Raw genomic sequence first — 55428 nt, forward strand, 5'->3', positions numbered from 1 at the left:
AGTCAGAACTCTACGAGTTCTGACGACATCACGAAAGAGTGCGTTGCACTCTTTCGAACGACAGCGAGTCCCGGGAGCCGAGACGCCGGGGGCTTTCGAGGTGTTCCCAAATTCGGTCGCTTATCCGACCACTACTATCGCACTACGTCGGCGCCGACCGACCCGAACCGGTCGAGTTCGGCGCGCACCCGGTCGCCGGGCGTGATGCGATGGGCGCCGGGCGTCCCCGTCGAGATGACGTCGCCCGGTTCGAGCGTCATCACCTCGGAGTGGATGGCGACGAGTTCGCGCGGCGAGAAGTGCGTGTTGGCGACGGTGTTTCGCGCCCGAACCTCGTCGTTCACGACGGTCCGAACCTCGACGTCGTCGAGCGGTTCGTCCTCCTCGGGGACGGCGACGTGCGGGCCGAGGACGAGGAAGGTGTCGTAACTTTTCGACCGGGTGAGAAAACGCGGGTTTCGCTGGAGGACGTCCTCCGCGGTCATGTCGATAATCGGCGTGTAGCCGGCGATGACCGAGTCGGCGTCGGCGGCGCTCACGTTCCGACAGGTGCGCCCGATGACGACGCCGAGTTCCGCCTCGGCGGTGACGCGGTCGGACTGCTCAACCGGCGGGAGGCGAATCGGACCGCCCGGCCCCGTCGCCGCCGTCGCGGGCTTGAAGAAACTCGCCGGTTCGTCCGGCGGGTCTTCCGACAGGTCGGCGGCGTGTTCGGCGTAGTTGAGGCCGATACCGAATAGTTTCCCCGGCGACGACAGGAAAGGACCGAACGCGAGGCCGTCGCGCGAGACGGGGTCGGCCGTCGCCGCCGCGGGGCCGTCGAGGCCGCTCGCGGCCCGTGGGAGCGCGTCCCGAACGCTCGACGCGTCGGGGTAGACGGATTGGAGCGGGACGAAGCCCGAATCGTCGCCGAGAAGCGGTCGGCCGTCGGCGGTGCGAGCGAGATAGCGCATCAGCGCCCTCCCGGACGCCAGTGGTGTGTGGTGTCCATGCTTCGGGACGCGGTAGCGACGAGTATGAATGTCCGGGGATGGAGTCAGGTTTGGCTCTGATAGAACAGGACGACGATGGCCACCCCGACGAACACGTGAGGGATGACGATGAAGGGGCTGCCGCCGAGTGGCGGGAAGCCGAAGGCCAGATGGACGACGGGGTTCGCCGTCAGCGCGTACAGCACCAGCGCGATGCTGAGCAGTATCAGGCTCCGCGTGTATCGGTTCGGGAGGTTCCGATAGAGCGCGACGTAGGTCCACAGAAGCGCCACCAGCAGGACGAAGTTGAACGTCGTGACGAACACCTGCACGCGAGTGAGGAAGACGAAGACTTCGGGGACGTGCCCGGGCACGCCGGGGAAGTGGCTGACGGCGAGCATGGCGAGAAAGCCCAAGAGCAGTCCGATACCGGTCACGAGCGCCGTTCTGAGACGCGGGTTGGTGTCAGTCTCCATTGGTATCTAGCTCCGCCTGCTCGGCGATTTCCTCGAGAATGTCCAAGTTGTTCGTCATCTGGTCGGTCAGGAAGTACATCTTCCCGTAGTTGTCCCCCTGTGTCGTCACGATGTTGTTCTCTTCGAGCACTTCCAGATGGTGCTGAACCGTCTTGTAGTTGAGTTCGAGCGCCTCGGACAGTTGGTTCGTGTTCATGGGCCGGTCGTGGAGGGTCCGGACGATTCGAAGGCGGTTTTCGCCGCCTCTCGAACCGCCGATGAGCCACCACAACAACTGCCGCATTACCGTAGTCGGTGGCGAACGCGCGGAAATAGCTTCTGGTGTCTCGGAGGGTTGCCCCGCCCGCGCCATCCGCGGAGTGCCCGTCATCGTGGCTACCCCCGAAGCGCTTCGACGGGGCGGTCGTTCGCGGCCTTCCACGCCGGATAGAGTCCACTCAGGACGCTCGTCACGACGGCGAACAGGAACCCGTAGAGCAGGTACTGCGAACTCTGCCAGCCGAAGACGCCCGTCGGGTCGCCGGTGATGAGGCTGAACATGACGAGTCCGACGGCGAGCGAACACGCCGCTCCGACGGCCCCGCCGACGACGCCGAGAAACGCCGCCTCGGTGAGTATCATCCGGAGCACCTCGCCACGGCGGATACCGACGGCGCGGAGGACGCCTATCTCGCCGCGGCGCTCGATGGTGCTCATCAGCATGACGTTGAGTATCGCCACGCTCGCGACGACGAGCGAGATGGACCCGATACCGAGCAGAGCGAGTTGGAGCGTGTTCATGAAGGAGTTGATGTTCTCCTGTGCACCGGCGAAGGTGGTTACCTGTAGCTCCTGCTCTCCCTCTCGGCCCTGCTCGTTGAATCGGAGTGCGAGTTGGCCCGCAATCTCCTGTGCCGCGTCGCCGTCTTCGGCGATAATCGTCACCGTGTCGTAGTGTTGCTGGTCCCGAAGCCCGGAGACGGGGATGACGAGTTCGTTCCCGCCGCCGCCGAAGCCGCCGCTCGAATCGATGAGGCCGCGGATGCGGTAGAGTTGGCCGTCGTACTCGACTGGGTCGCCGACTTCGAGGCCGAGTTCCTGTGCCGTGCTGTTGCTGATGAGCGCGCCCGTCTCGAGGCGGTCGGGTGCCTCGCCGCTGGAGACGTCGTAGAGCGCGCTCGCCTGCGTCACCCCCGTCACGCTCACGTACGCCTCCCCGCTACGCGTTTCGAGTTCCGTGGTGTTCGTCTTCTGTGGGACGACCTGAGCGTCGGTAGCGATGCTCCGCATTTCCTCGACTTGGTCCTCGGTCACGCCGTCCTCGGTGCTGTCCTGCCCGGCGGAGACGGACACCTCGTCGGTGAGTCCGCCGAGATTCGACGTTGCCTGTTGCTGGATGGCGACGCCGGCCATGCCGAGGGAGGCGATGGCGACGACGCCGATGACGATGCCGAGCGCGGCCAGCCCGGTCCGCACGCGATTCCGGCCGAGGTTTCGCCACGCCATCAGCGCGCTCGGGAACCGGCGAAGGAGCTTCACGACTGAATCACCCCGTCGACGAGGCGGACGACGCGGTCCGCGTACGACTCCATCTGCTCGTCGTGCGTGACGGCGACGATGGCGATGTTCTCCTCCTCTTTCAGACGCGTCATCTCGTCGAGGATGGTCGCACCGGTCGCTTGGTCGAGATTCCCGGTCGGTTCGTCGGCGAGGAGGATGTCGGGCTCGTTGATGAGCGCGCGGGCGATGGCGACGCGCTGTTGCTGGCCGCCGGAGAGTTGTGATGGCGTGTGGGTGAGTCGGTCGCCGAGCCCGACCATCTGAAGCAGGGAGACGGCTCGCTCGTTGCGGTCGACGCTCCGGTCCCACATCGAGGGCAGTTCGACGTTCTCGACGGCGGTGAGCATCGGGAGCAGGTGGAAATCCTGAAAGACGAAGCCGAGCGACGACCGGCGCTCCTCGGTGAGTTCGTCCTCGTCGAAATCCGTCACGTCGCGGCCGTCGAGGCAGACGGTCCCCTCGGTCGGCGTATCGAGCAGGCCAATCATGTTGAGCATGGTACTCTTTCCGGACCCGGAGGGGCCGGTCACGAGCACCATCTCGCCTCGCTCGGCGTGGAAGTCGACGCCTTTCAGCGCCACGACCACCTCCTCGCCGCTCTGATACCGCTTGACGACGTCGGTGAGTTCGATGACGCTCATTGGCTGCGCCAGCGGTAGAGTCCGACGCCGACGAGGAGGAGCAACGCGACGACGGCGCCGATGGCCGTCATCGGAAGCCCCCCGCCGCCAGACTCGCCCTGCCCGCTCGGCGGGCCGTCGTCACTCGCTTCGGCGACCGGCCGTTGGACGCCGCCGGCGTTCGACGCCAACTCGATTTCTTGGACCGTCGTCACTCGCTCGCCGTCGACGATGTACGTGACCGTCACGGGAATCGAGTCGACGTTCGACTGGGTCGACGCCGAGAGTTCGAAGGTGCCGAACTCGCTGCCCTCGATTTCGCCGACGTAATACTGGCCGGTCGGCGCCGCCGGGTCCACGCGCTCCGTGCTGGCGACGCTGAGCAGGACGGATTCGGCGGCGGTGCTACCGAGGTTCGCGGCGTCGCCTTGGATGGTGACGCCGCCCGCGGTCGGTGACGACTCGACGCTGACGAGTCGAATCTCGCCCGAGACGGGCGACTGGCCGCGCAAGTGCGTCGAGTGAGTGTCGCCCGCCGCGGTGTACGTCGCGGTGTAGGTGACGTCGCCGTCGACGGCGCTCGGAATATCGAACGTCACCGACTCGTTCGAGTCGGGGTCGACGTCGCTCAGCAGGTTCCGAGCGACGACCGAGTCGTTCGCCGTCGCCGTGATTTCGACGTCGGTCAGGGGCGCGTTGCCGAAGTTCGTCAGGTCGAGTTTCGTGTCGCCGTCCGCCGTCGTCCGCGCCGACAGGTCGGCGCGAATCTCCGGCTCCTCGACTTCCATCTCCGTCGACGCCGTGGTGGTCCGCGTGACGCCCTCGCTGGTCGTGTACGTGACTTCGCCGGTGAGCGTCTGTGTGCCGACGTCGTCGAACGTCGCGTCGTACTGGAACGTGTGCTCCGAACCGCCATCGATTGATCCTCTGATTCGGTTCGGGTTGTCGACGCCGCTCCCGTTGAGGTCGAGTTGGACGCCGGTGACGGCCTCGCTGTCGCCGTTGGCGACCGTGACGTTGATGGGCGTCTCCGCGCCGGCGGCGGGGTCGGTGTCGTAGACCGTCGAGAACGCGAGCGAGACGCCGCTGGAGCGCTCGACGTCGACGTACACCGGTCGCTCGACGACGAAGACGCTCCCGCTGGGCGTGGTTCCGCGAAGGACGACGGTGAGTCGCTTCTCGCCCTCGCTATCGAACGACGCCGAGAAGGGAATTTCGAGTGAGTCACCGGGGCCGAGCGACCCGAGGTCGCCGGTCGTGCTCAGTTGAGTGAGGTCACTTCGCTGCAGGCTGGCTTCGGTAATCTCTGCGGCGCCGCTACTGCTCTCCGAGTTCTGCAACTCCGCCGTAATCGTGACCTGCTCGCCCGGTTCGGGCGTCTCCGGCGACACCGAGACGTTCCCGACGGTGACGTAGGCGTCGTCCGACTGGGCCGCCCCGATGGTCGCCATCGGGACTGCGAGACAACTCGCTACCAGCGTCACCGCGAGGACGACGGCCGAGAGTCGGGCCCGCGTCATGACTTCACTCCGCGCGTCGCCTCGTCATTTAGTACCATACGTCGAGATGCCGGAGTTTCACCCGCGCCGTGTCGGACTCGTCGCTCGCTCATGGACGTCCCCTGACCGTGGAGCGGTAAAGCAGATTGCCGAGGTTACACATCCGTGTGACACGAAAGAGGCCCAAATTCGACCCAACCGCGGGCTACGACCGCTCGATGCCGAAGACTCGCTCGTTGTTCGCCGCGTAGAGACCCCGCTCGCCCGCGACGACGGTTCCGACCGTGCTGTTCGTCTCTATCTGCCACCGGGGGGTGCCGTCGCGCGAGAACGCGTAGATGTGGTCGTCGTTCGACCCGGCGTACACCGCGTCGTCGGTCACTGCCGGCTCGTAGACGGTGCTGTTCTCGTCGGTGAACGACCAGCGCTCGGCGCCGTCCGTCCGGTCGAGGGCGACGAGCGTGCCGTGGTCGCGCCCGCTACAGCCGAGATAGACGGTGTCGCCGTGGACGACCGGGCTGGTCCCGCGTTTCGGCGACGGCGTGTCGACGTCCCACCGGACGCTCCCGTCCGAGCGGTTCAGGGCGAGAAGCCGTCCCCGCCGACCCGGGTCCGGCGACGTGGCCACGAACACGGTGTCGTCGGCGACGGTCGGGCTCCGCGTCTCCGTCTCCGTCTCGTACCGCCACCGGCGCTCGCCGTCGGCGTCGAACGCGGAGACGACGCCGTCGACGCGGTTGGTGAAGACGACGCCGTCGGGCGTCGCCGCGGGCGTCGTGAGACGCTCGCCCCCGGTGTCGGCGCGCCAGTCGATATCGCCGGTTGTCGCGTCGATAGCGAGGAGGTCGTCGGCGTTCGCGTACACCCGCCCGTCGCCGACGCCGACGCCCTGTCGCATCGGCGTGTCGACGGCCCACGCCCGCCCGCCGTCCGACCGCCGGAGCGCGCGGAGTGCGTCACAGCCGGGGACGTAGACTCGCTCGTCGTCGACGGCGATGTCGCTACCCAGACAGAGCCGTTGGTCGAAGTCGTCTTCCTCGTACGCCGTCGTCCACTGCGTACTTCCGTCGTCGGGCGACAGCGCGTACAGGGTGAGCCGACCCATCACGTACAGCACGCCGCCGTCGAGGACGGGCGCGCCGCGGACGTTCCGTTGCCAGCGAATCCGGTCTGCGGAGGGGCCGGACGAGCCGATACAACCGGCACCAGCGCCGACGAGGAGGACGCCGACGGACTGGAGGGTACTTCTGCGGGAGACCATACCCGACGAGACGTGGCATCCGAAAAGAACGTTTCTGGTTTCGGCCTTCGTTCGCCACACGGAGAACGCGAGTGCGGCGCCGAACAGCACCGCGTTGGGGAGGACGGAGTAGGTAGGGGCTTGGTCGTCAGATATCAGTCGAGCGGCCCTCGGTTACTTATCACGCTACTCTCAATCAAAGCCCGTCATGGTCGGGCTGCCGTTCGACGCGACTCGCATCCGTCTCGCTGCCCTCGCGGTGAGTGATGCGCTGTTGACCGCCGTTTCGTCTTCCCAGTGGACCAACCTATTCGACTGGCTCGCCAGTAGCACTGCCGTCGCCATCGTCACCGGAATACTCGCCGGAACGACGTCGGAAATCCGCATCCTCAGTCAAGTCACGGGGGTCGTATTTACCGCCTATCTCGCGTACGAACTCGTCCCACGACTGTTCTCCAACACCTTCGGACAGTGGCTGGAACAGCGCCCGGGAAGATTGCTCGCGACGGCTCTCGTCGTCGGCCTCGTCAAGACGCCATCTGGGAACTCTACCACCGGCATAATCGTTCTGATAGTGCTCGGGACGGCTGGGTTCGTCGCGTATTTCGTTGGTATGCAGGACGACCCGCTCGCGGGACCCGACGGCTACGCTCATCAAGTTGGTAAGGGAATCAAAGACATTCATCCCGGCGCGTCCTCGGATGAGGGGGACGAACTCGATATCGAATCGGACACGATTCGTAGTCGAGCGAACCGGTGGCTTCTGGTAACGCTCTTTGCCGCTGTGATGGTGGTTATGTGTGCGCTACTTGCCCTAATCCTGCTCGTCCTTGGATTGTTTTTCCCGCTTCTCGAACTCTCGGTGTTGGGGTGGACTGTACTAGCAGGGTTGATAGACATGAACGGCTCCAATCGGCTGCTATCTGTTGAAGAGAGCTTCTACAATCTCCTGTCAATAGCATTTCATCAGCCGCTAAAGGGCTTTCCGACGCTTTTACTGGTCGTCCTCGGCCTGTTCGCCTCGGCAATGCCGTATCTACTCGGATTCGGCGTCATTGCCATCCTCTCAGTCAACAACGTCGTTTATCTGCTGTCAACGGCTAGGGGGCTCGTTACATCGTTCATTTTGGTGGCGCTCGTTGTCGCCGGCGCGTACGGCATCTGGTTCTGGTTTCGTATCACGAAGCGGCTCACTGGGTTCCTGTCCGAGCGGACGGAAGAGTCGACATCCGAACTCCCAGTTTCGAGGCCAATCTTCGGGATTCTCCCCGGGCTTCTCCCGCTCGCGGTGCTCGCAGTTGCATTTCCGCTCATCGGGTTCGTATCCCACCAAACGCAGTCACAAGACCTCATTCCATTCAGAATCACCGTTGCTCTGGGGGCTGTGGTCGCAGTATCGATTGTCGTCCCCGCTCTCGTTGCGTACCGGACTCGAAGCCGGGGAGAGGTGTTACGGTCCACGCAGTCGGTGCGTAGAGACAACCGTGTCATTCCGGTCAGTTTCGTAACCCAGTACGGTGTGACCGCTGGACTGCTCTATGGAATTGCTATGTATGCGCCGATTAAGCAACAGGGACTTTCTGGACTCACCGCAGTAGACCGCAGCCTCCCCTTCGTCAACCGAGAGTTAGGTCTCATCGTGATTTTGATAGCTGGCCTGTTCTACTTCGACGAATTCCAGTCTTGGGTGGCCGGACTCGAACCGCGAACGGGCGCGCTCATGAGACTGCTGACCGGCACTGCCCTCTCCGGTTTCGTGCTACTTCTCCTGAGAGTTCAGGGCGGACTCACGCCGCTCGATATCGGCGTCTCGCTACTGTTTCTGCTCCTCAGCGCGTGGTTGGCGTGGCTGTCGCTGCGGTGAGATGCGACGCGACGACGAGAATTGTCCTAGTCCGCGCGGCTTGTAACAATACACAGCTCGCAAAATCCCGGCGGTCGACGGGTCGCTCGGACAGTCTATTCCTGCAGTCCGCCGAGGCTCGTCATCGGCGTCGCGCCGGCGACGATGGCACCCGTCGCGAGGAGCGCGGCCGACAGCACGACGAAGTCACCGCTCGGAGAGTAGCCGGCGAGTCCGGCACCCATCTGCACGATAAACACCGTCACGAAGAAGCTGAGAATCGCAAACGCCAGCATGACGATTGCCGCGACGATACCACTGGCTAACGCACCGAACGAATCGAGAAGTCCCATTAAATTACTGCCTCCTCTGATTGAGGGCGGACGACGCATAAGGGACTTGGGGCCGGCCTCCCTCAGAGCGGGAATCACGCCGCGAGCAGTCCGCCGAGTGTGACGAGCGCTCCCAGCCCGAGACAGACCGTCCAGAAGGGGAGTTCGTCGACGGTGCGTAACAGCAGGCCGATGGTCAGGTAGCCGACGACGGCGGCGACGCCGAGTGAGACGCCGGCGGCGAGCGTCCCGAGCGCCATCGTCGAGTCGGAGTAGGCGAGGAGGCCGCCGCCGACGGCGGCCGGAATCGACAGCAGAAAGGAGAGTCGGAACGACCGAGTCGCCTCGTGACCCCGAAGGAGTAGCGTCCCGGTCGTCATCCCGGACCGCGAGACGCCGGGCAGGATGGCGACGCCCTGAGCGACGCCGACGGCCACCGCGTCCAGCCAGTCCGGCTCCGTTCGAACGCCGGCGTCGCTCGCGGAGAGGTACTGGAACGCGCCGGTGAGGACGAGCAACACGCCGACGAGCGTGACGAGCGTCCCGCCGGCAATCGACGAGATGGACCTGACGAGGAACACGTACAGCGTCACGCCGACGAGGCCGGATACGAGCGACCCGAGGGCCAGAAACGTGACCGTCGCGTGGTCGCCGTCGAAGGCCGTCCCGGGGCGCCACGAGGGTAGGAGTGCGACGAGTGCCCGGAGTTCGCCGCGGTAGTACGCCGTTGCGGAGAGGGCCGTCCCGAGGTGGACGAAGAGGGCGAAGGCGACGACCTGTTCCGGCGATTCACCGAGCGCCGTGAGGACGAGCGCGACGTTGCCCTCGCTGGAGACGGGGAGCCATTCGAGGACGCCCTGCGTGACGCCGACGAGGATTGCGACGAGGAGCGAGCGGTCCAGCATCAGCGCGCTCGCGACATGAGAATCGACGCCGTGTCCGTCGCAACCTGCCAGAGCTGTCGGACGATAATCTTGGTGTCGAAGCGCAGCGACTGCTTCCGGATGTACGTCAGGTCACACTCCAGTTTGGCCGCCGGCGTCTCGCTCGATACGTCGTTGATTTGGGCCAGCCCCGTCAGCCCCGGTTTCACGAACCACCGCTTTTGCCACGTCCGAGTCTCCTCCAGCAAGAGCGTCTCCTCTTCGGTCCAAGCCGCGCGGGGACCGACGACGCTCATCTGGCCGCGGAGAATCGCCCACAACTGCGGTATCTCGTCGACGTGTGTACGCCGGAGGAGTCGCCCGAGAGGGGTGATGCGGTCCTCGTCCGCGCCGGGCGAGGCCGACTCGCTCTCGGGGAGCATCGTCCGGAACTTGTAGACGTGGAAGGTGTCGCCGAACAGCGCCGTCCGCTCCTGCTTGTAGAAGACCGGCCCCTCACCCGCCAGTTTGATAGCGAGCGCGACGGCGGCAAGTAGCGGCGCCGCACAGAGCAACGCGGCGCCGGCGAAACAGATGTCGAAGGCGCGCTTACAGAGGCGGTCCTGCAAGTCCCACGGGTGGAGGTCGATAGTCGAGTGGCCCGCTCCCTCCGGGATGTCTTCGGCGAGCAACACGCTGTCCCCGTGTTCGGCGGGCACGTCGACGTCGACGCCGTGTCGATAACACGTATCCAGCACGCCGAAGAACTCGCCGCGGTCGGTCCGGGGAAGCGCCGGCACGACCGTCCCGACGTCCGAGCGGGCCAGAATCTCGTCCAGCCGCGAGAGGCCGCCGAGATGCTCGTACTCGGAGAGGTCGGCTCCGATGCCCCCGTGACCGCCGTCGGTCCCGACGCGCTTTCCCGAGCGACTGCCGACGTCCGTCGAGGAGGCGTAGCCGGCGACGGGGCCCGACGCGTCCTGAATCGCCGTCTCGATGCGCACCGGGTCGTGGCCGACGACGAGCGTCCGGTCGTCGCCCGAGAGATACCGCTGCTGAAGCCAGACGAACCACGTCGGAAGCACGACCCCGAGACAGGCGACGGTAATCAGGAGCGCGGCCTGCGACAATCGGAACGGAACCCCGTAGTACCCCAGCGTCGCGAGCGCGAGAAAGACGAAGAGAAGCGAACGCACCGCCTGCGTCATCGTGTCGAGAATACGCTGGGAGCGTGGCCGGTACAGCGGTTGCATCGCGACGGCGGTCACGACGACGGCCAGCGCGAGCGCTGCCGGTGAGAAGCCGCCGGTCTGAATCGTCGCGAGCGAACCGGCGAGACAGGTCGCAAGCACCGTCCCGGCAAAGCCCAGCGTGCGATACACGCGTTTCCGACGCATCATCAGTTGTGACTTGCTGGATTTAGGCTAACCTAAAATAAAAAGGTGTAGGTTCCGTCCTCGGCGGCCTACTCGACGGTCACACTCTTGGCAAGGTTTCGGGGCTTATCTATCGACCGGTCGAGACCGAGCGCGGTGTAGTACGCGACTAACTGGAGTTGGACGTTCGCGAGGACGGCCGCGATTCGGGGCTCCGCGGCTGGCACGTCCAACACGGCGTCGGCGTAGCGCGCCACGTCGGTGCGGCCGTCGGTCACGGCGACGATGGGTGCGCCCCGCGATTTGACCTCCTTTATCGTGTTCACCGTCTTCTGGGCCGACGGGCCCGACCCAGTCACCACCGCGACGACCGGCGTTCGCTCCGAGACGAGCGCGAGGGGGCCGTGTTTCAACTCGCCCGCGGCGAAGCCCTCGGCGTGTTTGTAGGTTATCTCCTTGAACTTCAGCGCCCCCTCCAGCGCGACCGGTCGGTTGTAGCCGCGGCCGACGAAGAAGAAGGCGTCTCTGTCGTGGTACGCGTCGACGACGTCGCGCGCCGCGGAGTCGTCTAACACCTGCTGGACCTGTTGCGGGAGCGCCCGTAGCTTCGACGCGCCGCCCCACCGACGCTCCTGCGAGCGGAGATGTTCCGCGAGGAGGTTCAGCGCGACCAGTTGCGAGGAGAAGGTCTTCGAGGCGGCGACGGCGATTTCCGGGCCGGCGCGGATGGGAAGGAGGGTGTCACACTCGCGGGCCGCCGTCGACCCGACGACGTTCGTCACGGCGAGCGTGGCGGCGCCCTTGGATTCGGCGGCCCGGAGCGCGTTCAGGGTGTCTGCCGTCTCGCCGCTCTGCGTGACGCCGACGACGAGCGTCTCCGCGTCCATCGGTGGCGGGGCGAGGGCGTACTCGCTGGCGAGGTCGGCGCGGGCGGGGATGCCCATGTCGCGGAGGAGTTGTGCGCCGTAGAGCGACGCGTGATACGACGTGCCACACGCGACGAAATGGACGCGCTCCGGCCGGTCGAGGCCGGCGAGGGCGTCGACCTCGACCGTGTCGGCGAGGTCGTCGGTGCGACCCCGGAGACACTGCCGAAGCGCCCGCGGTTGCTCGTTGATTTCTTTCAGCATGAAGTGGTCGTAGCCGCTGCGCCCGGTCTGTTCCGGCTCCCAATCTGCGGTTCGAACGGTCTTCGAGACGGGGTCGCCGCCGTCCGTGACCTCCCAATCGTCCGGACGGAGGACGGCGAGTTCGCCGTCGTCGAGGAAGACGACGTCGCGGGTCCGGTCGAGGAAGGCGGGGATGTCGCTGGCGACGTAGTGGGCGTCGTCGCCGATGCCGAGGACGACCGGCATGTCGTTGCGGACGGCAAACAGCGCCTCGACTCCCCCGACGACTATCGTGAGGGCGTAACTCCCCTCCAGCCGGTCGACGGCGGTACGGACCGCGTCCCGCGGCGCGTGGCCGTCAGCGAGCGCCGCCGCGACGAGGTGGGGGACGACTTCCGAGTCCGTGTCGCTGGTGAAGGTGACGCCGTCGGCCCGGAGTTCGTCGCGGAGCGCGTCCGCGTTCTCGATGATGCCATTGTGGACGACTGCCACGCGGCCGCGTTCGTCGGTGTGTGGGTGGGCGTTCGCGTCCGACGGCGCGCCGTGGGTGCTCCAGCGGGTGTGCCCGATGCCCAGCGCCGAACCGGGGAGGTCGGTGTCAGCGAGGTGGTCGCGCAGGTTCGTGAGTTCGCCCTCGCGTTTCTCGACGGCGAGCGAGGGGCCGCCCAGCGCGATACCCGTCGAGTCGTAGCCCCGGTATTCGAGGTTCGAGAGGCCGCTCAGCAGGGTCTCAGTCGTGCGGTCGGTGCCGATACAGCCGATGATTCCACACATCAGTTGCGAACCTGCGTCCCCGTGTCGACGTTCGTCGTGACGGTGCTTCCGGGTGCAATCTCCGCGTTGGGGCCGACGAGCGTCCCCGGCGAGATGGTGACGCCCCCGCCGACGTGGGCGCGGTCGGAGACCACCACGCCCAGCGGGCAGTCCTCGTAGACGTCGGTGCCGATGCGGACGGTCGATGGCCCGCCGAGAAGCGTCGCGCCGGGGCCGACCGTCGCGCCCTCGGCGACGACCGTATCGGCGAGCGTGGCGTTCGCGCCGACGGTGGCGTCGGCTTCGACGAGCGACCCGCGCACGACGGCGCTCGACCCGACGCTCGCGTTCCGCCCGACGGCGGTGTTGGGGCCGACGACGGCTCCGGGTTCGACCACCGCGTCGTCGCTGAGGGCGACGGGCGGGCGAAGCGTCGCGTCGGGATGGACGGTGGCCGACGAGGCGACGTAGACGCCGGGGTCGCGCTCCGTCAACCGGACCGACCCGCGGCGAAGGACCTGCGTCGTGACCGCCAAGAGATGCCACGGATAAGTGAGTCCCTCCCACACGCCGGCGGTCTGGACGCCGCGGACGCTGTTGCCCGACGCCACGTGACGCGCTATCGCGTCGGTGAGTCTGAGTTCGCCGTCGACCCGCTCCGTCGATTCGAGCGTCTCGAAGATGGAGGGGCCGAGCGCGTAGACGCCGCGGTTGAGCAGGCCGTAGTCGGTGTGGGTGGGGTCTTCGGTGAGTTCGACGACCCGGTCGCCGTCAAGGCGAACCACGCCGCACTCGCCCGCGTGGTCGTTCTCGAAGACGGCGAGGGTGGCGACCGTTCCCATCGCGTGTGTCCCGACGACGGACTGCACCGTGTCGGCACTCACCAGTTCGTCGCCGTTGACGACGACGAAATCCCCGTCGATGGCCGCGCGGGCCTGAAGGACTGCGTGGCCCGTCCCAAGCTGTTTCGACTGTTCGTGATATACCAGTTCGGTGTCGCGGTAGGTAGAGCCGAAGTGATTCTGAACGCGTTCGCGCTCGTAGCCGACGACGACGTGGAGTTCCGTCATCCCGGCGTCGACGAGGGCGTCGAAGACGTAGGACAGGATGGGGCGGGTCCCCGCCGAGAGCATCGGCTTCGGGCGGTTCTCGGTGAGCGGTCGCAGGCGCTCGCCCTCCCCCGCGGCCAAAACGACCGCCGTGTCGATGGCCATCGCGCCCTGCGCAGCCGAATCGTGAGCGTTATCGCTCATCAAAACCTCCAAAGGACCGAGACACGTATCGGAACGCGTGGACCGGGGCGCCCCCGGAGCGCCGTCGGGGGGGCGTCCGGAGACGGCGGTCGGTCCCGAAATTCATTGTGTATTCCAAATCCTGCAGGATATAAAAGTTTTTAGGCTCGCCTAAAGAAACGATGGTATGGACAGACGAGATTCGGAGCGGCGCGGGTTGTCTCTCGGTCGACGTCGTGATTTTCTAAAGGGCGCTGGCTCTGTTGCCGGACTGGCTGCGGTCGCTGGCTGTAGCGGCATCCTCGGCGGCGGTGGCGACTCCGGGTCCGGCTACTCGCCGGGCGAGATTCCGGAGCCGAAGACGTACGCTGTCGAGGACCTGTACAACATGGAGGAGTGGCGGGGCGACAACTCCCTCATGCAGGAGCGACCGGACGAGTACACGGGCCTGTCAGTGCTCGACCTTCCGGACCTCCGCGGGGAACTGACGGTGTATCTCGGCGGCGGGGAGGGTGGTCTCTACGTCGACGCGATGAAGCGGATTCAGAACCTCTATCAGAACTTCACGGTCAACGTCCGCACCGCCTCCTCCTCGCAGTTGGCGAACACGATTATCGAGGAGGCGACGGCCGGTCAGAGCCCGGCCGACATCTTCTGGGCCATCGACGCCGGCTCGGTCGGTATCGTCGCCCAGAACGACGCGGCCCACCCGCTTCCGGAGCACGTCACGCAGTCGATTCCCGACACCTACCACCCGACCGACGACTGGATAGGCATCATGGGTCGCGCGCGAAGCGTCCCGTACAACACGGACACGTTCGACGAGAGCGACATCCCGACCGAAGTCGCCTCGTTCCCCGAGACGCCCGCCTTCGAGGACGCGATGGGCTGGGCGCCGACCTACGGCGCCTTCCAGTCGTTCATCACGGCGATGCGCGTGCTCAGGGGTCGCGAGACGACGCGCCAGTGGCTCGAAGGCATGCAGGACCACGGCGTCGAAACCTACGGCAACGAGTTCCAAGTCGCCAACGCCGTCGCCAGCGGCGAACTCCGCGCCGGCTTCTCGAATCACTACTACTCGCGGCTGGTGTACCGGGAGCGCCCCGACGCACCCCTCGAACTCGCGTTCACGCAGAACGACGCGGGCGCGCTCGTCAACTGCTCGGCCGCCGAGATTATTCGCAACACTCAAAACCCTGAACTGGCTGGTGACTTCATACATCACTTGCTCTCCATCGAAGTTCAGGAGTTCCTCGGCACGCGAGGCTACGGCTACCCCCTCCTCCCGAGCGTCCCCCCGATTGGAGACCTGCCGACCATCGACGAACTCAACCCGCCGGAGCTCAACCTCGCGGAACTGGCCGACGTCGAACCGACGCTCGAGCTACTCCGTGAGGTCGGCGCCCTCTAGCTATGGACCGTCTCACGAGATTTCTCGAATCGCTTCGCCGCCGTGACGCCACTCCGGATTCGGAGTCGTCGACGGGGCTGATACTGCTGAGCGGGGCCGTCGCCGCCGCGGTGCTCTCACCCATCATCTGGCTCGTCTTGCGCGTCCTGCAGGTCGACACCAACTACGCCGTGTCGCTGCTGACGCGGCCGACGACCGTCGAGATTCTTCTCACGAGCATCGCGCTCGTCGTCGCGGTGACCGGCGCCTCGATACTCCTCGGGGTGCCGACCGCGTTTCTGACCGTCCGGACCGACCTCCCGTTCCCGCGATTCTGGACCATCACCATCGCCCTCCCGCTCGTCATCCCGAGCTATCTGGGGGCCTTCACCTACATCTCCGCCTTCGGCCCGCGCGGCTACGTCGCAGACGCGCTCGCGTCGGTCGGCATCCAGTCGCTCCCCTCCATATACGGGTTCTGGGGGACGACGCTCGTGCTCACCCTCTACACCTTTCCGTACGTCTTCATCACGACACGGGCGTCACTACTCTCGTTCGACGAGACGCTCATCGAGGCGGCCCGAACTCTCGAACGGCCGCGCTGGGACGTGTTCCGCCGGGTCCTGCTCCCCCAACTCGTCCCCGGCATCGCGTCGGGCGCGCTCTTGGTCGCGCTGTATGCGCTCTCCGATTTCGGCACGCCATCGCTACTTCGGCTCGACGTGTTCACCCGCGCGATATACGTCGAATACAACGCCTTCGGGCGCGAGGTGGCGGCGATGCTTTCCATGCAGTTGCTCGCCATCACCGCCGTCATCCTCGCGATTCAGTCGCGCGCCGGCGACACGACACAGGGCGCGTACGTCGGGACGGGCGCGAACGTCGGCGACGACGCCAAACTCTCGCTGGGGCTGTGGACGGCGCCCGCGCTCGCGTTCTGTGGCCTCATCGTCACGCTCTGTCTCGCGGTGCCGCTCGGCGTACTGGCCGTGTGGTTCCTCCGCGGGTCCGCGAGCGCCGGCCGCTCCCAGTTCGTCTTCCAGTGGGAGTACGCCATCAACTCCGTCACGGTATCCGTCGCCGCGGCCGTCGTCTGTGCCATCGCCGCCCTCCCGGTGGCCTATCTCGCCGCGAGACACCGCTCGCGGGTTTCGGAACTGTTCGACCGGGCGACGTACATCGGCTACGCGATGCCGGGTATCGTCCTCGGCCTCGCACTCGTCTTCTTCGGCGTCTCCTACGAGTCGGTGGTTCGGTCGCTGACCGATATCGTCTCGGTGGCCCAGTATCTCCCCAATCTCTACCAGACGCTACCGCTCTTGATTTTCGCGTACGTCGTCCGATTCCTCCCGCAGGCCGTCGGGTCGACCCGGTCGTCGGTGCTCCGGGTGGACCGCCACCTCACCGAGGCGGCGCGCCTCCTCGGCCGGTCGCCCGCCCAGTCGTTCCGCGAAGTGACGCTCCCGCTCATCGCACCGGGCGTCTTCGCGGGCGCCGCACTGGTCTTTCTCACGACCATGAAGGAGTTGCCGGCGACGCTCCTGCTCCAGCCAACGGGCTTCGACACGCTCGTCACCTACATCTGGAACATCCGCGAATCCGGGAGTTACGGCTCCGCCGCCGTCCCGGCGTTCGTGCTCATCGTCGTCTCCGGCCTCTCGATGGTCGTCATACTCTCACAGGAGGATTAACCCATGTCACACCACAGCCAACTCGACCAGTCGCTCGAATCGTCCGCGGAATCGATGACGGACCCCGCACCGAGCCCCGACCCCGAGTCGTCAGTGCTACAACTTCGAGGACTGGAGAAGTCCTACGCCACCGAAACCGCCGTCCGAGACCTGTCGCTCTCGGTCGGCGACGGCGAGATTCTGGCGCTTTTGGGCCCCTCGGGCTGCGGGAAGACCACGACCCTGCGCCTCATCGGCGGCCTCGAACGCCCCGATTCGGGAACCGTCGCGCTCGACGGACAGACGCTCGCCGACGGTACGGTCGACACCTTCGTCCCCCCACAGGACCGCGGCATCGGGCTGGTGTTCCAGAACTTCGCGCTCTTCCCGCACATGACCGCGGCGGAGAACGTCGCCTTCGGGCTGGCCGACCGGAGCGAGGCAGAGCGGGAACGGCGGGTCGACGAACTGCTCGAACTCGTGGGGTTGAGCGACCACGCCGACCACTACCCCGACGAACTCTCTGGCGGCCAGAAACAGCGCATCGCCCTCGCGCGCTCGCTCGCGCCCGAACCGGAGGTGCTTCTCCTCGACGAACCGCTCTCGAATCTCGATATTCGCCTTCGTGTCTCGATGCGAGAGGAGATTCGCGACATCATTCAGGAGACGGGCGTGACGGCGGTGTGGGTCACTCACGACCAAGAGGAGGCGATGTCCGTCGCGGACCGAATCGGCGTGATGCACGACGGCCACCTCCAGCAGATTGGAACCCCCGAATCCATCTTCGCCCGCCCGGCGTCACGCTTCGTCGCCTCCTTCCTCGGACAGGCCGGCTTCCTCTCGGCGCGGGTCGAGGGCGACACGCTCGTGACCGACATCGGCCCGATAGACGTCGACCGACTCACGGACTTCGACGCCGCGGAGGGCGCGACGGTCGACGTCCTCGTCCGGCCGGACGACCTTCGGGCGACGCCCACCAACGACGAAGAGGCCGACGGGCGAATCGTCCGCCGTCAGTATCAGGGACCGGCCTTCGTCTACCGCGTCGAAACCGCGGGCGGCGACACCGTCCACTGCCTCCACAATCACACCGAGCGCTTCGAAGTGGGCGAGGCCGTCGACGTCGAGTTCATCGCCGATCACCCGCTCTCTTGGTATCCGGGCGCGTAGACGGCGTCGCGTCGGCGCGCACGGAGATACCCCGCGGTTCTGGCCCACTTCTGAACGCAGGCGAGGCCGTACCAGAGCGGGCGCTCCACCGCGCTCCCCGACGCATCAAGCGAGTCGAGAAAGCCGACGGGGTTCACCGGCAGGTAGTTCCGCGGGTTCGTCGGCGCCCGAACCTCGAACCGGTCGCCGTGAAAGCGCCGAATCTGCTCGCGCCCGTGTCCGATGCGGACGTTCTGTGCGAGGACGGCTCGGAGCGTCGAGCGTGCCGGGTGATACATCGGTATCTCCGGCTCGTAGGTCAACTCGAACCCCGCTTCGCTGGCCCGGCGCCCGAACTCCAAGTCGCCGTTCGAGACGAGACGGGCGTCGAAGTCGCCGATTTCGTCCAGCAGTCGTCTGTGAACGACGAGACAGCACGTGGGCGCGAAGCCAGCCTCGGTGACGTATTTCTCGACGGGGAAGCCAGTCGCGCGCCGGTATCGCGCCACGGTGCTGTCGTCGCCGACGAGTTCGACGCGACACCCCATGTACGACCGGTCGCCCATCCGCTCCGTAATCGCGGCCACGTAGTCGTCTTCGACCCACATGTCGGCGTCGACGAACCCGATGACGTCGCCGTCGGCGGCGTCGATGCCCGCGTTCCGCGCGGCGTAGGAACTTTGAATCTCGTCCTCGACGACGCGACGCACCCGGTCTGTCGTCGCGAACTCGCGGGCCACGCGCGCCGTGTCGTCCGTCGAGCCGTTGTCCGCGATGACGATTTCGTAGTCCGTCGCCGTCTGGTCCAACAGGGATTCGACGGTGGTCGTCAGCCCCTCGGGGTCGTTGTAGACGGGGACGACGACGCTCGTCGTCATACGAGACGCTCGGCCAGCGGGGTTTCGAGGACGGTTATCAGGCGATACAGCTCCTCTCCGACGTGTATCTCGCCCGCGCAGTGCCGGCGGTGCATCGAGAACGCCGCGTCGGCGTCCAGACACGGAATCGCGCGCATCGTCTCGGCGTTGGATTCCAGCGACCGCTCGACGAAGTCCGTGCGGCGAACCACCTCGTTCTTGTCCTGCCACGGCCCGTCGGTCCGATAGGAGGCCGGGCCGAGTTTGTCCAACTGATTCGACACCCGTTTGCCGACGGCGTGGGCGGCCTTCGGATAGGAGACGGGGAGTCGACTCGACGCGTGTGGCAGCCGAGCGAGGGCGGGGCTGAGCGCCTCGATTCCGTCGTGGACGATATCGCGACGGAGCCGATACTTCAGCGGCATCGAGAGATGCAGGTCGACCAGCCGCCGGTCGAGGAAGGGATTTCGGGTCGGCGCAATCTGCAGGGCGCTGTAGAGGTCGAATCCGATGCCGTTGGTAACGGGAAACAGCGAGCGATGGAGCGCCAGTTGCGACAGCGACTCGTAGGTGACGCCGTGGAAGTCGACCCGGCCGTTGGCTTCCTCGGCGATGTTCGACCGAAGCACGTCGGCATACGACGACCCGGTGAGATACGACGGCTGTCGGGTCTCTCCGGACCCGACCTGTGACTCGACGAACGAATCGAGACTCGTCGGGAAGTCGGTGAGCGGTGGGAACAGCGTCGCGTCGAAGGGCAGCGAAATCTCGTGCTGGGGCACGCTCCACGCCCCGAAGAGGTCGTCGCTGTACAGGCCGGTCAACAGGGCGTCGACGTCGCCAGCGATGGTGTCGGCGAAGCCGAGTGCATGGCCGGTGTGGAACGCGCCGATGAACTCCATAATCGGCGCGGCACGCTTCAAGAGCGTGGCGTGGTAGTCGGGGCCACGGTCGAGGCGTTCGAAGGGGGCGTCGGCGGCGGCCGCCACCCGGCGCGCCGTCTCGGATTCGCGGGTCTGCCCGTCGGCCAAGTGGTACGTCCGGAGCGGCGACTCGGCCGCGGCCAGCACTGCGCGGGAGTCGCTCCCGCCGCTCAACAGCAGGCCGCAGTCGCCGCCGGTTCGGTCCGCGACAGCACGCTCGAAGCGCTCGGCGAACTCCCGGACGAAGTAGGAAAACGGCTTGTCGACCGGCTGGTACTGGGGTCGCCAGTACCGGTGGTAGTCGGTCGCACCGGTGTCGACGTCGTAGGTCATGGTCGTCGCCGGCGGCACCTGCGCGATGCCGTCGACGGGCGTCTTCGTGCCGAAAGTCCGGCGCGCGTAGAGATACTCCGAGAGGTAGTCGTCGTCGAACGCGAACTCCGTCACCTCGGGCACCGTCTGGACGTTCGTCGAGAACGCGAGGCCGTCGGCACCGCTCGCGACGTAGAGCGGGCGGGCGCCGAGGCGGTCGATGAAAAACGTCGCCTGCCCGTCGCCGGGGTGGTAGATGCAGCCGACGAACTCGCCGTCGAGTAGAGAGACGAAGTCCATGCCGTAGTCGTCGTACGCCGACGCACACGTCTCGGCGGTCCGCGCGGGGTCGACCGAGCTCCGACTCGCGCCGTCGGTGATGCTGTACACCTCGCCCCAGACCCAGACGAGCGAGCCGTCGGCCGTCTCGACCGGTTGCTCGCTCGCTTCCTCGGCGTGGAACGCGCCGTGAACGGCGGCAGTCGCGTCCCGGTACGCCGTCTCCGACTCGCCGGCTACCGTCGCCGGCACCGTCTCGGGGTCGTAGTTGGGTGCGCCGCTGCCGACGACGCCCGACAGCCCGACCATCAGTCGGAGTTTCTCGCTTCCGGCGGCGACTCGGCCGGCCACCGACCGCCGCGCTCAGCGACGAACTCGCTGGTCTTGAAGCTCTGGAACGTGTCGGCGTGGCTCGTATCGTAGACGTCCCGCCCGGCGACCTGATTGAAGATGACGGCGTTGCGGTGTGCGCCCAGTCCGAGGTCGGGCGCGTTGATGCCGTGGGTGTGTAGCTCCGCGTTCTGGACGAATATCCGCCCGTCGAGGTCCGTCCGGAGCCGGAAGTCCTCGGTTATCGAGAGCCGGTCGCGGCCGTCGCGGTGGATGTCCTCTTCCAACGGCGAGAGGAAGGGCGGGTCCTCCCGACTGTATCCCGTTGCCAGCACGACGGTGTCGGTGTCGTGGACGAACCGCCGCTCCTCCTCCTGTTGCTCACAGAGGAGGGCGTACCCGCCCGCGTCGTTCCCGCCCATCTCCACGACTTCCGTGGCGGCAATCATGCCCACGTCGGGGTCGTTCGCGCCGATAGAGCGCTCGTAGAGCGTGTCGTAAATCTTCGCACTGGTTGTCTCGTCGATGCCCTTGTAGAGGAGGTCCTGGTCGCCGAGGAGTTCGTCCTTCCGCGACTGGTCGAGGTCGTAGAAGTAGTCGGTGTACTCGGGCGTGTACACCATGTGCCCGAGTTTGCCGTCGACCATCTGGAAAAAGCCCGGCGACCGGGTTATCCAGTCGAGGCTGTAGTCGTTCCCGCCCTGCCGTTCGAGGAGGTCCTGAAAGACTTCGGCGGCGCTCTGGCCGGAGCCGACGACGGTGACGGAGTCCGAGGCCAGACACTGCTCGCGGTGGTTCAGGTAGGAGGCCGAGTGAAACACCTCGCGGCTGAGGTGGTTCTCGAACTGCTCGGGGATGTTCGGCTTGGTGCCGATGCCGACGACGACGTTCTCGGCGGTGGCGGTCTGGCGCTGGCCCGTGCTGGGGTCGACGGATTCGACTTCGAACACGCCGTCGTTCTCGTCGATGTCCGTGACGCGGCGGTCGAACTGAAGCGAGTCGAGCGAGTCGGCGACCCACCGGCAGTAGTCGTTGTACTCTCGGCGCGGGATGAAAAACTCCTCGTAGAAGTAGAAGTCGTAGAGCCGGCTCCGCTCGTGGAGGTAGTTGAGGAAGGTGTAGCGGCTCGTCGGGTCGACCATCGTGACGAGGTCCGCGAAGAAGGGGACTTCGAGCGTCGTCCCCTCGATGAGCGTCCCCTCGTGCCAGTTGAACTCGGGTTTCTGTTCGAGGAACGTGGCGTCGATATCGCCGGGCGCCTCGTCGGCGAGCGCCGCCAGCCCGAGGTTGAAGGGGCCGAGGCCGATGCCGAGCAGGTCGTAGTCGGTGTCGGTCATGCGCGCTCACCCGACGTGCGCTCGCGGAACAGCAACTGCCCCGTCTTGTCCGGGAACGCTATCTCGCCCTGTCGCTCGAAGCCACACTTCTCGAAGACGTGAATCGCCCGCTCGTTCCGCGCGTCGGGCTCCGTGACGATACGGTCAGTTTCGGGGTGTTGGAACTGGAACTCGACCATCGCCCGCAGCAGCGGCGCCGCATAACCCTGTCCGAGATACTCCGTCGGGCCGATGAGGAGGTGAATCCCTTGGTCGGCCGGGTCGGCGTCGTAGTGGTCCGCAACCCGGTCCTCGGCGGCCCAGTACGACTCCCAGTAGCTCATCGGCGTGTGGTCGAGATAGCCGATATAAAGGGTTTGATGCGGGTTCGCCGCCCGCTCGCGAATCGTCTCGTGGACCTGCGGCAGCGGGTCGTTCTGCTCCCAGTAGGGCAGGACGTGCTCGCTGTTCAGCCACGTGTGCAGGCGCCCGAGGTCACGGTCGGGGTCGACCTCCCGAAAGCCAATCGACTTGCCGAGGTCCTCGTCGTACGTGTAGAAGCTGTAGTCGGCGCTTACCGCTTCCCTGTGGCCCGTCATCGGTCGCGCGACGCAACGGCCCTGCCCCGTCCGAGTCGGTCGGACGTGCGTCTCGAAGCATCGAGGAAATTGAGTGTGGCGCTCGAAATCATACGAATCTCTGTTACTGCTTATTTTTTAGGGAAGCCTTAAAATTCTTCCCTCTCGGTCTGCGGGGTTCGACCCCCACGTCAAACCGAGAGCGCCGTCACCGTTCCTCGAACGCGTATCGTGCCGAAATCGAGGGTCACGGTCGCCCCCTCGCGGAGCGGTCGCCCGTGGAACAGGACCGAGTCGTCGGTCGTTCGCGTCCGCAGTTCGACCGCGAGCGTGACGGTCTGGTTCCGCGGATGCTCTCGCTCGTAGATGTTCCCGCTCTCGCTGGTGAGGACGACCGACGTCGGAGCGCGTTCGACGTCGGTTATCGTCGCCGTCGTCGTCTCTCCGCGCCGTTCCCTCATACCAACTTCGATACCGTCCGCGACGGCCGGGTCGACGTTGCGAACGACGACTGTCGCGACCGTCGTGCCCCGTTCGCCCGGCGGCGAGGAACTCCCCCACCGCTCGACCGTCCCCGAAAAGGCGTAGCGCGAGGTTCTGAAGTCGACGGCCTCACCCAATCGGACCGGGGTCGACCCGAAGTACGTGGTCCCTGAGCGGTTGATAGTCCGGACCCGTAGTCCGACGAAATCGGTTCGGGCCGTCCCGTTGCCGACCGGAGGTATCACCGTCTCCGCCACCGTCGCGACCGAGCGCCCGCCGATTCGGTAGGTATCCCCGGCGTCCACGGCGTCCCGAGTCGCGGCCGGGAGACTCGTCGAGACGAGAATCGGTAGCGTCCCCGTATCGAGCGTCGTCCCCGCCTCGTCGACGCGCAGAACCTCGCCGCTCACGTCGTACGCCGCCGTCGAGATGTCGAAGTCGTCGCCCCGAGTCAGTTCGTCGCCGGCGTACTCGAAGGTCGAGTCCCCGTGGAGTTGGCCGTCGACCCGGACCCGGACGACGACCGAGGCGTTTCCGTCCGCGGCGGGGCCGACGTACGTGTCGGTAATCGTGACCCCGCCGGCCGCATCGCCGTCGGCGATGCGCTCGGCGACGGCCGGCGACTGCTGTCCGAGGTCGACCGTCGCGTACCGCGTCGCCGACTCGCCACCGCCGTCGTCGTCGGTCGGCGAGTAGAGGGCAAACGCCCCCGCGCCGACGACGACGATAGCGAGGAGGACGACTGCGGCGTCGACGACGTTGATGCGCCCGAACAGGCGACCGTCCTCGTCGATGAGCGTCATGGTGAGAGTCCGATAGCGAGAAGCACTTTGCGACCAATTCCGGCAGGCGGGACTAATCCTTTTCGTAAATGCGTGTGCTTATATTGGCCCCAGCGCACCGTTCGAGTAGAAAGACGGTTCATGCCCGATTCAGACCCTCCAGCCGCAACGAGACGGCAGAAACTCGACGCGATTGTCGACGTCATCAGATACAATCCACGGCTCACGGGCGGCATCATCGCCCTCGGCGTCGTCGCCGCGACGTTGGAAGGCGTCGGGCTGAGTTTCATCCTCCCCATCATCGAACTGGTGCAGTCGGACGGGAGCGCCGCCAGCGGCGCCGCCGGCGTGTTCGTGACCGCCTACCAGTGGGTGGGGGTGCCGCTCACGCTCGGCACCGCCGTCCTCGGCGTCGCCGTCGTCATGACGACACGCTTCACCGCGAGCTTTCTCGTCGCGTGGTTTCGCGAAGCGCTGCGGACCTACTACATCAGAGACCTCCAGACCGAGGCTTTCGCCAACGCCTTCGAGACGAAAATCTCCTACTTCGACCGCGAGGGGTCGGACGACGTCCTGAACGCCATCATCACGCAGGCGTTCAACGCGGGCCGAGTCATCGAGAACGTCGTCCTCTTTTTCGAGCAGTCGCTGCTGGCGCTTGCCTACGGTGTCATCGCGCTCGTCATCTCGCCGATGCTCACGGTGGTGACGGCGCTCACCCTTGGCGGCGCCACCTACCTCTCGCGCTACGCCGTCCACTCCGGCTACGACGTGGGCGAAGCCGTCGCCGAGGCGAACGAGCGGCGGCAGGAGGCCGCACAGGCCGGCACGAAGGGGATGCGCGACATCCGCCTGTTCGGCATCGCGGACGAACTCTACGCCGACTTCTGTGACGCCGTCGAGCAGTACACGAGCGCCCGCATCACGCGCCGCCGCAACGAGGCGCTCATCTCCAACTTCTACCAACTCGTCGTCGCCGTCTCCGTGTTCGGCCTCATCTACCTCTCCCTGTCCCTTGCCCAGTTGAGCCTGAGCCACCTCGGGCTCTTTCTGTTCGCGATGTTCCGACTCGGCCCGAAGGCGAGCCGCGCCAACGAGTTGATTTATCAAATCGAGAACGACCTCCCGCATCTCGTCCGCACGCGAGAGTTCACCGACGAGTTGGCGGCCAACACGGAGCCGACGGGAGGGAGCGAACCCGCCCCGGAGTCGGTCGAGTCGCTGGTGGCGGAGAACCTGCGGTTTTCCTACGACGGCGAGACGCCGGTACTCCGCGGCATCGACTTCGAGGCCGAGCGCGGCGAGTTCGTCGCGTTCGTCGGGCAGTCGGGCGCCGGGAAATCGACCATCGTCTCGCTACTCTCGCGGATGTACGAACCCACCGGCGGCGAAATCCGGGCGAACGGCACGCCCATCCACGAGATGGACATCGACGCGTGGCGGGACCACGTCGCCGTCGTCCGACAGGACCCCTACGTGTTCAACGACACGCTCCGATACAACCTCACCGTCGGTAACCGCGACGCCTCCGAGAAAGAGCTGGAACGCATCTGCGAAATCGCGCGCGTCGACGAGTTCCTCGACGACCTGCCCGAGGGCTACGACACCCACCTCGGCGACGAGGGCGTCCGGCTCTCGGGCGGCCAGCGCCAGCGGGTGGCGCTCGCCCGTGCCTTGCTCGACGACGCCGACGTACTCGTCCTCGACGAGGCGACGAGCGACCTCGACTCGAATCTCGAACGCGAGGTGCAGTACGCCATCGAGACGATGGAGCGTGACTACATCATCGTCACCATCGCCCACCGCCTCTCGACGGTCAAAAACGCCGACCGCATCTACACGCTCGAAGACGGCCGAGTCTCGGAGACGGGCGACCACGCGGAACTGCTCGAACGAGACGGGACGTACGCGGACCTGTACGCGATTCAGACGCGGGGCTAGAGACACCGCTCGTACAGCCGCTCGAACTGCGGCATCACGGCGTCCGCGCGATAGTCGCGCGCCTTCTCGCGCGCCTGCGCCGACAGCCGCGGCAAGGCCCCCGACGCGACGAGGTCCGTAATCGTCTCGGCAAACGCCTCGACGGAGCCATCGGTCGTTCGCCCGCCGTCGCCGACGATGGAGGCCACGCTCCCCACGTCGCTGGCGACGACCGGCGTCCCCGTCGCCAGCGCTTCGAGAAACACCCGGCCGAAGGGTTCGTCCCACCGACCCGGGTAGAGGAAGATATCGTGGGCGGCGAACAGGTCCGGGAGGTCCGCGTTCGGCACCCACCCCGTGAACGAGACGGCGTCGGCGAGCCCCATCGACTGCGCTCGCGCCTCCAGTTCCGACCGGTCGCCGCCGTCGCCGACGATTGTCAGCCGGAACGCCGACTCGGAGCGACGGTTCAGGGCATCGAGAATCGGGAGGAGGCGGTCGACGCCCTTGTGTTCGGCGAGTGAGCCGACGTAGAGCAGGTCGTAGGGGGGCGCGAAGTCGCTCTCGTGGGGCCGGTCGAAGCGCTCGTCGAGGAGGTTCGGAACCACCGTCATGCGGTCGCTCGGGAACCCGAAGTCGGCGTACGTGGCTTTCAAGTGGGGAGAGAGGACGTGATAGCCGTCGATGTCGTCTGCCACCGCCTCGCCGCGGCGAACCAGTTCCAGATAGCCGAGTCGGCTCGCGGCGCGATAGGGGGCGCTGTACTCGTCGTGCCCGCCGCTGGTGGCGAGGGAGCACGCCGTACACTTGGCGAGGCCGTTGCTCGAACACGGCTCGCGGTCCATGTACCGGAGGTCGTTTTTCGGGCAGATGGCGCCGTAGGCGTTGATGGTGACGACTGTCGCCGCGTCGAGTGCCGACATCGCTCCGCCGAGGACGGGCATGGCGTTCATGACGTAGCTGTGGACGATATCGTAGTCGTCGAACTCGCCGTCGTCGACCCGCGCCCGCAACGCGTCGTTCAACTGGAATCCCGTGTGGTACGGCGGGCCGGACAGGTCGAGCGCGCGGACTGAGATGTCGGTGTCGAGTCCGTCGGCCGGTTGCTCGCGACAGAAGACCGTCACGTCGTGGCCCCGCTCCGCGAGTTCGAAGACGATGCGAGAGGCGCTGTGGGTCGCGCCGGTTCCCTCGCTCTGGAGGGCGGTCGGGTGGACGAACGCAACGGCGAGCGGGTCGGTCATTCGGCGTAGCCGAGGTTTCGCAGGCGCTCGGAGACGACATCGGAGTCCATCTCGGCGGCCGGTTCGGCGTCGCCGCGAGTGATAGACCGCCGCGACTCGCCTTCGACCACCAGCCACGGCACGTCGACGAGTTCGTCGGTGTAGATGCCCCGCGGGTGCCCCCACTCGCGGAACGGAATCGGCGTGGCTCGCTCGCCGACCATGTTCCCGTGGTCGCCGGTCACGACAGTCTTGCCGTCGAGGGCGTCTACGAGCGTCTCGACGTGTGGCAGGACGTAGTCGAGGTTCTCGTCGTAGAGTCGCCAGAGTTCGTCTCGGTCGATATCGAGCGTGCCCAGCAGTCGCTGGTGCCAGACGTTCTCTCGCTCGTCGCCGGTGCCGTCGAGATGCCCCTCGTCGAACCCCGTGTCCGCGTTCACGAAGGGGTAATGCGGCTGCATGAAGTGGACGACGAGCCGTTTGTTCGGATACTGCTCCGCCGCGCGCTCGGCGTATTCGACCATCGTCTCGGGGAGGACGGTCCCGTGGTCGTCGTCCCAGCCGTCCTCGCGCCAGACGTCGACGACGGCGTGAAACGCGGGCTGTATCGACTCGCGGTGTTGGTGAAGTTGGGGGTTCGCCGTCACGTACACCGTGTCGGTGAGGTCACGGCCGGCGACGTTCGCGCGGAGGAACTCGACGGTGGTCGACCCGCGCGAGCGTCGGCGTTCGAGCCGACCCGGGAGGTCCGCGCGCCGCTCGAACATATCGTAGCGACAGGCGTCGAGGACGACGAGGGTGTCCCAGTCCGCGGCGAACACGTCCACCCCTTCGGGGTTGTAGTCGCGCGTGCCGAACCGCCGATGAAACAGGCGATTGACACCCCGGAGAAAGAGGACCGGGTTGTTCAGCGCGCGGGCCAGTCGGGAGCGAGCCTCCATCGGCCGAGCCTTCACGGGAGGCGAAATTCAGTCTTTCGTTGAACGGAAAGCTATTACTCCGAACCCCGGTTTTCCGGTGGTATGCACGTTCTGGCGGCGACGAACAACCTCTATCCCGACCCGCAGGCAACCGGCTCCGGCCGGTACAACTACGAGGTCGGACGCCGCCTCGCAGAGCGCGGCCACCGCGTCTCGGTCGTCACGAGACAGCGCGGGGAGACGCCGACGCGAGAGACCGTCGCGGGGATGGACGTGTACCGATACGAGGCGTCGACTCCCCGCCTTCCGCGGACGTTTCGGGCGATTCGACGACACGTGGACGCCGCCGAGACGGCGGCGCCGATAGACCTGCTGAGCCTCCACGGCGCGCTGAGTTCGTTCGGCGTCGACAGGGCCGTTCCGAGCGACCGACCGCGAATCTACACCCTCCACGGCCTATGGGCCGTCGAGTACGCACAGCGGGCGTCGGGCGGCCCCCTGTCGAAACCGTGGCACTGGCTGAACCGTCGCCTCCGCCATCGAATCGAGGGAACGACCATCGCCCACAGCGACCGGGTGGTCGTCCTGAGCGAGTACATGCGTGACCGCCTCGAACGCGCCCACCCCGACGCGCCGTCGAGTGTCGTCGTCCCCGGCGGCGCCGACACCGAGCGGTTCCGACCCGAGGCGGCGCGGGACGCGGCCGTGTTCGACACCGCGGGGACGAACTTCCTGACGGTCCGGCGACTCACGCCGCGGATGGGCCTCGAAACACTGCTCGATGCCTTCGCGTCGGTCGTCGAACGGGCGCCGGACGCCCACCTCTACGTCGGCGGGGACGGCCCGCTCCGCGACGACTTGCAGTCACGGGCGGCGCGGCTCGGCATCGCCGCGAACGTGACCTTTCTCGGCTACGTCCCGGAGGATGACCTCGCCGCGGCCTACGCCGGGGCCGACGTGTTCGTTCTGCCGACGCTGGAGTTGGAGGGGTTCGGTCTCGTCACGACCGAGGCGCTGGCGTCGGGGACACCGGTCATCGGCACGCGAGCGGGGGCGACGCCGGAGATTCTGGGCAGACTCGAAACCCGTCCCGGCGTTCCCGAACCCCTCCTCGTCGAACCGGGCGATGCCGACGAACTCGCGGCGCGGATGCTCGCGTGGCACGCCCTGTCGCCCTCGGTGCGAGCGGCGGCCGGCGAGGCCTGTCGGGACTACGTGCTGGACGCGGGCTACACGTGGGAGGCCGTCACCGACCGTATCGAGGCGCTGTTCGAACGCCACGTGACGTGAACGTTATTTGCGCGGGCGGCGTGGACGCGGTATGGGCATCGTCCGGGCCGTCCGCGACTCGCGGCTCTATCGCGGGCTCTGCACCCTCCAGCGCTGGGCCGAACACAGCGTCGTCGTCGCCACACTCGGCGACGGGCGCGTGTTGAAGGCGCTTATCGCGCTGTTCGTGGTGGGGAGCGTGCTCTCCGTCCTCGCCTCGAATCTGGGCGCGGGACTCAAGTTCCTGAGTTTTCTGCTGGTGTTTGCCGTCCTCGGCTCGGCGACGAAGCGGCGGCTGGACTAGACGTTCTGGTGGACCGGGTACGCGAGGAGGACGGCGACGGCGAGCGCCGTCCACGTGACGATGTCGGGCGCGGTGGGGATGCGAGCGGCCACGGCCCGGGTTTCGGCGTGCTCGCGGACGAGCGGCGCCGTTCGGATGATGGCATAGCCCGAGAGGACGGCCGCCGGCACGACGCTCGCGATGACGTAGTGAATCCACGTCGAGGAGGTGAGGACGGTAAAGAGCGCGACGGGGAACGCCAGCCACCAGAGGAGAAACAGCGACTCGTCGCGTGCCGCGCCGTGACGGGCGTCGACGGCCGCGAAGTACGCGCCGGCGGCCGTCGAGATGACGAAGGGGCCGAGATAGACCGGAAAGCGAACGACGTAGAAGGGGTTGAAGGGGCCGATGGTGGAGTAGGTCTGTCCGTGAAGCGGTTCGTGGCCGGTGCCGAGGCGGCCGAGAAACTGCTCGGACACCATCTGACGGAGATACGTCTCCGGGTACGACGCCAGCGCGTACAGGTTCCACGGGAGCGCCGTCGCCAGCGCCGCGGCGACACCGCCGAGGACGCCCTCGCGCCCCGTTCGGAGCGTTCGGAGGAGAACGGGGAGCGCGAGGAGGAGATACAGACCCGCCGCGGCCTGTTTGGACATGACGGCGAGGCCACCGGCAACGCCCGCGTACCAGAGGTAGCGCGGCGACGCTCGGGAGCGATAGCCGAACCAGACGAACAGCGTCCCGAACAGCAGGAGGAAGATGTCCGTCGTTGCGGTCCGACCACCGTTGCCGTACCAGAATATCGCGGGCATCGTCAGAAAGACCAGTCCGGCGGCGAGGCCGGTCCGGTCGTCGTAGAACGTCCTCGCGATACGGACGACGACGACGGCACACGCCGCCGTCGCGACGACGGAGGGGACCCGAACGGCGGCGGGCGTCGCCCCCAGAACGTCGATACTGAGCGCCTGCAGCCAGAAGACAAGCGGCGGTTTCTCCAGAAAAACCGTCCCCGAGATGATGTCGGTCGTCCCGGTGTAGACGGGGATGAGCCAGTGGCCGTCGCGTGCCATCTCACGCGCGACGGAGAAGTATATCGCCTCGTCCGTCGAGAGTGGGAAGGAAAGTTTCGGGAGATAGCCGACCAGACAGGCCAGAAACACGGCCGTCTCGGGGAGGCAGTCTCGCAGGGAGAGCGGCGCCATGGTCGCCGTCGCCCTCCGACGGTACTAAACGGTTCGTTCTCGGCGACGGCCCGCAGTCACTCGTTCTCAGCGTGCGCGTCGAAGCCGGAGCGTGAGCGCCGCTCGGTGGCGAACGCCGACCCCACTCGGCGGTAGAGCGCCCGATACCACCGCTCGAAGACGGGGGCGCTGAAGACACAGAGCAGGAACACGAAGATGCCCCGGTGGCGAACGGTCGTCCCGAAGTTGGCGTCGACGAGGCCGTAGCCGACGATGCCGGCCACGTAGAACACCCCGAGCGTCAGCGCCACGACGGACTGGTGCCGTCGCTGGCGGAGCGAGACGGCTCCTGTCACCGTAATGACGACGAGCAGTGGCAGGGACAGCACCGCCAGCACGTCGAACGCCGAACTCACGTGGAGGGGGAAGGGCGCGAACTGGAAGTAGAGCGCACGAATCGGAGCGGCGAGAGCCACGTCCAGCCACGAGTCGTAGGCCATCCCGTCGAGATACGCGGCGCTTCCCGTGGCGCGATACTGGAGGCGACGGTTGAGGCTGTCGACCGGAAACACCGTCGCGAACAGCCCCAGTCCGACGAGCCCCGCCGGGACTGCCGCCGCCACCAGCGCGCGAATCGACAGCCCGTCCCGACCGGCGGTCAGCGCGACGACGCCGCCGGCGAGCGCCGCCACCAGTGCGATGAAGGCGAGTTCTTCGCGGAGCATGAACAGCGCGCCCCACAGCGGCACGGCCGACACCCCGGCCCAGTAGTCCCGCTCGTCGAAGGTGCGGACGACGAGCGCGAGCAACCATACCGCAAGCAGCGTCGACAGCGCGTCACGCATCGGCAGCGAGGCAAACAGGAAGGGAAGCGGGAAAAAGAGTATCGCGAGGACGAGGCCGTCCGTCGATTCGAGGTCGGGGTAGAGCCGGCGCGCAACCTCCGCGAGCGGAATTGGCGTCAACACGGCGAGGAGGCCGTTGACGATAGAGAGCGTCGTCGTGTCGGCGCCGAAGACGGCGTAGACGAGCGCCTGAAACGTGGCGAAGGCGTCGACGGCGGAGGTGGGGTCGGTCGCGCCACCGGCGAGGATGCGGAGCGCGTTCGTGTGAAAGAGCGCGATGTCCCACTCGTAGGGGAGCACGGGGAGGACGCCCACCGAGAAGGCGATGTGGCCCACGAGCGCGAGGCCGCCGGCGTAGCGATACGTCGTCGAATAGGGCCGGCTCAGGAGGGCAAAGAGGAGACAGACCGAGGCGGCCGCGAGCAGCATAGAGGGGGTTGCAGACAGCGAGTCAAATACCTGCGGGTCACGCTTCATCGAGCGTCTCCCGGTACACGCGCCGGGTGTCGCGGAGCATCCGCTCGCTGGTGAACCGGTCGCGGACGCGGCGCTGAGCGGCCACCGAGTACCGCTCGTAGCGCTCGGGGTCGTCGAGGAGGGCGTCGATGGCGTCGGCGAGGGCGTCGGGGTCGCCGGGCGCGACGGTCCGACCCGTCTCTCCGTCGACGCTGACGTAGGGGACGCCCGTCGGGAGTGCGGTGTTGACCACCGGAAGCCCGTGTTGCATGGCTTCGAGTTGTACGATGCCGAACGACTCGTTGGCGCTGACGGAAGGCAGGACGAACACGTCCGCCGTCCGATACAGGTGTTCGAGACGCTCCTCGGAGACGAAGCCCTCGAAGGTGACTCTGTCGGCGACGCCCTCGCGTTCCGCCTGCCGTTCGAGCGCCGGTCGCTCGGGGCCGCGGCCGACGACCGAGAGCCGTCCGTCCACGTCCCCCATCGCCGAGACGAGGGTGTCGACACCCTTGAACGGGACGAGTCGCCCGACGAACAGGACGTGGCGGTCGGTGGGGCGTCGGGGCGTAATCGGGTCGTCGTCGGTGTCGACGCCGAGCGGAATCACCGTCGTCTTGTCGGCGAAGGGTCTGATTCGGTCGCACTCGTCGCGCATATTCGGCGACGTGACGAGTACGCGACGCGCGTCGTCGAGAAAGCGGTTCAGAATCGGCTCGTACGGGTAGACGATTGGGCCTTTGTCGATGATGTCGTCGTGAAAGGTCGCGACGTGTGGCGTGTCGGGCCGGACGAGAGCGTGACTCGCCGGCCCGACGGGGAAGGGGAGGTGATAGTGTGCGAGGTCGGCCCACGCGAGTTGCTGGCGGAGGCGCAGGGGGAAAGTGGGTGCGAGCGGCGTCGACTTGACGTCGCCAAGATTCCCGGCGCGAACCACTCTCACGCCGTCCACCTCGTCGACGCTCCCCCGGCCCCGCTCTGCGGTCGTCAGCACCCGGAACTCGACGCCGTCGATGCCGGTGACCAGCCGTCTGACGACGTTCTCGATACCGCCGGTAAAGGGGTGGTAATGCTTGCAGACGTGGAGGACGCGAATCGGGTCGTGGGGCATACTGCCTACTCGGGCCGCCGCGTCGACGCGACTCCCTGCAGATGCGTCTCTCGTCCTCGACAGAGGGCCGGTTCTCGCGTGGCGACCAGCATACGGAGCGAGTCGAAATCCCCACGCTTAACGTTTAGGTATTCCTAAAACGTCGTAGTGGCAGCCGTTCAGACGACTCCGGTCGACGGCCGCGCGTCATGAGCTACTCGTGGGCGTTGCTCTCGCGGTGGTCGACGCGGGACCGGCTGGCAGTCCTCGTGATAGCCGTGACGGCGGCGTTTCTCGTCGGCGCCGTCGTCGTCCTGCTCGCCGTGTCCGGCCAGACGACGGCGATGGCGGGCGACCACGGCGCCGACACCGCCGTCAGCCTCACGACGACTCCCGAGGCGGCCGTCGAAGACGGCACGGCGTTCCCGCTAGCGACGGTGAGGGTCGACGGCGAGCGTCGGACGGTCGTCGGTGTTCCAGAGGACGCCGAATACGACCCGCCGGATACGCCCGCCGGCTCGCCGGCCGGTGAGACGGTCACGCTGGTCGGCGAGCGCACGACGATATCGACGACGCTGACGCCGGCGACCGGGCAGACGCCGTTCCCGGACCGGTGGCTAGTGACCGACGCCGCGACGGCCGAGCGGCTGGGTTCCGAGCGCGCGCTCGTCTTCCGGGACGCGGCGTCGCCCGTTCCGGCCGAGGGCGCGCCGCTCTCGGGCGTCCTCGCTTTCTTCCTCGTCGGCACCCGGCAGATGCTCGGGGTGCTGGGCGTGGTCTGTGCCGGCGTCGCAGTCTTGGTCGGCGTCGTCGTCTTCAGCGTGACCCGGATGACCGTCCGCGAGCGCCGGGACACGTTCGCCGTGTTGCGCGCGACGGGCGCCTCCGCACGCCGCGTGAGACTGCTCGTCGCCGCCCGGGCCGGCCTCCTCACGCTCTGTGGCGTTGCCATCGGCTACGCCGTCGGCCTCGTCGTTCCGAACGCGGCCGCGACGGCGGCCGTGACGCTCGGCCTGCCCGTCGGCTTACCCCTCCAACTCGACGGGGAGGCCGCCGCACTCGTGACCGTGATACTCGCGGGACTGGTCGCTGTCGGCGTCGGCGCGGGCGCGCTCGCCGCCCGGTCGGTGGTCCGAGGGGCGCCGCTCGATGCAGGCGAGAAATCGGCGTGGACTCCGCCCGGCGGCCCCGAGTTCCTGTCGATGGAGACTGTCGTACCGACGCTGTCGACGCTGTCGGTGTTCGTCGCGTTCGTCCTCGTCGTCGCCGCGTTGGGTGGCGTCTTGGGCGGGCTCAGCGGCGGCGGCGCGGGCGGGATGGTCGTCGAACCCGGCGCCGTCCACCCCGTCGACAGCCACGTGCCAGTGGCCTACGCGTCGGAGTTCCGCCGCACCGGCGCCGCGGCGAGCCCGGAAATCCTCCTGTTTCTCGCTTACGACGGCCGCGCCGTGCCCGCTCGCGGCGTCGACTTCGAGGCGTATCGGTCGGTGTCCGACGCGCGAGTCGTCGCCGGTCGAGCGCCGAACGCGACGGACGAAGCCGTCGTCGGCGCGGGGCTGGCTCGAACGCTCGGCGTCGCTCCCGGCGACGAACTCGCGCTCGGGGGAAGCACGACGACGACCGTAGCGACCGTCGAAATCGTCGGCACGTTCGAGGCGAGCGGCGCGGCCGACGACCATCTGCTCGTGTCGCTCCCGCTCGCCCGGCATCTGGAAGACGTCCCGGCGGGCGCCGCGAACGTCGTCCGATTCCGGGAGGGGGCCAGTGCGTCGGCGAACGAAACCGTCGTCACGCTCGGCCTCAGCGCGCCGCGGCAGGCGGCGACGGGCGAGGACGTGACCGCCCGCGTCCGGGTGCAGAACGTCGGCGCCGACCGAGCCACCCGGACCGTCCGGGCGACGTTCGGGGAGCAGGTTCGCCAGACCCGCGTCACGCTCTCCGGCGGCGAGCGCCGCACCGTCGAACTCACCTTCGAGGCGCGGGAGACGGGCGACCAGCGCGTCGTCGTCGACGACCGGACGTGGACGGTCCGGGTGTTGTCGGCCGACACGCTCGTCCTCGCGCCCCTCCCGGAGCAGGGGCCGACGAACGCGACGCTCCACGTCGGCGTCGACACCGTCGCGGAGGGTCCCGTCGCCGACGCCACCGTGTCGGTCGGGAATCGGACGGTCCGGACGGACGCGACCGGTGCCGCCACCCTCCGACTGCCGGCGACCGCCGGGCGCTACACGGTCGACGTTCGGGCGGGCGAGCGGTCGGCGACACGGGAGATAGCCGTCCGGGACGACGCGCCTCGCGACCCCGCGGTCCGCGTCGTGACGCCGAAAGAGACGGGCGTGTACACGCGACCCACCGTCGACGTCCGGGTCAGGAACCCGTGGGACCGAGACGTGGAGCGGACCGTCAGCCTGACCGGTCCGGGGCTGAACCGCACTACCTCGGTTCGGCTGTCGCCGGGCGAGAGCGAGACTCTGACGGCGACGCTCGCGCGCCGCCCGCCGGGCACGTATCGCGTCGGCGCGACGGCGGGCGAGGCGACGGCCGAGAGCGAGTATCGGGTGGTGGGCGACGAGCGACTGGCGAGTGCCGTCGCGTCGAGCGGTCGGGCGTCGGGCGGCGTCGGGTCCGGCGGCCTCGTCTCCCGCGCCTTCGGGAACGTAGCGCTCGTTCTCGCGACGCTCGTCGGTCTCGGCGTGTTGATGACCGTCGGTAGCACCGTCGCCGCGTTCGCCGACGCCGTGCAGGCGCGCCGCCGCGACATCGGTATCCACCGCGCCGTGGGAGCGACGCCGCGACAGGTGGTGCGTCTCGTCCTCGCGGACGCGGCGCGAATCAGTCTCCCTGCGGCCGTCGGGAGTCTGGTGCTCGCGGGGGCCGCGCTCGCGCTCCTCTCGCTGACCGGGACCCTGACCGTGTTCGGGGTGCGACTGGCGCCGAGCATCCCCCTCGCTATCGCCCCGCTGCTCGCGCTCGCGACGTTCGCGCTCTCGGTTGCGAGCGCGGGCGTCGTCGCGTGGCGATACTGCGCTGTCGACCCCGCGGCGCTGTTCGGAGGTGGCGGATGAGCCGCCGCGCCGACGTGCCGCTGTTGCTCGCCGTCGTCGCCGTCGGCGTGGCGGTGCGACTGAGCCCCCTCGCGCTCTCGCCGCTGCCGTACAACACCGACGGGTTCGTGTTCGCCAGCACCGCAGAGCGCATCCTCGCAACCGACGGCGTGGCGCTCACGGGCGCGGCCGCTCCGGCCCCCGACCAGTATCTGTTCGCGACACTCGCGTCGGTTCTCAGCGAGGTGACGGGTGTCGCGCCGCTGTATCTCCTGCAGGCGCTCGTCGCCTGTCTGGCCGTCGTCCCGTCGCTCGTCGTCGTCGGGTACGTCTGCTCGCTCACGGCGGACCGCCCGCGCGCCCATCGGCGGGCCGCGGCCGCCGTCGCCGGCATCGGCCTCTCGCTCGACGGCGGCTTCCTGTTCCGGACGATGTCGGTCAACGGCGAGGTGTACGGAATGGCGCTACTCTTTTGCCTGCTGCTTGCCCTGCACCGCGCCCTCGTCACCGAGCGACGGGCGTGGACGGCGCTCGCGGTTGCGTTCGCGGTAGTGATGCCCGTCGCCCACAACCTGAGCGCGCTGCTGGCCGGGTTGGTCGGCACGACGCTGGTGGCGGTGGCGCTCGCGCGCCGCCCCACCGCCGCCCGCATCGGGGCCGGAGCGCTCGGCGTGGCCGCGTTCTGGGTGCTGACGGTCGGCTACTACGAGGCGGTCAGCCTGCCGAAAGCCGGCGCGGTCACGGCGTCGCTGGGGCTGTTCGTCGCGTGGGTGATTCTCACCGTCGCCGTCGGGCGATGGCTCGACACCACCTCGCTCGCCATCAAGCGAGCGGCGCTGCTGGCGGCGTTCGGCGCCGGCCTCGCCGTCTTCGTCAGCAACGCCGTCGTCTCCATCTACCCCGGGACGGCGACGACGACGCCGCTGATGGTGGCGCTCATCGGCCCGCTGGGGGTCGTGCTGTTGCTACTGGCCGCTCTCGGCCTGCCCCGACTGACCGACGAGCGGGGACTCGGCGTGCTGGCGGCCGTCGTCGGCCCCCTCGCCGCAATCGGGTTCGGGCTGACGGCGGGGAGCACACCGCTGCACAAGGACCTCATCCTCCGGTCGGCGACCTTTCTCCATCCGGGCGTGTTCGTCGCGGCGGCCGTCGCGCTCGCGTGGCTCGCCGCGGAGCGGCCGCGGACGGGTCGGGTCGCCGCCGTCGCCGCCGTCGCTGTCATCGTCGTCTCCGCGGCGTTTCCGTTCGCCGGGCTGGCGGCCATGCCCTTCGAGCCAGTGACCGAATCCGACGAGTTCGCGGCGGCGACGTTCGCAAGCGACCGCGTCTCGACCGGCTGGGCGACCGACGAGCATCTTGCGCTCGTGGCGACCAACTACCGCGAGGGCGGGGCGACGTCGGCGCCGACGACGGCGTGGGTCCGCGGCGACACCGGCCCACCCGACTGCCCGACGCTCGCCCGCGAGTCGTGGACGACGGTGGGCGCGCCGACCGGCACCGGACCGCGACAGCTATCCCCGCGGACCTACGACGCGTGGGTCATGAGCGGCGACGTCGTCTACGCGGGTGGCGGAGACGAGCGCATCGTCCTCCGGTGGGGCGAGGGCGAGTGCCGGGGGCCGGAGACGGAGGTGCGCCCGTGACGCCACCGGTCGTCGAGGCGACGGACGTGACGGTGCGACGGGGCGAGCGGGCCGTCCTTGACGGTCTCTCGATGACGATTCCGGCGGACGGACGCCTGCTCGTCCGCGGCGAGAGCGGCGCCGGCAAGTCGACGCTGTTCGAGGTGCTGGGCCTGCTCACGACGCCCGACTCGGGGACCGTCCGGGTTCGCGGGACGGACGCGACGGGACTCCCCGAACGCGAGCGGGCGGCGTTCCGCCGCGACCACCTCGGCTTCGTCTTTCAGGACTTCCGACTCGTCGACGACCTGACCGCCTTCGAGAACGCGCGGGTGCCACAGGAACACGCCGGCGACGTCGACGAGGCGTGGCTGGAGACGCTGTTCGAGCGACTCGACATCACTGACCTCGCCCACCGGACGCCGCCGACGCTCTCGGGCGGGGAGCGCCAGCGAGTCGCCATCGCTCGGGCCGTCGCGAACCGCCCGAGCGTCATCCTCGCCGACGAACCGACCGGGCAGCTAGACCCCGAGACGACCGACGCCGTGCTGGATACGCTGACGGCCGTCTACGAAACCGTCGACACCGCGCTGGTGGTCGTGAGCCACGACCCCCGGCTCGAATCGCGGTTCGAGACGCGCTACACGCTCGCCGACGGGAGGGTCGAACGAGATGAGGGGTGACCGACTCCCCGCCGACATCGCGGCCGTGGCGCTGTTGACCCTGCTCGCGAACGCCGTCGCGCTGGCGCCCGTGCTTCGCGAGACGCCGCTCCGGCCCGTCCTCGGCGTCGCGTTCGTCCTGTTCGCGCCGGGCTACGTCCTCGTCGCCGCCCTCTTTCCGCCGGGTGAGGGGGCGGCGACGGACGAAAGCGAGGCGGCGACCGGGCTGACCGGCAGCGAGCGCCTCGCACTCTCTATCGGCGTGAGCGCAGTGGTTAGCCCGCTAGTCGGACTCGCGCTGACGCCGCTCGCGGGGGTTCGGCTGGTGCCGCTCCTGTTTGCGCTGACCGCGGTGACGGCGGCTGGCGCAGTCGTCGCCGTGAGACGCAGGCCGGAGACGGACCGGTCGTCTGCCGACATCCGCCTACACCGAGTGACCGCACCGTTCACCGACGAAGACGCCCCGAATCGGGCGCTGAACGTCGCGTTCGCGGTTCTCGTCGTCGCGTCGGTCGTCGGGGGTGGCTACGCCGTCCTCGAATCGCCCGGCGACGAGCCGTTCTCGGAACTGTATCTCGACGGCGCGGCGGAGTTCCCCGAAACCACGAGCGTCGGCCAGACCGACCCGCTCACGCTCGGGGTTCGGAACAACGCGGAGCGGGCGCGAACCTACACCGTCGTCGTCGCGGTCCAGCGGACGACGGCCCCCACCGAATCCGCGCAGTTCGAGGAGGACGTGCTATCGAGTCAGCCGCAGACGACCGTCGACGTCGAGAGCCAGACCGAACTGGAGCGGTACACGGCGACCGTCGCTCCCGGCGACACGTGGGAGCGAACGCACGCCGTGACCCCGCCCTTCGCCGGCGAGCACGTCCGTCTCTTGGTCCTGCTGTACGAGGGCGAGGCGCCAGCGAATCCGGCTCTCGATAGCGCCGACAGGGAGACGCACCTCTGGCTGACGGTCACCGAGGAGGGGTAGGGCAATTTATCACCGCGGGCGACGCTCGTTCGGCCATGCAAACGGTCCTTCTCGCCGCGGGTCAGGGGACACGGATGCGACCGTTGACCGACCACGTTCCGAAGCCGATGCTACCGGTCGCCGGCAAGCCGTTGCTCGAACACACCGCCACGGCGGCAGTCGAGGCCGGCGCCTCCCGGCTGATTATCGTCGTCGGCTACGAGGCTGACGTCGTCACCGACCACTTCGGCGACGAACTCGCCGGCGTGCCGGTGACGTTCGTCACCCAGTCCGAGCAACGGGGGACCGCACACGCTCTCCGGGTCGCAGCCCCCGAACTCGACGACGGGCCATTCGCGGTCCTCAACGGCGACGCGCTCTACGACGTGCCGTCGCTCGCCACGCTCTACGACCGCGGGCCAGCGGTCGGGTCCTATCGCGTCGACGACCCCCACCTCTACGGAGTGTTGGCCACCGACGAGACGGGGGACCGCCTCGTCGACATCGTGGAAAAGCCGGCCGACCCGCCGTCGAATCAGGTGAACGCCGGCGCCTACGTCTTCCCGGCGTCCGCACGCGACTTGCTCGCCGTCGAGGAGAGCGAGCGGGGGGAACAGGAACTCACCGACGTACTCGCGCGAGTGTGTGAGCGGACAGCCGTCGCCGTCGTGCCCTTCGATAGCTGGCTCGACGTAGGCCGGCCGTGGGAACTGCTCGAAGCGAACGAGCGAAGGCTCGGCGACGTCGAGCGGTCCATCGAGGGCGACGTTCACGACGACGCCGACGTGCGCGGGGCCGTCGTCGTCGAGGCGGGAGCGAGCGTCGACGCCGGCGCCGTCGTCGCCGGGCCGGCGTATCTCGCCAGCGGCGTCACCGTCGGCCCGAACGCGTACGTCCGCGGGGCGACGTATCTCGCCGCTGGTGTCCACGTCGGCCACGGCGTCGAAATCAAAAACAGCGTCGTCGGGCGCGGCACGTCGGTCGCACACCTCTCCTACGTCGGCGACAGCGTCCTCGGCCGAGACGCCAACGTCGGCGCGGGCACCAACGTCGCCAACCTGCGCCACGACGAGGAGCCCGTGACGATGGTCGTCCGCGGGGAGCGAGTGTCGACCGGCCGGCGAAAGTTCGGCGTCGTCGCCGGCGACGGCGTCCGGACCGGCGTCAACACGAGTCTGAATCCGGGCGTGACACTCGGGAGCGGCGCGACGACGACGCCCGGCGAGACGGTGTTTCAGGGCGACGAGCGATAGGCGTCAGGCGCCAATCCACTTCGGCGCGTTCTCGATAGATTGGGGCGTGTCGAAGTGGAGGAGTTTGAGGCATTCGGTGATGAAGCCGACAATGTTTCGGCCCGCTTCCGGTTCCAGCGTGATTACCGTCCCGATGCTGTCCCCTTGCCCGAAGTGAAAGAGGATTGCCTCGTCGTAGAACGAGACGTTACAGTGGCAGTTCCCCAGCGTGAACGGTTCGTCGGTGGTCTGGACGTCGCTCTGCTGTCGGTAGTACGCACTCAGATTCAGCAGGTCGTCATCGGAGTACATCGCGTCGACATCTTCGCGCATGTACAGCAGTTCGTAGCCCTCCTCAGAGTAGTGAATCGCGCCTCGTAGGTGTTCTTTCGCCTCGTCCTCGAGGAACTCCACGAGACGGTTAGCGGACTCTTGAGCCATGCCGCATCAGACGACTTGATCAGAGATAACTATACTGATACGAGAAATCGAGCATCGAGCAGCGTTAGTGCAGATTGTCGGAGATGTGCCGAGTTTTCGGCGATAGCGAGCGCGATTCGAAGACAGTACCGACACCTCGGAATTTGATACGAACCACGGCACTGCCGCTCCCCGAAGCGAAATCAACAGAATGCTCCGACAGGGATTCGAACCCTGGTCATTGCCGTGAGAGGGCAATATGATTGGCCGGACTACACTATCGGAGCAAACTTCGGCTCACGCCTCAGTTTTTATGTGTAGTGCCCTTCGGGGCTTCCACAGTAGATTCGATGTACCGATTGCTTATAAGCCCTGTTTTTTTGCTTCGTCAGCAACTTCAACTCGCCGTAACCCGATTGTAATTGCTCTTGATACAGACTCAACGTATCCAAATAGACCGAAACCCGCGACCCTTCCGCCAACAAGCAAGCAGACAGCAAATTGCGTCGAAAAGGCGGGTGATGAATAGGCGGCCTCCAATACAGTTTTATAACACCGCTGAACCCGTCAGTACCGCGAACATTGGGAGAGCTTGAGCCGCGTGTCCGAGTTAACCGAGATCATCGCCTATCTCGTGGCCTCAGCGGCGGCGATAGCAACGGCCGGCACCTCGGTTGTTCAACTCGTAGTGTTCATCGTCGCACTCGTTACTATCGTCTCTGTTCTCCTTCTCTACTTCTACCTGTGAGCAGAGTGGGGAGTAGATCAGAAGTCGCTAATATGCCACGCAAAGTCCGCTGAGATTGCTCCGAGTACGAACGTCGTCGCTATGTCTCCGGGTGTCGCAGAAAACTTCACACTATTAATACACATCATTCACCAAAGTAATTACTCTTCCCTTACTCTATCGAGGTCCTACAAATGGAGGATTTTGAGGATTTCGTAGAACGCTTGCGAGAAATAAGCGAGCAGGGATATATCGAAACACATCGTGCGGGGAACACGGGGATCGGGAAGACGCTTGAAGACCTGCTCGGCATTGACGAAAACAATATTCCCGGCCCGGACGCCGTAGGAGTTGAGTTGAAATCCACCCGGCGCGACTCCCACAATCTCACTACTCTGTTCACGAAGGAGCCGCCGAAAGACGAGCGCCCCTTTTGGGGGACGAAGATGGTGAAAGAGCTCGGTTACGTTGATGATAAGGGTAGAGAAGCCCTCAAGGTGACAATTAGGCCGAGTACGCCAAACTCACGAGGATTCTCTCTCGACTACGATAACACGTCAGTATCCGTTGTCCACGAGGAAGTTGGCGTCTGTGCAACGTATCCATTAGACTATCTTCAAGAGCGGTTCGAGGAGAAATTCCCCGCGCTGGTGATGGTTCTTGCAGATACGAAGAAAGTTGACGGGCGAGAATACTTCTGGTACAACGAAGCGTATCTGTTGGACGGCTTCGACGGAGACGCCTTCCTACGTCTAATGCGAGACGGGGAAATCACGCTCGATCTTCGTATGCACCTGAAAGAAAGTGGGGCAAATCGAAATCGAGGGACTGCGTGGCGGATTATGGACGATAGCCGATTGGATGAAGCGTTCGAGGAAAGAATACCGTTACTCGGTGAGCAGGACGCGTCTGAAATAGATTCTCCCGATCCGTCGCCCTCTGTCCCACCGGGGCAAGAAACGTTGGACGACGTATAATCGTCTACGGAGATCGCATAATTACAATATTCTCGTTGGCCATCAGATCGCCTTTTGTTCCCTCGACGTTCTCCGGGGCGTTCTCCCACGGGAGCGTCTTGGTGGGTATCTCGCGGGGTAGCGTAACTTCGTGTTCATAGCCGATATGCTCACAAAGTTCACGAGTAATCAGATGGGTCGGGATATTCACCCTCGACATAGTTCGATTGGCTACAACCCACGCGGCAGGTTGACCCGATTTCAGAATCTTTGCCACTTCTTTCATGACCTCGAAATAGTCTCGGACGAAATTCAGGGCATCTTCCGCACGACCATCGTTTTCACGTAGTGTCTCCATCGTTGCGCCAAATGCAGACGACCAGTCTTCTAACGCCTCTATCGGCTCAAGATCACTCTTCGATCCTCCAAGACCAATCTTATCCACATCTTTCATCTCGTCGTAGCCGCAGTCGCCCGCGATGATTGCCGGGTCTTGCGAGAATTGTCCGTAGGCGACAGTTGTACGGTGATCTCCGTAGGGCGGAGAGGTAATTACAATATCAGCACTCTCTTCCTCAACAGCATTTTCGTTTTCGGTCGCCGTTCGGGAATCTGCATAGTGAACAGCCGTATTTAGAGAGTGGTCTACCTTCTCGCTGTATGACCGCATTAGAGCAACATTGTCGCTCAATTCAGATTGGAACAGGTCGAATACGTCCGGGTCGTGTTCTTCTCGCTTTTCTTCGGGAAGACGATATCGCTTGTATTCTCCGTTCCGTTGATAACTGACTCGTCTGGTGATCCCCGAGAGAGTGGTACGGAAGAACCGGGCTATCTGGTCGCTATATTCCGTTTCGATACGATCTATTCGCTGGCGAATGTGCCACAGCTCTTGCAGTTGAGGTTCAGGGAACCACCCGTCGCGGATTTCCGGTACTTCGTCAAATTCCAATGTCCCGTCTTCGTAGGAGTGACGGACAGTTCTAAGTTCGTCAGCCAGTCCATCAAGAAGGTCGTCGCGGGCCGAGTTAAGCTCAACCAAATCCAAGGGAATAGATTTTGTGAGCGTTAGGAGGCAGGCGAGCGGGTTCACGTCATTAGCTTCGGCATGAAGACCGTGCAGACGGCCTTCAACGGCAGTAGTCCCGCTCCCACTGAATGGGTCGTAGACAGTATCTCCTTCGGAGATAACACCCTCTGACTTGTAGTAATTGAGAAGCGTATCCGGTATCTGTGGAATCATTCGGGCGGGATAAGAGTGAAGCCCGTGAGTGAGGTATCCAGTGTCTGCGCTCTTGAACGTCCAATCTACGTCTTCAAGCGCTTCAATCGACCCGGAGAGCGAATTGAAAGTGACTTGGTGAGTTTTGTCCGGCATTGCTTAGTTACGTATCTCTGTGTCTTCAACCGGGGTAGTCGTTACGCACCTTGTGTGCGGGCCTTCAATAACAAGTAGATACGGGCAATCAAATATTTTATGATATTAATTAATATCATTAACCAACGGTGTTGATTAACACCGAAATCACCGAATAAGGTATGACCAGCCCTCCGCTCAACGACGCGGATAAGGCAATCTTAGGGGAACTTGACGAGGGCCGAGTAACTGCCGCGTTCTTGGCGACACGGATTGATTGGTCGCGAGAGTATATCACCCAACGATTGCGCCGATTGGAGGAACACGGTATCGTCGAGAATCTTGGAGATACAGGGTTATACGAGTTAGCGGACGCTTTTGAGCAGCCACGTAATGGCAAACGGTCTTAATCTCGGGTCGCGGATGAGAGCCGGTCACGTCCGACAGTCGGGGCGCACGAAGGCTAAAAGAGTCTCGGGAGCGACGGCCCGAACGAGCATGAGTCTCGAAGACAGCGCGGCCGTCGTCACGGGTGCGAGTTCTGGCATCGGGGAAGCGACCGCTCACGAGTTGGCGAGCCGAGGCGCCCGAGTCGCGCTCGCGGCGCGGAGCGAGGAGCGACTCGCCGCCATCGCCGCCGACCTCGAAACGAAATACGGCGCCGAGACGCTCGTCGTCCCGACGGACGTCCGCGACGAGGACGCCGTCGACGACCTCATCGAGACGACAGTCGAGGCGTTCGGTGGGCTGGACGTCCTCGTCAACAACGCGGGGCTGGGTCGTGGCGGCGACGTGGCCGACCTCTCGACGGAGGACTACCGGGCGATGATGGACACGAACGTCGACGGCGTCTTCTTCGCGACGCGGGCGGCGCTCCCGCATCTCACCGAGTCGGACGGCAACCTGATTTTCGTCGGGAGTTTCGCGGGGCAGTACCCCCGGCCCGGCAATCCGGTGTACGCCGGGACGAAGTGGTGGGTTCGTGGGTTCGCCCACAGCGTGGAAGCACAGGCCGGCCCAGACGGCGTCGGCGTCACCGTCGTCAACCCCTCGGAGGTGCGCACCGACTTCGGCGGCGACGACGGCGAATCCTTCGCCGAGCGGTTCGAGCCGGGCGAGGTGAGCGAGCCGGAAGAAATCGCGGACGCCATCGGCTTCGCCGCGGCACAGGACCACTCGACCGTTCACGAAATCGACGTCTTCCGCCGCGACAAGTTCGAAGGCTGGTAGGTCAGTCGCCGGCCTCGACGCCGGCCGACGCGGCGACGTGTTTGAGCCGCTGGACGTCGCGCATCGCGGCGTGCCGGCTCTCGTACGCGCCGTCGCTCACGGCGAGTGTCGTCCCGTCGTCGGTTCGGAGCCACCAACGGACGTCTCCGTCGTGGTCGAACACCTGAAACGTGGCGTCGGGCACGTTCAGGAGAGCTGTTGCGACCACCAGCGGAGCCAGTCTGCAAGCGGGCCGCGCATCCCCTCGACGTGCACGCTGACGGTCCCGTCGAGATGCCACCGGGCGAACTCGGCGTCTGAGTCCATCCGGAGCGGGACGTCAACGGTTACCTCTTCGAACGTGCATTCGAGGTCCTCCTCGCTATCGATGGCCGTATCGAGCACGTCGTCGACGAGATCGAGCCACGTCTGTTCCCCGTCGGTCGCCCGGCCGGACGAATCGGTCGGCATCAGTTACTAGGAGTGGCGACATCGGTTTGTATCTTCGCCCCGCCGCCGAAGCGTTTTCACGTCTCGTGTCGAACGGCCCCTATGTCGATTACCGACCCCGATGCCGGGCTCCGACAGCTGTTCGAGCGGCGTCGGCTCAACGCCGCGCTGGCGTGGCTCTTCGTCGCCGTGCTCTGTCTCGTCGGGGGTGCGGCGGTGTGGAACGGCCGGGCGCTCTGGGCCGGCTTCACGCTCGCGCTGGTCGCGCTCGCGCTCCTCCCGCCGCTCGCCTTTCGCCGCGCGGATGCGATGGTTCCGTGGGAGGTGCTGGCGCTCGCCTCTGCCCCCGCGCTGGGACGGCTTCTCGTCATCGGGCAGACCGTCGGCGGCGTGACGCTCACCGGGCGCATCACCACGTACGTCGCCGTCGCCGCCGCGGCGCTCATCCTCGCCGTCGAGATGGACGTGTTCACGCCGGTCAGGATGAGCTACTCCTTCGCGGTGCTGTTCGTGGTCATCGCCACCGTCGCCGCCGCGGGCGTGTGGGCCGAAGTGCGGTGGCTCTCTGACGTCTTCTTCGGCACGCAGTTCCTCCTCGACGGCCGCCCGGAACATACCATCGAGACGGCGCTCATGTGGGATTTCGTCGCCGCAACCGTCGCGGGCGTCGTCGCCGGCGTCTGCTTCGAGTACTACTTCCGCCGATACGCCGACGACACGCCGCGCTACCCCGTCGACCCCGCAGAACGGGTGGGTGAGAACTGATGCGGATTCGTGACCGCATCGGCCTCTCGCGCCAGCGACAGGAGCAACTCACGCGAGTGATGCAGATACTACTCGTCGGCCTCGTGGGACTGGGACTCGAACGCGGGAACCCCGGCATCGTCGTCAACGCGAGCATCGGACTCGCGGTGACGCAACTGCCAGCCATCCTCGAACGCGACTACCACATCCCGATGGACCCGGCGCTGACGCTCTGGATTACCGTCGCCGTCTTCTTCCACGCCCTCGGCACTGCCGGATTGCCCGGCTCGACCACCAACTTCTACCGGAGCATCTGGTGGTGGGACCACATGACACACACGCTGTCGTCGTCCATCGTCGCCGCAGTTGGGTACGCCACCGCCCGCGCCGTCGAACTCCACTCCGACAGCGTCTCGCTCCCCGGCCGGTTCATGTTCGTGTTCATCCTGCTGTTCGTCCTCGCGTTCGGCGTCTTCTGGGAGGTCATCGAGTTCGCGGTGGCGGGTGTCGCCTCCTTCTCCGGCACCCAGAGCGTCCTCACGCAGTACGGACTGGGCGACACGATGCTCGACCTGCTGTTCGACACGCTCGGCGGCGTCGTCGTCGCGGTGTGGGGGACGGCCCACCTGACGGACCTGACCGGGGCGCTCGCGGCGCGGTTCGACCGCTAGCTACTCCGGGCGTTCGTAGAGGACGTACGCGATGGAGAGCAGCGCAAAAGCCGCCCACGCGATGGTAGCGTAGCCGACACCGGGAATCGACGCGAAGGGGTGGACGCCGAGAGCGGCCAGTCCGACGGGGACCACGACGACGCCCGCGACGCCGAGATACCACTGCCACCAGCGACGACTCGTGGCCGTCGTCTCCGCGTCGAGATACGGAAGGCAGTCCGCCGCCCCCGGCGCGAGTTCGACGCGGCCGGCGCGGCGGTCGTACTCGATGACGTCTCTCTCGTCGAGTTTCGGGAGATGCATCTGATAGAGCGCCGTCTGCACCCGCTTGCGCTGTTTGTACGTCACGGCCGACACGTCGCAGTCGTTCTCGATGGCCGCGATGTGCTCGCTCAGGTCGCGCAAGTCGAGTGGGTCGTCGGCCGCCTGAAGCGCCCGGATGACCTCGCGGCGGCGCTCGTTTCGGAGCAGCGAGAACAGGTCGTCGTGGGAGCGCTCTGTCGTCTCCGGTTGACTGAGTTCCGGGCCCATCTCACACTCGCGGTCCGCTGTCGGCGGTCCCCCCGAAGCAAGCCGTCGCCGCCGAGTCGGCGCCGACGCCGCCCTCGGCGTGTGCAGTCTCTGGACACACTACTGCACAGTTGCTCCAACGGTCCCCCCTTCCACACGTTTTCGCGCTCGATACACGACACACGTTTCCGTCAATGACGGCATATATGTTGGGGGTGGCGAAACCCGACCGGTCTTCGTCGACTGCCAGTTTTAGGGACGGGATTTTAAGGTACTGCTCGACGAATCCTTGACAGGTCATGGTGTTCAAGAAAATCACGCTGATAGGGACGAGTCCGGAGAGCTTCGACGCCGCCGTCGACGACGCTATCGACCGCGCGGACACGACGCTCGATAAGGTGAAGTGGGTCGAGGTAGACGAACTCGGCGTCGAACTCGCGAGCGTCCCGGACCGGGAGTATCAGGCCGAGGTCGAAGTCGCGTTCGAACTCGAAGACTGAGCGCTCGAATCGCATAGATTGAAACGCCCCGGCGACGTTCGTCGGGGTATGACTCTGGTGGTCGTCCCCGTCCGCTACCCACTCAGTCGGCACTCACGGGCGACGCTCGCTGAGGCGCTCCGCATCGCCGAGGAGCGTGACGCCGACCTCACCGTCCTCCACGTCGACCTCTATCAGGAAGGCCAAGAGGTGACCCGGACCGCCCTCAAGCGAGCGGTCGAATCGGAGTTCGGCTCGGTCGACCGCGCTCGCTACGTCGTCCGCCGCGGCTTTCTCGTCGAGGAGACCATCCTCGACGAGGTGGCGGCGGAGGACGCCGACGTGGTCGTCATCGGGTCGAAGCAGGTCAGCCGATGGCGTCGCACGTTCAGCCGCCTCCTCGACGACCCCGACATCGACCGCTTCCTGCGCCAGAAACTCGACTGCGAAGTGATTACCGTCAGCGCCGGGTGAGTCACTCGCCGCCGTCGGCGCCGGCGTCGTCCGACAGGTCGTCGCTCTCCATCGGTTCGCGCTCCGTCACGCCGCTCGTCTCCTCTCGCTCGGCCGGTGCCGTCGCCTCTTCGAGGGCGACCCGTGCCTGCCCGCTGTTCTCGTCGAACAGCAACTGCTGGTGCGGGTACGCGATTTCCACGTCTGCGTCCTCCAGCGCCGCCCAGATGCGCTCGCGGACGGTCGATTCGATTCGCGAAATCTTGTAGGGCGTCCGCACCCAGAACCGGAGCGAGAGGCGGACGCCGCTGTCGGCGTAGGCGTCGATGAGACAGGTCGGCTTCGCGGGGTAGCGCGCGCTCCCGATGCGGATGTCCGGCCCCCCCTCGATGACGCCGTCGCAGTTGCGGGCGGCCCGCTCCATGAGCGTCCGGGCGGCGTCCAAATCCCCCTCGTACGTGACGAGAAGGGGTATCGAGAGCCGGGTCCGCTCGTCCTCGGCGGAGAAGTTCGTCACGTCACGCTCGCGCATCGAGGAGTTGGGGACGACCAGAAAGGTGTTGTCGAGGGTGAATATCTTGGTGTAGCGGAGCGTGATGTTTTCGACAAAGCCCTGCCGACCGTTCTCTAACTCAATCATGTCGCCGATTTCGTAGGGGTTGTCCGCGAGTACGAACACGCCGTTGATGATGCTCCCGACGATGGGGGCGAGGACGATACCGAGGACGGCCGAGAAGACGGTCACCGAGAGGACGATGTCGCCGATGCCGAGGCCGACGATGCTCCCCGCGACGAACGTCGCGACGACGACAGTCGAGACACGGAGTAGGCCGAGGACGGTCTGGGCGACGCTCTGGCGCTGGAATCGGCGGGCGACGGGCCGCCCGAACAGGCGCACGAGGAACTTCGAGACGACGACGCCGAGGCCGACGATGAGAAAGGCGACGACGATTCGAACCGACATGAGCGTCCACAGCCACTCCAGCAGCGCTCCGGGCTGTGTCGGTGGCTCCGGCATCGTCTGTCCGACCGCCCCACTATCCATGCCGGTACCTCTCCGGCACCGGAAAAAAGGGTTTCCACGGGCCGCGGCGTCGGCGGCGTTCGGAAGCTACTAAATCGTCGGCGACGCAGGGCGTAGACGAATGGACCGACGGACACGCGAGTACCTCGCCGGCCGGTTCGGTGATTACTACCGCGGCGCGGCGCCGACGCTCCCGCCCGCCGCCGACGCCCGCGAGTGGGGACACATCCCGTGGACCAGCGGCGAGTCGACGACGATGGTCCGCCACCAGTCTATCTACGACCTCGGCGACGTAAGCGACTTCCTCGCGCGCGAGGCGCCCCGACACGTCTACTTCTCCGCGGCGCGCTACGACGACCCCGGCGCCCAGACGATGGACGAGAAGGGGTGGCTCGGAGCCGACCTCGTGTTCGACCTCGACGCCGACCACCTGCCAAGTATCGACCCCGAGGCCGCCACCTACGCCGAGATGCTCGCGGCGTGTAAGGACGCCCTCCTGCGCTTGCTCGACCTGCTCGAAACCGACTTCGACTTCGAGGACGTGACCGTCGTGTTCTCGGGCGGGCGCGGCTATCACGTCCACGTCCGCGACGACGGCCTCGCCGACCTCGACTCCGAGGCGCGGCGCGAAATCGTCGACTACGTCCGCGCGGTCGACCTCGATATCGAGGGGCTGGTTCGGACCCGCGCGGTCGGCGGGACGACCCGGCGCGAACTTCGCACCCGCGGCGGGTGGGGGAAGCGCACGCATCGACGCCTGCAAGCCTTCGTCGACGACCTGCAAGAGTTAGACGAGGCGGACGCGATGGAGCGACTGATGGCGTTCGACGGCATCGGCGAGGGGCGGGCGAGCACGCTCCTCGACGCCTTCGTCGACAACCCGACGGCCGTCGAACGCGGCAACGTCGAAGCCGGGGGGCCGGGCGCGCGGATGCTGGTCGAGGCGCTCGCCGAGGAGACGGTGGCCGAGGAGACGGCGCCCATCGACGAACCGGTGACGACCGACACCCACCGGCTCATCCGCCTCCCCGGCAGTCTCCACGGGGGAAGCGGGCTGGTCGTCCGCCGACTCGACCGCGATGCAGTCGCCGACTTCGACCCGCTCGTCGACGCCGTCCCCGAGCGCTTCACCGGCCACACGGTCCGGGTCGAGGTGACCGACCCGGGCACGGTGGAACTGGCTGGCGACAGCTTTACACTCGATGCCGGTGAGTGTTCGATACCGGAGTGCGTCGGCGTGTTCCTGATGACGCGCAACCGAGCCCGGAAGGTCAAAGAATGAACGTGGAGGAACTGCGCACGGTCCAGCGCACCGAACGACAGAAAGATAGCCTCCAGCACCTGCGGGACTCGTTCTATCGCGACGTTGCGGAGTACATCGCCGAACGCAAGGCCGAACGCGAACGCGTCGCCGACGAAGCCGACGACCCCTTCTCCTCGCCCGAAGTGAGTCGCCTGACGGACGAAATCGAGACGGCCGAGGAAGTCGTCGAGAGCATCTACGAGCGCCGCATCGGCAAAATCGTCAAGCGCGCGACGTTCGCCGCGGCGGGCATGGCCACCGAAGACGAGGGCCTCACCCACGAGGAGCGTGACCTCTTCGAGGACCTCGTCGCTCGCATCGAGACCAACCGCGAGACGGTGCTCGACGCGCTCGCTGGCGGCGCCGCGAACGCGGCTGACGACGCGTCAGAGCCGGCGGAGTCCACGGCTGACCCGTCGCCGTCCGACCCGTCGCCGCCCGACGAAGCGCTCGGCTCCGCCCCCGACCCCGACGACTTGCTGGCCGAAGCCATGGGCGGCGAGAGCGACGGAGCGGCAACCGAGGAGCCCGCACCGCCGGCCGACGACTCGGTGCCGGAGGCGTCACCGAGCGAGCCGTCCGACAACCCGACCCCGGACGGCGGGAGCGCCGTCGCGGCGTCGCCAGCGGGCGACGCCGACCCCTCGCCAGCGACTGGGGAGGACTCGGAGCCGACGAGCGAAACCGACGCGGAGCCAACGAGCGACGCCGACACGTCGACATCCGACACCGAGCGCACGACCCTGCGCATCACCCGCGACGTGGGCGAGATTTTCGGCGTCGACCAGCGGGAGTACGACCTCGCGAGCGAGGACGTGGTGACGCTCCCGACGACGAACGCCGAACCCCTTCTCGAACGCGACGCCGCCGAGCGTCTCGACGCGGAGTAGAGCACTGTTCAGATAAACGGATAAAATTGCGACCACCTCGAAAGCCCCCGGTGTCTCGACTCCCGGGACTCGCTGTCGTTCGAAAGAGTGCAACGCACTCTTTCGTGATGTCGTCAGAACTCGTAGAGTTCTGACTGCTAACCAGAACCCGACGGGTTCTGGTAATGACGAGAGAGCGAAGCTCTCTCGAACCACGCTCCTCACTCCGTTGCGGTGCTTGCTTCGTCCGGGTACGCCGAGACACCGGCCCCTTTCAGTTCCACCCGCGTTGGCTGGCCGACCGGCTGCCACCGGGTGGGACTGAAAGGGGCGACCCGCTGGAGGAAGGCGGCCGACACAAGGACCGCAGGCCGTAGGCCGAGGACCGCAGCGAGGCCCCCGACTCCAGCGGGTCGGGGCTTTCGAGGTGTTTCAGTTCGAGCGCGCTAATCTGAACACTATCCAGAGTAGCGGCCACAGATACTTTGTCGACCACTCCCAATGCGGGCCATGACGTCCCGCCGGAGCCGCGTGTGTGGAACGCTGGGTGTGGTGATACTACTCGTCGTCGCCGGCGTGGCGCCCGCCGTCGCGACGACTGACGCCGACGTATCCGAGTCGTGGACGACCCTGCCCAATCACGGCGGGGAGGCAACGTCGACGCCGAGCGAGGAGGCCGTGCTCCACCAGCGCGGCATCGTCTCGCGCAACGACGAACCCGGAAGCGTGACCCTCACCTTCGAGTACGAAGTGCCGTCGTCGGTCACGGGGTTACGTGTCGCGATTCCGGTCGTCAGCCTCGACGGCATCACCGTCGACGGGATGGAGGGCTTCGAGCGGACGGAAGACGGGCGCTTCCTCTGGGACACCGAAACCGAGCGACCCACAGTTTCGATACGGATGGCGGTGGGCGACTCGATGGCGAGTGGCGTCCGGGGCCTCGAACGCGACGACTGGGCGTTCGTCTCCGAGCCGAACACGCGAGTGCAGGTGCGGACCGACGCGCGCCCACTCCAGACCGATTCGCTCACCATCGCGGAGGGTGAGGACGGCTTTGCCCGGAGCCATCTCGCGTACGTCGGGGCACACGAGCGACGGAACGTCACCGTCGGTGACGGGCAGGCGACGTTCGTCCTCGGCGCGGCGGACGCCAACCCCGGGCGCGCCATCGAGTTTCTCCGAACCGCGGACGGACGGTTCGACTTCGGCGTCCAGCGTGACTCGATGACCGTGTTCGTCCTCCCGCTGAGCGGGTTGGACGAAGCGCCAGTGCAGGCCGCCACCGTCGACACCGCGTTCTGGGTCGGGCGCTCCGGTGTCCGCCTCGACTCCACGGGGTCGGTGTTTACCCACGAGTACGTCCACACTCGGCTGGGGACCGTCGGACGGAGCGACGCGACGTGGCTCACCGAAGCCAGCGCCGAGTACTACGGCCGCGTCTTCGCCTTCAACGACGGCATCGGCACCTACGACTCGTTCCTCGACGGCCTCCGCGCGGACGAGTACGGCCCCGACGGCCGGTCGGCCGTCCTCACCGACAGCGAGACGTGGCGGGGAACCTCCGCGAACTACGACAAGGGCGCCCACGTCCTCGCGGCGCTCGACGCCGAGATACAGCGCCGAACCGACGGCGAACAGTCGCTCAGTGACGTGTTCGCCGGGCGGTCCGAACCCTTCCAAAACTACCAAGCCTTCCGCGCGGCGGTCATCGAGGTGACCGGCGACGACTCGATTGGGTCGTGGCTGGACCGCTACGCGACGACGGACGACCTACCGCCGTTGCCGACGGACCCCGCGTACTACGTCGCCGACCCGTCGCTCGACCCGGACGGTGACGGGATGGCGAGCGGGGCCGAACTCGACGCCGACCGCCACCCGTTCGTCGAGGGCGAAGCACGGGACCGGTTGAGCGAAGAACAGTCGACGGCGAGCGATTCGGAGGCGACGACCGACGCCGAGATGACGGGCGAGCAGTCGCCCGAGACGAGCGGCGTGGCGCCCGGATTCGGCGCCGTGACACTCTTGGCAGCGCTCGCGGCGCTCGCAATCGCCCTCGGACGACGGTCAGGACCGGACGCGCCGTAGGCCGTCGCCGAGTCCCGACGCCTCGCCGCACTCGGGACACTCGTACGTCCAGCCGTCTTTCGTGGCGCGCCCCTCCGGGAACTCCGCGTCACACTTCCGACACACGAGGAGGTCCCGACGCGTGGAGACGTGCAGCTGCATACGCCGAAAATCCGCCGCATCTACCATCAACGTGTCGTTTCAGTACCACGCTCAGCGGGTCACTCGCCGTCGTCGTCCGCGCTCAGAATCCCGCGGTGGGTCATCCGCTCCGGGTCGAGGACGTCGTCGGCCTCGGCCTCCGTCAGATACCCCTTCGCGACGGCCACCTCGCGCACGGTCTTGCCCTCTTTCAGCGCCGTCTTGGCCACCTCAGACGCCTTGTCGTAGCCGATGGCGGGATTGAGCGCCGTCGCGAGCGCCATCGAGCGCTCGACGGCGTCGGCACAATGCTCCTCGTTGGCTTCGAGTTTCGCCACGAACTTCGTTGCGAACGTCTCGGCGGCGTTCCCGAGGAGGCTCGCCGACTGGAGGAAGTTGTAGGCGACGACTGGTTTGTAGAGGTTGAGGTCGAGTTGCCCGCCCGCGGCGCCGGCGGAGACGGCGGCGTCGTTGCCCACGACCTGCGTATGGACCTGATTCACCGCCTCGGCGACGACGGGGTTGATTTTGCCGGGCATAATCGACGACCCCGGCTGGTTCTCCGGCTGTTCGATTTCTCCCAAGCCGTTTCGCGGCCCGGACGCGAGCAGTCGGAGGTCGTTCGCGATTTTGTTCAGCGACCCCGCGACGGTCCGAAGCGCGCCGTGGGCCTCGCTCATCGCGTCGTGAGCGGCCTGCGCCTCGAAGTGGTCGTCGGCCTCGCGGAACGGCAGGCCAGTCTCCTCGGCGATGTACTCCGCGGCGCGTTCGGGGAACTCGGGGTGGGTGTTGAGACCCGTCCCCGTCGCCGTCCCGCCGAGAGCGAGTTCGGCGAGGCGGGGCGTGACCGACTCACAGCGCTCGATGCCCTTCTCCACCTGCGTTCGATACCCGCCGAACTCCTGCCCGAGACGGACGGGCGTGGCATCCTGCAGGTGGGTGCGTCCCGTCTTGACGACGCCGTCGAAGGCCGTCGCCTGTTCGTCGAGTTCGTCCGCGAGCGTTTCGAGGGCGGGCACGAGGTCACGTTCGACCGCCTCCAGCGCCGCGACGTGCATCGCGGTGGGGATGACGTCGTTCGAGGACTGCCCGAAGTTGACGTGGTCGTTGGGGTGGACGACCCGGTCGCCCACCTCCGCGCCCATCAGTTCCGCCGCGCGGTTGGCGATGACCTCGTTGGCGTTCATGTTCGAGGAGGTGCCGGACCCGGTCTGGAAGACGTCGACGGGGAACTGGTCGTCGTGGTCGCCCGCAATCACCTCGTCCGCCGCCGAGACGATGGCGTCGGCCACGTCGGCGTCGAGGAGGTCGAGGTCACGGTTGGCGCGGGCGGCCGACTTCTTGACGATGCCGAGCGCGCGGACGAACCGCCGCCCGAACCTCGCGTCGCTGATGGGGAAGTTCTCGATGGCGCGCTGGGTCTG

The 55428-nt window shown here is 66.6% G+C and carries 53 protein-coding genes and 1 tRNA gene (1 of these 54 only partly in view); 23 read left to right on the forward strand and 31 right to left on the reverse strand.

Going from position 1 to position 55428, the window contains the following annotated elements; genetic code table 11:
- Positions 1-134: 134 nt before the first annotated feature.
- The 7 genes from ACQUSQ_RS08420 to ACQUSQ_RS08450 all read right to left on the reverse strand — a co-directional run bounded on the left by ACQUSQ_RS08420 (position 135) and on the right by ACQUSQ_RS08450 (position 6456).
- Positions 135-953 (reverse strand): fumarylacetoacetate hydrolase family protein, encoded by an 819-nt coding sequence (locus tag ACQUSQ_RS08420; protein WP_435068236.1) that lies wholly within the window; start codon positions 951-953, stop codon positions 135-137.
- An 83-nt stretch (positions 954-1036) separates the two neighbouring features.
- Positions 1037-1447, reverse strand: coding sequence for a hypothetical protein (locus ACQUSQ_RS08425; RefSeq protein ID WP_435068237.1), 411 nt, complete (start codon positions 1445-1447; stop codon positions 1037-1039).
- Positions 1437-1730 (reverse strand): ArsR/SmtB family transcription factor, encoded by a 294-nt coding sequence (locus ACQUSQ_RS08430; RefSeq protein ID WP_435068239.1) that lies wholly within the window; start codon positions 1728-1730, stop codon positions 1437-1439. Before ACQUSQ_RS08430 ends, ACQUSQ_RS08425 begins: the two co-directional genes overlap by 11 nt.
- A gap of 92 nt (positions 1731-1822) precedes the next feature.
- Positions 1823-2932 (reverse strand): ABC transporter permease, encoded by a 1110-nt coding sequence (locus tag ACQUSQ_RS08435; protein ID WP_435068682.1) that lies wholly within the window; start codon positions 2930-2932, stop codon positions 1823-1825.
- Between the two features lie 29 nt (positions 2933-2961).
- A complete protein-coding gene (locus ACQUSQ_RS08440) occupies positions 2962-3627 on the reverse strand; it encodes an ABC transporter ATP-binding protein (RefSeq protein WP_435068241.1) in 666 nt (221 codons plus the stop codon).
- Positions 3624-5126, reverse strand: a complete 1503-nt coding sequence (locus ACQUSQ_RS08445; protein WP_435068243.1) for a hypothetical protein — start codon at positions 5124-5126, stop codon at positions 3624-3626. Before ACQUSQ_RS08445 ends, ACQUSQ_RS08440 begins: the two co-directional genes overlap by 4 nt.
- Positions 5127-5310: 184 nt before the next feature.
- Positions 5311-6456, reverse strand: a complete 1146-nt coding sequence (locus tag ACQUSQ_RS08450) for a PQQ-binding-like beta-propeller repeat protein (protein ID WP_435068245.1) — start codon at positions 6454-6456, stop codon at positions 5311-5313.
- Between the two features lie 97 nt (positions 6457-6553).
- On the opposite strand from ACQUSQ_RS08450, the gene ACQUSQ_RS08455 reads away from it, so the two are divergent.
- Positions 6554-8209 (forward strand): hypothetical protein, encoded by a 1656-nt coding sequence (locus tag ACQUSQ_RS08455; RefSeq protein WP_435068246.1) that lies wholly within the window; start codon positions 6554-6556, stop codon positions 8207-8209.
- A gap of 95 nt (positions 8210-8304) precedes the next feature.
- Here ACQUSQ_RS08455 and ACQUSQ_RS08460 read toward each other — a convergent pair whose 3' ends face one another.
- The 5 genes from ACQUSQ_RS08460 to ACQUSQ_RS08480 all read right to left on the reverse strand — a co-directional run bounded on the left by ACQUSQ_RS08460 (position 8305) and on the right by ACQUSQ_RS08480 (position 13874).
- Complete coding sequence (locus tag ACQUSQ_RS08460) at positions 8305-8541, reverse strand: hypothetical protein (RefSeq protein WP_435068248.1); 237 nt, start codon at positions 8539-8541, stop codon at positions 8305-8307.
- A gap of 74 nt (positions 8542-8615) precedes the next feature.
- A complete protein-coding gene (locus ACQUSQ_RS08465) occupies positions 8616-9425 on the reverse strand; it encodes an undecaprenyl-diphosphate phosphatase (protein ID WP_435068249.1) in 810 nt (269 codons plus the stop codon).
- Positions 9425-10783 (reverse strand): sugar transferase, encoded by a 1359-nt coding sequence (locus ACQUSQ_RS08470; RefSeq protein ID WP_435068250.1) that lies wholly within the window; start codon positions 10781-10783, stop codon positions 9425-9427. The genes ACQUSQ_RS08465 and ACQUSQ_RS08470 overlap by 1 nt, the downstream gene beginning before the upstream one ends.
- A 65-nt stretch (positions 10784-10848) precedes the next feature.
- Positions 10849-12642: a glutamine--fructose-6-phosphate transaminase (isomerizing) gene (gene glmS / locus ACQUSQ_RS08475; protein ID WP_435068252.1), complete on the reverse strand. Its 1794-nt coding sequence runs from the start codon at positions 12640-12642 to the stop codon at positions 10849-10851.
- Positions 12642-13874, reverse strand: a complete 1233-nt coding sequence (locus tag ACQUSQ_RS08480; protein ID WP_435068253.1) for a sugar phosphate nucleotidyltransferase — start codon at positions 13872-13874, stop codon at positions 12642-12644. Before ACQUSQ_RS08480 ends, glmS begins: the two co-directional genes overlap by 1 nt.
- A 166-nt stretch (positions 13875-14040) precedes the next feature.
- Between ACQUSQ_RS08480 and ACQUSQ_RS08485 the strand changes: the two genes are divergently transcribed.
- From ACQUSQ_RS08485 to ACQUSQ_RS08495, 3 genes are read left to right on the forward strand one after another with little or no spacing between them, the layout of a single operon-like run.
- Positions 14041-15264, forward strand: coding sequence for an extracellular solute-binding protein (locus tag ACQUSQ_RS08485; RefSeq protein ID WP_435068255.1), 1224 nt, complete (start codon positions 14041-14043; stop codon positions 15262-15264).
- Between the two features lie 2 nt (positions 15265-15266).
- Complete coding sequence (locus ACQUSQ_RS08490) at positions 15267-16934, forward strand: ABC transporter permease (RefSeq protein ID WP_435068257.1); 1668 nt, start codon at positions 15267-15269, stop codon at positions 16932-16934.
- A gap of 54 nt (positions 16935-16988) precedes the next feature.
- A complete protein-coding gene (locus ACQUSQ_RS08495) occupies positions 16989-18083 on the forward strand; it encodes an ABC transporter ATP-binding protein (protein WP_435068683.1) in 1095 nt (364 codons plus the stop codon).
- Here ACQUSQ_RS08495 and ACQUSQ_RS08500 read toward each other — a convergent pair.
- From ACQUSQ_RS08500 to ACQUSQ_RS08520, 5 genes are all read right to left on the reverse strand, one after another.
- Positions 18053-18940, reverse strand: coding sequence for a glycosyltransferase (locus tag ACQUSQ_RS08500; protein ID WP_435068259.1), 888 nt, complete (start codon positions 18938-18940; stop codon positions 18053-18055). The two genes, ACQUSQ_RS08495 and ACQUSQ_RS08500, sit on opposite strands and share 31 nt — an antisense overlap.
- Positions 18937-20784: an asparagine synthase-related protein gene (locus ACQUSQ_RS08505; RefSeq protein ID WP_435068261.1), complete on the reverse strand. Its 1848-nt coding sequence runs from the start codon at positions 20782-20784 to the stop codon at positions 18937-18939. The genes ACQUSQ_RS08500 and ACQUSQ_RS08505 overlap by 4 nt, the downstream gene beginning before the upstream one ends.
- Positions 20742-22100 carry a lysine N(6)-hydroxylase/L-ornithine N(5)-oxygenase family protein gene (locus ACQUSQ_RS08510; RefSeq protein WP_435068263.1) on the reverse strand — a complete coding sequence of 453 codons (1359 nt, stop codon included), beginning with the start codon at positions 22098-22100 and terminating at the stop codon, positions 20742-20744. The genes ACQUSQ_RS08505 and ACQUSQ_RS08510 overlap by 43 nt, the downstream gene beginning before the upstream one ends.
- The gene (locus ACQUSQ_RS08515) at positions 22097-22678 is read right to left on the reverse strand and encodes a GNAT family N-acetyltransferase (RefSeq protein WP_435068265.1); all 582 of its coding nucleotides are present in this window, start codon (positions 22676-22678) and stop codon (positions 22097-22099) included. The genes ACQUSQ_RS08510 and ACQUSQ_RS08515 overlap by 4 nt, the downstream gene beginning before the upstream one ends.
- Before the next feature lie 170 nt (positions 22679-22848).
- Positions 22849-23943 (reverse strand): DUF4330 family protein, encoded by a 1095-nt coding sequence (locus tag ACQUSQ_RS08520; protein WP_435068266.1) that lies wholly within the window; start codon positions 23941-23943, stop codon positions 22849-22851.
- Positions 23944-24063: 120 nt separating this feature from the next.
- Here ACQUSQ_RS08520 and ACQUSQ_RS08525 point away from each other — a divergent pair, with 120 nt between their 5' ends.
- Positions 24064-25863, forward strand: a complete 1800-nt coding sequence (locus tag ACQUSQ_RS08525) for an ABC transporter ATP-binding protein (protein WP_435068268.1) — start codon at positions 24064-24066, stop codon at positions 25861-25863.
- Here the strand turns inward: ACQUSQ_RS08525 and ACQUSQ_RS08530 are convergent.
- Both ACQUSQ_RS08530 and ACQUSQ_RS08535 read right to left on the reverse strand, forming a co-directional pair.
- Positions 25860-27086 carry a glycosyltransferase family 4 protein gene (locus ACQUSQ_RS08530; RefSeq protein ID WP_435068269.1) on the reverse strand — a complete coding sequence of 409 codons (1227 nt, stop codon included), beginning with the start codon at positions 27084-27086 and terminating at the stop codon, positions 25860-25862. The genes ACQUSQ_RS08525 and ACQUSQ_RS08530 overlap by 4 nt on opposite strands.
- A complete protein-coding gene (locus ACQUSQ_RS08535; protein WP_435068271.1) occupies positions 27083-28006 on the reverse strand; it encodes a hypothetical protein in 924 nt (307 codons plus the stop codon). Before ACQUSQ_RS08535 ends, ACQUSQ_RS08530 begins: the two co-directional genes overlap by 4 nt.
- Positions 28007-28087: 81 nt before the next feature.
- Here ACQUSQ_RS08535 and ACQUSQ_RS08540 point away from each other — a divergent pair, with 81 nt between their 5' ends.
- Both ACQUSQ_RS08540 and ACQUSQ_RS08545 read left to right on the forward strand, forming a co-directional pair.
- Positions 28088-29275, forward strand: coding sequence for a glycosyltransferase family 4 protein (locus tag ACQUSQ_RS08540; protein WP_435068273.1), 1188 nt, complete (start codon positions 28088-28090; stop codon positions 29273-29275).
- 31 nt (positions 29276-29306) lie between these two features.
- A complete protein-coding gene (locus ACQUSQ_RS08545) occupies positions 29307-29558 on the forward strand; it encodes a hypothetical protein (protein WP_435068275.1) in 252 nt (83 codons plus the stop codon).
- Here ACQUSQ_RS08545 and ACQUSQ_RS08550 read toward each other — a convergent pair.
- From ACQUSQ_RS08550 to ACQUSQ_RS08560, 3 genes are read right to left on the reverse strand one after another with little or no spacing between them, the layout of a single operon-like run.
- A complete protein-coding gene (locus ACQUSQ_RS08550; RefSeq protein ID WP_435068276.1) occupies positions 29555-30739 on the reverse strand; it encodes an ArnT family glycosyltransferase in 1185 nt (394 codons plus the stop codon). The genes ACQUSQ_RS08545 and ACQUSQ_RS08550 overlap by 4 nt on opposite strands.
- Positions 30740-30795: 56 nt before the next feature.
- The gene (locus ACQUSQ_RS08555; protein ID WP_435068278.1) at positions 30796-31992 is read right to left on the reverse strand and encodes a hypothetical protein; all 1197 of its coding nucleotides are present in this window, start codon (positions 31990-31992) and stop codon (positions 30796-30798) included.
- 37 nt (positions 31993-32029) lie between these two features.
- Complete coding sequence (locus ACQUSQ_RS08560; RefSeq protein WP_435068279.1) at positions 32030-33130, reverse strand: glycosyltransferase; 1101 nt, start codon at positions 33128-33130, stop codon at positions 32030-32032.
- Between the two features lie 188 nt (positions 33131-33318).
- Here ACQUSQ_RS08560 and ACQUSQ_RS08565 point away from each other — a divergent pair, with 188 nt between their 5' ends.
- Genes ACQUSQ_RS08565 through glmU form a run of 5 tightly spaced genes read left to right on the forward strand, consistent with a single transcriptional unit; the run spans position 33319 to position 40648 of the window.
- Positions 33319-36174 (forward strand): FtsX-like permease family protein, encoded by a 2856-nt coding sequence (locus tag ACQUSQ_RS08565; RefSeq protein WP_435068281.1) that lies wholly within the window; start codon positions 33319-33321, stop codon positions 36172-36174.
- Entirely contained in the window at positions 36171-37796 is a 1626-nt protein-coding gene (locus tag ACQUSQ_RS08570; protein WP_435068283.1) for a hypothetical protein, read from the forward strand. Before ACQUSQ_RS08565 ends, ACQUSQ_RS08570 begins: the two co-directional genes overlap by 4 nt.
- A complete protein-coding gene (locus ACQUSQ_RS08575; protein WP_435068285.1) occupies positions 37793-38458 on the forward strand; it encodes an ABC transporter ATP-binding protein in 666 nt (221 codons plus the stop codon). The genes ACQUSQ_RS08570 and ACQUSQ_RS08575 overlap by 4 nt, the downstream gene beginning before the upstream one ends.
- Positions 38448-39416, forward strand: a complete 969-nt coding sequence (locus ACQUSQ_RS08580; protein WP_435068287.1) for a DUF1616 domain-containing protein — start codon at positions 38448-38450, stop codon at positions 39414-39416. Before ACQUSQ_RS08575 ends, ACQUSQ_RS08580 begins: the two co-directional genes overlap by 11 nt.
- A gap of 35 nt (positions 39417-39451) precedes the next feature.
- Positions 39452-40648 (forward strand): bifunctional sugar-1-phosphate nucleotidylyltransferase/acetyltransferase, encoded by a 1197-nt coding sequence (glmU, locus tag ACQUSQ_RS08585; RefSeq protein WP_435068288.1) that lies wholly within the window; start codon positions 39452-39454, stop codon positions 40646-40648.
- Between the two features lie 3 nt (positions 40649-40651).
- On the opposite strand, the gene ACQUSQ_RS08590 is transcribed toward glmU, so the two are convergent.
- Together ACQUSQ_RS08590 and ACQUSQ_RS08595 are read right to left on the reverse strand one after the other, a co-directional pair.
- Positions 40652-41068, reverse strand: coding sequence for a hypothetical protein (locus ACQUSQ_RS08590; protein ID WP_435068290.1), 417 nt, complete (start codon positions 41066-41068; stop codon positions 40652-40654).
- A 191-nt stretch (positions 41069-41259) separates the two neighbouring features.
- A tRNA-Glu gene (locus ACQUSQ_RS08595) sits at positions 41260-41334 on the reverse strand.
- A 314-nt stretch (positions 41335-41648) separates the two neighbouring features.
- Between ACQUSQ_RS08595 and ACQUSQ_RS08600 the strand changes: the two genes are divergently transcribed.
- Positions 41649-41795: a hypothetical protein gene (locus tag ACQUSQ_RS08600; protein ID WP_435068292.1), complete on the forward strand. Its 147-nt coding sequence runs from the start codon at positions 41649-41651 to the stop codon at positions 41793-41795.
- A 173-nt stretch (positions 41796-41968) separates the two neighbouring features.
- Entirely contained in the window at positions 41969-42751 is a 783-nt protein-coding gene (locus ACQUSQ_RS08605; RefSeq protein ID WP_435068293.1) for an MvaI/BcnI family restriction endonuclease, read from the forward strand.
- A gap of 4 nt (positions 42752-42755) precedes the next feature.
- Here ACQUSQ_RS08605 and ACQUSQ_RS08610 read toward each other — a convergent pair whose 3' ends face one another.
- Complete coding sequence (locus tag ACQUSQ_RS08610; protein WP_435068295.1) at positions 42756-44108, reverse strand: adenine-specific DNA methylase; 1353 nt, start codon at positions 44106-44108, stop codon at positions 42756-42758.
- A gap of 161 nt (positions 44109-44269) precedes the next feature.
- Here ACQUSQ_RS08610 and ACQUSQ_RS08615 point away from each other — a divergent pair, with 161 nt between their 5' ends.
- Positions 44270-44497, forward strand: a complete 228-nt coding sequence (locus tag ACQUSQ_RS08615; RefSeq protein WP_435068297.1) for a winged helix-turn-helix transcriptional regulator — start codon at positions 44270-44272, stop codon at positions 44495-44497.
- Positions 44498-44585: 88 nt separating this feature from the next.
- Complete coding sequence (locus ACQUSQ_RS08620; protein WP_435068299.1) at positions 44586-45317, forward strand: SDR family oxidoreductase; 732 nt, start codon at positions 44586-44588, stop codon at positions 45315-45317.
- Position 45318: 1 nt separating this feature from the next.
- Here ACQUSQ_RS08620 and ACQUSQ_RS08625 read toward each other — a convergent pair whose 3' ends face one another.
- Both ACQUSQ_RS08625 and ACQUSQ_RS08630 read right to left on the reverse strand, forming a co-directional pair.
- On the reverse strand, positions 45319-45525 hold the full coding sequence (locus tag ACQUSQ_RS08625) for a DUF1508 domain-containing protein (protein ID WP_435068301.1): 207 nt from the start codon (positions 45523-45525) through the stop codon (positions 45319-45321).
- Positions 45504-45767 (reverse strand): hypothetical protein, encoded by a 264-nt coding sequence (locus ACQUSQ_RS08630; protein ID WP_435068302.1) that lies wholly within the window; start codon positions 45765-45767, stop codon positions 45504-45506. The genes ACQUSQ_RS08625 and ACQUSQ_RS08630 overlap by 22 nt, the downstream gene beginning before the upstream one ends.
- An 81-nt stretch (positions 45768-45848) precedes the next feature.
- Here ACQUSQ_RS08630 and ACQUSQ_RS08635 point away from each other — a divergent pair, with 81 nt between their 5' ends.
- Complete coding sequence (locus ACQUSQ_RS08635; RefSeq protein ID WP_435068304.1) at positions 45849-46511, forward strand: hypothetical protein; 663 nt, start codon at positions 45849-45851, stop codon at positions 46509-46511.
- A complete protein-coding gene (locus tag ACQUSQ_RS08640) occupies positions 46511-47161 on the forward strand; it encodes a hypothetical protein (RefSeq protein ID WP_435068306.1) in 651 nt (216 codons plus the stop codon). The genes ACQUSQ_RS08635 and ACQUSQ_RS08640 overlap by 1 nt, the downstream gene beginning before the upstream one ends.
- Here ACQUSQ_RS08640 and ACQUSQ_RS08645 read toward each other — a convergent pair whose 3' ends face one another.
- Entirely contained in the window at positions 47162-47692 is a 531-nt protein-coding gene (locus tag ACQUSQ_RS08645) for a DUF7344 domain-containing protein (RefSeq protein ID WP_435068308.1), read from the reverse strand.
- 278 nt (positions 47693-47970) lie between these two features.
- Between ACQUSQ_RS08645 and ACQUSQ_RS08650 the strand changes: the two genes are divergently transcribed.
- Positions 47971-48171, forward strand: a complete 201-nt coding sequence (locus tag ACQUSQ_RS08650) for a dodecin (protein ID WP_435068310.1) — start codon at positions 47971-47973, stop codon at positions 48169-48171.
- Positions 48172-48219: 48 nt separating this feature from the next.
- Positions 48220-48624: a universal stress protein gene (locus ACQUSQ_RS08655; RefSeq protein ID WP_435068312.1), complete on the forward strand. Its 405-nt coding sequence runs from the start codon at positions 48220-48222 to the stop codon at positions 48622-48624.
- A gap of 1 nt (position 48625) precedes the next feature.
- Here ACQUSQ_RS08655 and ACQUSQ_RS08660 read toward each other — a convergent pair whose 3' ends face one another.
- Entirely contained in the window at positions 48626-49648 is a 1023-nt protein-coding gene (locus ACQUSQ_RS08660; RefSeq protein ID WP_435068313.1) for a mechanosensitive ion channel family protein, read from the reverse strand.
- Positions 49649-49748: 100 nt separating this feature from the next.
- On the opposite strand from ACQUSQ_RS08660, the gene priS reads away from it, so the two are divergent.
- The 3 genes from priS (at position 49749) to ACQUSQ_RS08675 (ending at position 53884) form a co-directional block, all read left to right on the forward strand.
- Positions 49749-50909: a DNA primase small subunit PriS gene (gene priS, locus ACQUSQ_RS08665; RefSeq protein ID WP_435068315.1), complete on the forward strand. Its 1161-nt coding sequence runs from the start codon at positions 49749-49751 to the stop codon at positions 50907-50909.
- Positions 50906-51820, forward strand: coding sequence for a DNA replication complex subunit Gins51 (locus tag ACQUSQ_RS08670; protein WP_435068317.1), 915 nt, complete (start codon positions 50906-50908; stop codon positions 51818-51820). The genes priS and ACQUSQ_RS08670 overlap by 4 nt, the downstream gene beginning before the upstream one ends.
- Positions 51821-52309: 489 nt before the next feature.
- The gene (locus ACQUSQ_RS08675; RefSeq protein ID WP_435068319.1) at positions 52310-53884 is read left to right on the forward strand and encodes a hypothetical protein; all 1575 of its coding nucleotides are present in this window, start codon (positions 52310-52312) and stop codon (positions 53882-53884) included.
- Here ACQUSQ_RS08675 and ACQUSQ_RS08680 read toward each other — a convergent pair.
- Positions 53864-54025 carry an HVO_2901 family zinc finger protein gene (locus ACQUSQ_RS08680; protein WP_435068321.1) on the reverse strand — a complete coding sequence of 54 codons (162 nt, stop codon included), beginning with the start codon at positions 54023-54025 and terminating at the stop codon, positions 53864-53866. The two genes, ACQUSQ_RS08675 and ACQUSQ_RS08680, sit on opposite strands and share 21 nt — an antisense overlap.
- Positions 54026-54084: 59 nt before the next feature.
- Positions 54085-55428, reverse strand: partial view of a class II fumarate hydratase gene (locus ACQUSQ_RS08685; protein WP_435068323.1) — the 3' portion only. 81 nt of this gene lie beyond the right edge of the window; 1344 of the gene's 1425 nt are visible here — the last part of the coding sequence; its start codon lies beyond the right edge, outside the window; its stop codon occupies positions 54085-54087.

The sequence above is a fragment of the Haloplanus sp. C73 genome, from assembly GCF_051195115.1.
Classification (GTDB): Archaea; Halobacteriota; Halobacteria; order Halobacteriales; family Haloferacaceae; genus Haloplanus.

Bases quoted from the DNA above. Each gene is read 5' to 3' on its own strand.
- ACQUSQ_RS08420 (WP_435068236.1), bottom strand. From the start codon at position 953: ATGCGCTATCTCGCTCGCACCGCCGACGGCCGACCGCTTCTCGGCGAC.
- ACQUSQ_RS08425 (WP_435068237.1), bottom strand. From the start codon at position 1,447: ATGGAGACTGACACCAACCCGCGTCTCAGAACGGCGCTCGTGACCGGT.
- ACQUSQ_RS08430 (WP_435068239.1), bottom strand. From the start codon at position 1,730: ATGCGGCAGTTGTTGTGGTGGCTCATCGGCGGTTCGAGAGGCGGCGAA.
- ACQUSQ_RS08435 (WP_435068682.1), bottom strand. From the start codon at position 2,932: ATGGCGTGGCGAAACCTCGGCCGGAATCGCGTGCGGACCGGGCTGGCC.
- ACQUSQ_RS08440 (WP_435068241.1), bottom strand. From the start codon at position 3,627: ATGAGCGTCATCGAACTCACCGACGTCGTCAAGCGGTATCAGAGCGGC.
- ACQUSQ_RS08445 (WP_435068243.1), bottom strand. From the start codon at position 5,126: ATGACGCGGGCCCGACTCTCGGCCGTCGTCCTCGCGGTGACGCTGGTA.
- ACQUSQ_RS08455 (WP_435068246.1), top strand. From the start codon at position 6,554: ATGGTCGGGCTGCCGTTCGACGCGACTCGCATCCGTCTCGCTGCCCTC.
- ACQUSQ_RS08460 (WP_435068248.1), bottom strand. From the start codon at position 8,541: ATGGGACTTCTCGATTCGTTCGGTGCGTTAGCCAGTGGTATCGTCGCG.
- ACQUSQ_RS08465 (WP_435068249.1), bottom strand. From the start codon at position 9,425: ATGCTGGACCGCTCGCTCCTCGTCGCAATCCTCGTCGGCGTCACGCAG.
- ACQUSQ_RS08470 (WP_435068250.1), bottom strand. From the start codon at position 10,783: ATGATGCGTCGGAAACGCGTGTATCGCACGCTGGGCTTTGCCGGGACG.
- glmS (WP_435068252.1), bottom strand. From the start codon at position 12,642: ATGTGTGGAATCATCGGCTGTATCGGCACCGACCGCACGACTGAGACC.
- ACQUSQ_RS08480 (WP_435068253.1), bottom strand. From the start codon at position 13,874: ATGAGCGATAACGCTCACGATTCGGCTGCGCAGGGCGCGATGGCCATC.
- ACQUSQ_RS08485 (WP_435068255.1), top strand. From the start codon at position 14,041: ATGGACAGACGAGATTCGGAGCGGCGCGGGTTGTCTCTCGGTCGACGT.
- ACQUSQ_RS08490 (WP_435068257.1), top strand. From the start codon at position 15,267: ATGGACCGTCTCACGAGATTTCTCGAATCGCTTCGCCGCCGTGACGCC.
- ACQUSQ_RS08495 (WP_435068683.1), top strand. From the start codon at position 16,989: ATGACGGACCCCGCACCGAGCCCCGACCCCGAGTCGTCAGTGCTACAA.
- ACQUSQ_RS08500 (WP_435068259.1), bottom strand. From the start codon at position 18,940: ATGACGACGAGCGTCGTCGTCCCCGTCTACAACGACCCCGAGGGGCTG.
- ACQUSQ_RS08510 (WP_435068263.1), bottom strand. From the start codon at position 22,100: ATGACCGACACCGACTACGACCTGCTCGGCATCGGCCTCGGCCCCTTC.
- ACQUSQ_RS08515 (WP_435068265.1), bottom strand. From the start codon at position 22,678: ATGACGGGCCACAGGGAAGCGGTAAGCGCCGACTACAGCTTCTACACG.
- ACQUSQ_RS08520 (WP_435068266.1), bottom strand. From the start codon at position 23,943: ATGACGCTCATCGACGAGGACGGTCGCCTGTTCGGGCGCATCAACGTC.
- ACQUSQ_RS08525 (WP_435068268.1), top strand. From the start codon at position 24,064: ATGCCCGATTCAGACCCTCCAGCCGCAACGAGACGGCAGAAACTCGAC.
- ACQUSQ_RS08530 (WP_435068269.1), bottom strand. From the start codon at position 27,086: ATGACCGACCCGCTCGCCGTTGCGTTCGTCCACCCGACCGCCCTCCAG.
- ACQUSQ_RS08535 (WP_435068271.1), bottom strand. From the start codon at position 28,006: ATGGAGGCTCGCTCCCGACTGGCCCGCGCGCTGAACAACCCGGTCCTC.
- ACQUSQ_RS08540 (WP_435068273.1), top strand. From the start codon at position 28,088: ATGCACGTTCTGGCGGCGACGAACAACCTCTATCCCGACCCGCAGGCA.
- ACQUSQ_RS08545 (WP_435068275.1), top strand. From the start codon at position 29,307: ATGGGCATCGTCCGGGCCGTCCGCGACTCGCGGCTCTATCGCGGGCTC.
- ACQUSQ_RS08550 (WP_435068276.1), bottom strand. From the start codon at position 30,739: ATGGCGCCGCTCTCCCTGCGAGACTGCCTCCCCGAGACGGCCGTGTTT.
- ACQUSQ_RS08555 (WP_435068278.1), bottom strand. From the start codon at position 31,992: ATGCTGCTCGCGGCCGCCTCGGTCTGTCTCCTCTTTGCCCTCCTGAGC.
- ACQUSQ_RS08560 (WP_435068279.1), bottom strand. From the start codon at position 33,130: ATGCCCCACGACCCGATTCGCGTCCTCCACGTCTGCAAGCATTACCAC.
- ACQUSQ_RS08565 (WP_435068281.1), top strand. From the start codon at position 33,319: ATGAGCTACTCGTGGGCGTTGCTCTCGCGGTGGTCGACGCGGGACCGG.
- ACQUSQ_RS08570 (WP_435068283.1), top strand. From the start codon at position 36,171: ATGAGCCGCCGCGCCGACGTGCCGCTGTTGCTCGCCGTCGTCGCCGTC.
- ACQUSQ_RS08580 (WP_435068287.1), top strand. From the start codon at position 38,448: ATGAGGGGTGACCGACTCCCCGCCGACATCGCGGCCGTGGCGCTGTTG.
- glmU (WP_435068288.1), top strand. From the start codon at position 39,452: ATGCAAACGGTCCTTCTCGCCGCGGGTCAGGGGACACGGATGCGACCG.
- ACQUSQ_RS08590 (WP_435068290.1), bottom strand. From the start codon at position 41,068: ATGGCTCAAGAGTCCGCTAACCGTCTCGTGGAGTTCCTCGAGGACGAG.
- ACQUSQ_RS08605 (WP_435068293.1), top strand. From the start codon at position 41,969: ATGGAGGATTTTGAGGATTTCGTAGAACGCTTGCGAGAAATAAGCGAG.
- ACQUSQ_RS08610 (WP_435068295.1), bottom strand. From the start codon at position 44,108: ATGCCGGACAAAACTCACCAAGTCACTTTCAATTCGCTCTCCGGGTCG.
- ACQUSQ_RS08615 (WP_435068297.1), top strand. From the start codon at position 44,270: ATGACCAGCCCTCCGCTCAACGACGCGGATAAGGCAATCTTAGGGGAA.
- ACQUSQ_RS08620 (WP_435068299.1), top strand. From the start codon at position 44,586: ATGAGTCTCGAAGACAGCGCGGCCGTCGTCACGGGTGCGAGTTCTGGC.
- ACQUSQ_RS08630 (WP_435068302.1), bottom strand. From the start codon at position 45,767: ATGCCGACCGATTCGTCCGGCCGGGCGACCGACGGGGAACAGACGTGG.
- ACQUSQ_RS08635 (WP_435068304.1), top strand. From the start codon at position 45,849: ATGTCGATTACCGACCCCGATGCCGGGCTCCGACAGCTGTTCGAGCGG.
- ACQUSQ_RS08640 (WP_435068306.1), top strand. From the start codon at position 46,511: ATGCGGATTCGTGACCGCATCGGCCTCTCGCGCCAGCGACAGGAGCAA.
- ACQUSQ_RS08645 (WP_435068308.1), bottom strand. From the start codon at position 47,692: ATGGGCCCGGAACTCAGTCAACCGGAGACGACAGAGCGCTCCCACGAC.
- ACQUSQ_RS08650 (WP_435068310.1), top strand. From the start codon at position 47,971: ATGGTGTTCAAGAAAATCACGCTGATAGGGACGAGTCCGGAGAGCTTC.
- ACQUSQ_RS08655 (WP_435068312.1), top strand. From the start codon at position 48,220: ATGACTCTGGTGGTCGTCCCCGTCCGCTACCCACTCAGTCGGCACTCA.
- ACQUSQ_RS08660 (WP_435068313.1), bottom strand. From the start codon at position 49,648: ATGGATAGTGGGGCGGTCGGACAGACGATGCCGGAGCCACCGACACAG.
- priS (WP_435068315.1), top strand. From the start codon at position 49,749: ATGGACCGACGGACACGCGAGTACCTCGCCGGCCGGTTCGGTGATTAC.
- ACQUSQ_RS08670 (WP_435068317.1), top strand. From the start codon at position 50,906: ATGAACGTGGAGGAACTGCGCACGGTCCAGCGCACCGAACGACAGAAA.
- ACQUSQ_RS08675 (WP_435068319.1), top strand. From the start codon at position 52,310: ATGACGTCCCGCCGGAGCCGCGTGTGTGGAACGCTGGGTGTGGTGATA.
- ACQUSQ_RS08680 (WP_435068321.1), bottom strand. From the start codon at position 54,025: ATGCAGCTGCACGTCTCCACGCGTCGGGACCTCCTCGTGTGTCGGAAG.